This window comes from Streptomyces sp. 840.1, assembly GCF_003751445.1.
Classification (GTDB): domain Bacteria; phylum Actinomycetota; class Actinomycetes; order Streptomycetales; family Streptomycetaceae; genus Streptomyces.
In genome coordinates, this window is record NZ_RJUU01000001.1 from 119,631 (window position 1) to 175,948 (window position 56,318).

A 56,318-nucleotide genomic window follows, 5' to 3' on the forward strand; every position below is an offset into this window, starting at 1 on the left:
TCGAGAGCATCTCGCGGTCCTTCTTGTCGAAGCCCGCCGCCTCGCAACGCTCGATCAGATCCGGCCGGTTGAGCGCGGTACGGCGGAAGGCCTCGTCCCGGCGCCAGCGCGCGATCCGGCCGTGGTGGCCGCTGAGCAGCACGTCCGGGATCCCCCGGCCGCGCCACTCGGGCGGCTTGGTGTAGACGGGCCCCTCCAGCAGATCGGCCATCGCGCCGGGGGCGAAGGAGTCGTCCCGGTGCGATTCGGCGTTGCCGAGCACGCCGGGCAGCAGCCGGGCCACCGCCTCCGTGATCACCAGCACCGCGGCTTCCCCGCCGGCCAGCACGTAGTCGCCGATGGACACCTCGACGACCGGCATCCGGGTGGCGTACTCCTCGGTCACCCGCCGGTCGATGCCCTCGTAGCGGGCCGGGGCGAAGATCAGCCAGGGCCGCTCGGACAGCTCGACGGCGAGCTCCTGGGTGAACGGCCGGCCGCTCGGCGTCGGCACCACCAGCACCGGGGAGTGCGCACCGGACTCGTATCCGCCGGCCAGGGTCTCGTCCAGGGCGTCGCCCCACGGCTCGGTCTTCATGACCATGCCGGGGCCGCCGCCGTAGGGGGTGTCGTCGACCGTGTTGTGGCGGTCGTACGTCCACTCCCGCAGATCGTGCACGTGCACGTCGAGCCTGCCGCGGGCGCGGGCCTTGCCGACGAGCGAGACGTTCAGCGGTTCGAGGTACTCGGGGAAGATCGTGACGACGTCGAGGCGCATCAGTCGTCCTTCCCGCCCTCGGCGGTCTCCGCCGCCTCCTCGTCGCGCGAGGAGGCCACGACCGCCTCGCTCTCGTCGATCAGGCCGGGCGGCGGCGTGATCACCGCGCGCTGCTCCTCCAGGTCGATCTCGGAGACGATCTCCTCGACGAACGGGATCATCACCTCGGTGCCGTCGGGGCGCTCCACGATGAAGAGGTCCTGGGACGGCAGGTGCGTGATCTCGGTGATCCGGCCGATCTCGGTGCCGTCGGCGAGCACCACGTCCAGGTCCATCAGCTGATGGTCGTAGAACTCCTCGGGGTCCTCCGGGAGCTCCTCCGGGTCGACCTCGGAGATCAGCAGCGTATTGCGCAGCGCCTCGGCGGCCGTACGGTCCCGTACGCCCTCGAAACGCAGCAGCAGCCTGCCGCTGTGCACCCGGCCGGTCTCGATCGTCAGCGGTCCCGTCGAAGCCGGCTCGGTGGCCAGTACCGCACCGGGTCCGAGCCGGAGTTCCGGCTCGTCCGTGCGTACCTCGACGGTGACCTCGCCCTTGATGCCGTGGGCGCGACCGATCCGCGCGACTACCAACTGCACCTTGTGTCTCTCCTGTCATACGACGACGGGCCGGGGCGGGCGCATGGCCCTCCCCGGCCCGTGCCGGTGTTCAACTCTGTCAGCGAACCTGATCCACATCGACGAGGTCGACGCGGATACCACGGCCGCCGATGGCTCCGACGACGGTACGCAGCGCGCGTGCGGTGCGGCCGTTGCGGCCGATCACCTTGCCGAGGTCATCGGGGTGGACCCGGACCTCGAGCACACGGCCGCGACGCAGGGTGCGCGAGGCGACCTGCACGTCCTCGGGGTTGTCGACGATGCCTTTCACGAGGTGCTCGAGAGCCTCCTCGAGCATGCTCAGGCCTCGGTCGACTCGGCGGGCGCAGCTGCGTCAGCAGCCTCGTCCGCCTTCTTGTCGGCCTTCTTCGCCTTCTGCGTGATGGCCTCGCCCTTGGACTCCTCAGCGGTGTCCTTGGTCAGGGCCTCGAACAGGGCGCGCTTGTCAGCCTTGGGCTCCGGCTGCAGAAGCGGCGCGGGGGCGGGAAGGCCCTTGTGGGCCTGCCAGTCACCGGTGAGCTTCAGGATCGCGAGAACCGGCTCGGTCGGCTGGGCGCCGACGGACAGCCAGTACTGCGCGCGCTCTGCGTTGACCTCGATGCGCGAGGGGTTCTGTACCGGGTGGTACAGGCCGATCTCCTCGATGGCCCGGCCATCACGGCGGGTACGGGAGTCGGCGACGACGATGCGGTAGTGAGGCGAACGGATCTTGCCCAGACGCTTCAGCTTGATCTTGACTGCCACGGAAGTGGTGTCTCCTGGTCTATGACGTGGTTGGGCACAACGAAGATGCCACGTGGGGTTGCGGTACTCGGGTGCCCGATGGACGCGTCAGCCGGAGGAGAGAGGGGTCCTATGCGACTGTCGAGTACAGCTAGCCATTGTGCCACACCGCATCGGTTCACCCCACCGCGACCACTGCTTCCGGGATCCGGAACGGCTTTCCGCAGCCGCCGCAGACGATCGGGGCCTGCGCGAGGACCGAGGGGACGACGCGCACGTTGCGACCGCAGTCGCAGACGGCCTTGACCCGCACGCCCCCTCCGGAGGAGCCGTGCCGGGCGGCCGGGCCGCGGAAGGAGCGCTTGGTGTCGGCGGCGGTGGCCACGGTGTGCGCCTTGAGGGCGCGCTGCAGCCGTTCCATCGTGGGCCGGTACCGGCGCTTGGCCTCGGGGTTGAGCGTGACCAGCGAGAAGCCACTGCTGGGGTGGGGCTCCTCGGCGTGATCGAGGCCCAGCTCCTCGGCGATCGCGAGGAATCGACGGTTGTGGTAGCGGCCGGCGCGCGAGGTGTCTCGGACACCTCGCGCGGCGGCGATGCCGTGGACTGCCTCATGGAGCAGCCGTTCGAAGGAGAGCTCGGCGCCACAGGCGGACGAGGACTCTCCGATCAGGGACTCGGGCGCGGCAAGATCGGGCAGCTCGGGGTGGTACCGCTGAATGTCGGCCCACGCCTGTGCCAGCTCTGCGGCAAGTACAGGTGGTGTCGTGCTCACGTCGTGACAACGAGCGCGGGTGCCCCGGTGTTCCGATTCCGGGCCATCCCAAATAATTTGCACGTACCAGTCAGTTGCCGTTCATGCGTCCTGACGAGGGCGGGTGCGCTGATCTGCGGAGAACTCTCACAGCTCGCACCAAGGTGGTACGTAGCGACGTGTACGCCCGAGCGCGTAAACCGCGCGTACGCCCCCCGGGACTCGCACCACCCGGGCGCCCGGAACCTCGACGGGCGCGTACTGGGGAAACCGACAGTACCGGGGGCCCGGCCCGCCCCGCCCACCCCCTCCCCCGAGCGCTCGACGTGCCCGGCCCCGCCCGCCGGGTGAGACTGGACCGACGAGCGGCACCGGAGACAACCATTGCCCGTAGACCCCTGGACGCGGCGGCGGATGCGCAGTTCTCTGGCATACGGGGGAAGCGCGGCCGCAGGCACGGGGAAGTCGTCCACTCGGACACGACCGACCGGCACCACTCATCACCGGCATCTCGGCGGATTGGGGCGCATTCCATGACACCAACGCTCGTCCGGCACCACAGGCACGCGGAGTCGTCCGCTCCGGTGGACACCGGGTCCCGGGCCCGTGACTGGGCCGAGATCCAGGAACGGATGCTCGCGCCGCTGTACGAGGCGGTGTACCGGCGGCTGGAAGTGGGGGCCGCCACCCGAATGCTCTCGCTCGGCTGCGGCTCCGGGCTCGCGCTGCTGATCGCGGCCGGCCGCGGAGCCCACGTCACCGGCATCGACGCCGACCGGGAGCGCCTCGCGCTCGCCCGCACCCGGCTGCTGCCGGACCCCGTGGGCGATGCCGGGACCACGGCCGCCGGGCCCCTGCTGCTGGACGGCGTCCCGGCCGTCGCGGCGGGCCACCAGCCGTACGGCCTGATCACCGCCTTCACGCCGATCGGCTGCTCGGCCGACGACGCGGAGGAACTGGTGGGATCGCTCGGTGCGGCGGTGCCGCTGGCGGCCCGGGGCAGCACGGTCGTGCTGACCGGCTGGGGCCCGCCCGAGCGGTGCGCCACGGCGGCGGTGCTGCGGGTGGCGGCCCGGCTCGCGGAGGGGACGGGTTCCTCCCCCGGTGCGGGCGGCTGGCTGGGCGCGCAGCGCGACGACCTGGAGGACGTGGCGCTGCGGACCGGGCTGAAGCCGGACGGCTCCGGGCGGGTGGCGTGCCCGTTCGGCTACGCGGACCTGGACAGCGCGGTCCGGGGTCTGCTCTCGACCCGGCTGTTCGACGCCGCGGTACGGGCGACGGACCGGACCCAGGTGGAGAAGGAGGTGGCGGAGGCCCTGCACCCGCACCTGCGCCGGGACGGCACCGTCTGGATGCCCAACGTGTTCCGCTACCTCGTCTGCACGACGTAGCGCCCCGGCCGCAGCGCGCCCGGCGGACGCCGTCGGCCGGGTTCGCTACGGCTTGTCCAGCCGGGTGATGCCGGCGGCCCGGTAGGCGGCCACCTCGTCCAGCGTCTCGTGCTCCAGCAGCGCCCCGGCGAGCGAGTCCAGCCGGTCCCGGTTGTCCGCCAGGAGCCGGCACGCCTCCTCGTAGCACTCGTCGACGATGCGCCGCATCTCCCCGTCCACCGCGTCCAGCGTCGAGGGCGCCGCGCTCAGGCCGTACGCCTGCTGGGCGTCGGCCGGGATCGCCGTCAGCCGGCCCACCTTGTGGCTCATGCCCCAGCGGCCCACCATGCCGCGGGCCAGGCCGGTGACCTGCTCCAGATCGCTCTCCGCGCCCGTGGTGACGACGCCGAAGACCACCTGCTCGGCCGCCATCCCGCCGAGCGCGCCGATGATCCGGCCACGCAGGTACTCCTCGGTGTACGCGTACTTGTCGGCGTCCGGCGTGGAGAGCGTGACCCCGAGTGCCCGGCCGCGCGGCACGATGGTGACCTTGCGGACCGGGTCGGCTCCGGGCTGGAGCATGCCGAGGAGCGCGTGTCCGCTCTCGTGGAAGGCGGTCCTGCGGCGCTCCTCGTCCGACATCACGAGCGAGCGTTCCGCGCCGAGCTGGACCTTCTCCAGGGCGTCCGAGAGGTCGGCGCCGTTGACCTGCGGCTGCCCCCGCCTGACGGCGAGCAGCGCGGCCTCGTTGGCGAGGTTGGCCAGATCGGCGCCGGTCATCCCCGGGGTCGTCCGGGCCACCTGGCCCAGATCCACGTCGTCGGACATCGGGATCTGCCGGGTGTGGATCTCCAGGATCGCCTCCCGGCCGCTCTTGTCCGGCGGACTGACCTGGACGATCCGGTCGAAGCGGCCGGGCCGGGTGAGCGCCGGGTCGAGGACGTCGGCGCGGTTGGTGGCGGCGAGCACGATCACCCCCTCCGAGCCGGAGAAGCCGTCCATCTCGGTGAGGATCTGGTTCAGCGTCTGTTCGCGCTCGTCGTGGCCGCCCATGCCGGAGCCGCCGCCTCGGACCCGTCCGATGGTGTCGATCTCGTCGATGAAGACGATGGCCGGGGCGATCTTGCGCGCCTCCGCGAACAGCTCGCGGACCCGCCCCGCGCCGACGCCGACGATCATCTCGATGAACTCGGAGGCCGAGGCCGAGAAGAACGGCACCCCCGCCTCTCCGGCGACCGCCCGCGCCAGCAGCGTCTTGCCGGTGCCGGGAGGACCGGCGAGCAGGACTCCCCCGGGCATCCTGGCGCCCATCTTCCGGTAGGCGTCGGGGTTCTTCAGGAAGTCCACCACGTCGTCGAGCTCGCCCTCGACCTCGTCGATGCCGGCCACGTCGTCGAAGGTGGTGCGCCGGCCGCCCTCCAGCTCGACCGGCTTGGGCGGGGCCTTGCGGCCGAAGCCGCCCATCCCGCCGCCCATGCCGCCCCGCGACATCCGCCGGGCGATGAAGATCCAGAGGACGACGAGCAGCAGCATCGGCGCCAGCGAGATCAGCAGGTTGGCCAGGAAGCTGCGTTCCTTGACGACCGGTTCGGCCGTGACCGTGACGTCGTCCTTGACCAGCTCGGCCCAGAGGTTGTCGTCGGCGAAGGCGGGCCGCTGGGTGACGAACTTGGTGTACTTGTCGTCCTTCTTGCCCGGGACCTTCGCCTCCTTCTTGAGCTGCCCCTGGATGGCATCGCCCTTGGAGTAGATCTTGGAGACGTTGCCCGAGGTGACCTGCTTGCTGAACTCCGTGTACGCGATCGTCGGCTCCTCCTCCCCGTTGAAGAAGGAGAGCACCAGGTTGGCGATCAGGTAGACGGCCAGCGCGGTCAGCAGCAGTCCGCCCCAGCCCCCGGGCATCTTCCGGCGGGGCGGCGGGGGCGGCGGGGCGCCCTCGGAGCGCCAGGGCTGGTCGGTGCGGTCGCGGGGAGGTACCGGACTGGTCACGCGTGCTCCTCTGCCGACAGCCGTTGAGCCGACATTAAGGGAGAAACGCGGACGAAGCCCTTGGAGCGGCGGTCCACTGGGCCCATGGAGGGAACGCCACTGCCCCGCGCACGCCCGAGGGGGCGCCCGCCGTGAAGCGGGCGCCCCCTCGGGGACGTGCATCGGGAGACCGCTGGTCAGCCCATGAACTTCTTGAACTCGTCCGGCAGCTCGAAGTCCTCGGCGGGCCGGCCGCCCTGACCGGCCGGCAGACCGAGCGCGCCCTGCGCCGCCTGCTCGCGGCGGGCGGCCTCGGCCGCCTCCTCCGCCTTGCGCTTCATCGGGTTGCCGCTCTTGCGCTTGCCCTTGGCCTGCTTGACCTGCTTCTTCTGCCGGCCGGGGCCGCCGCCCATGCCCGGCATGCCCGGCATCCCCGGCATGCCGCCGCCCTGCGCCATCTTCGACATCATCTTGCGGGCCTCGAAGAACCGCTCGACCAGGTTTTTCACGGCGCTGACCTCGACACCGGAGCCCTTGGCGATACGGGCCCGGCGCGAGCCGTTGATGAGCGTCGGCTCGGCGCGCTCCTTCGGGGTCATCGACTTGATGATCGCGGCGGTGCGGTCCACGTCGCGCTCGTCGATGTTGTTGATCTGGTCCTTGATCTGCCCCATGCCGGGCAGCATCCCGAGCAGCTTGGAGATGGAGCCCATCTTGCGGACCTGCTCCATCTGGGCGAGGAAGTCGTCGAGCGTGAAGTCCTTGCCCTTGCTGGACGCCAGCTTGGAGGCCATCTTGGCGGCCTCGTCCTGGCTGAAGGTCTTCTCCGCCTGCTCGATCAGGGTGAGCAGGTCACCCATGTCGAGGATGCGCGAGGCCATCCGGTCGGGGTGGAAGGCGTCGAAGTCCTCGAGCTTCTCACCGTTCGACGCGAAGATGATCTGCTTGCCGGTGACGTGGGCGATCGACAGGGCCGCACCGCCGCGGGCGTCACCGTCGAGCTTGGAGAGCACCACGCCGTCGAAGCCGACGCCGTCGCGGAAGGCCTCGGCGGTGTTGACCGCGTCCTGGCCGATCATCGCGTCGACGACGAAGAGGATCTCGTCGGGGCTGACGGCGTCGCGGATGTCCGCGGCCTGCTGCATCAGCTCCTGGTCGATACCGAGGCGGCCGGCGGTGTCGACGACCACCACGTCGTACTGCTTGGCGCGGGCGTGCTCGATCGAGTCCTTGGCGACCTGGACCGGGTCACCGACGCCGTTGCCCGGCTCCGGCGCGTACACCGCGACACCAGCGCGGTCCGCGACGACGCTCAGCTGGTTGACGGCGTTGGGGCGCTGGAGGTCACAGGCGACGAGCAGCGGGGAGTGGCCCTGGCCCTTGAGCCAGAGGCCGAGCTTTCCGGCGAGGGTCGTCTTACCGGCGCCCTGGAGACCGGCGAGCATGATCACGGTCGGCGGGTTCTTGGCGAACCGCAGCCGGCGGGTCTCGCCACCGAGGATGGAGACGAGCTCCTCGTTGACGATCTTGATCATCTGCTGCGCGGGATTCAGCGCCTGGGAGACCTCGACGCCGCGCGCCCGCTCCTTGACGTTGGCGATGAAGGACCGGACGACGGGCAGGGCGACATCGGCCTCGAGCAGGGCGATACGGATCTCGCGAGCCGTGGCGTCGATGTCCGCCTCGGACAAGCGGCCCTTGCCCCTGAGGTTCTTGAAAGTCGCGGCAAGGCGGTCGGAGAGAGTATCGAACACGGCGCTCGTCGGTCCTCAGGGTCGGGGGCGGGATGGGTCAGTCGTTCCCCAGGGTATCCGGACGCCGTGGAACGCAAAGCCCTCGCCCGGTTCTCGTGACGGACGAGGGCTCCCGCACCTGGCGAAAGCGCTCAGCCGAGCGCCTTCTCGACCTCCTGGGCGAGTTCCCCGGCGCGGTCGGGGGGCAGCGGCCGCCCGTCCGCGTCCGTGACGTAGAACGCGTCCACGGCGTTGGCCCCCAGCGTCGACACATGCGCGCTGCGCACCCGTACCGCGCTCTGCTCCAGCGCCCGGCCGATCCGGTGCAGCAGTCCCGGGGCGTCCTGGGCGCGCACCTCGATCACCGTGGCCAGCTGCGAGCCGGCCGCCGCGACCTTCACCCTCGGCGGCGGGGCCTTCACCCCGCGGCGGCGCGGGTAGGCCGCCTCCCGCTCGGCGAGGCGGGAGCGGATGTCCAGGGAGCCGTCCAGGGCGCGTACGAGGTCGGCGCGCAGCCGGGCGGCCTGGGGCAGGGAACCGTACTCGGCGGCGACCCGCCAGCTGAGCAGCAGTACGTCGGCGCTCTCGCCGATTTCGGTGGGGAGCTCGACGGCCCGCAGGTCCGCCGCGCGGACGGTGAGCCGGTGCAGGGCGAGGACCCCGGCGGCGGCGGGCAGGACCCCGGGCCGGTCCGGGAGGGCGATGAGCAGTTCGACGCCGACGGGTTCGGGGGCGTCCTCCTCCTGCGGGGCCTCGGTCTGGGCGTGCAGGGCGAGGACCGGTTCGCCGGTGCGCAGGGCCTCGATGGCCAGCCGCTCCTGTTCGGCGCTCGGGGCCTCGGGCTCGGGCTCCTCGGGTGCCTCGCCGGCCAGGACCGCAGCGACGCGCCTGACCAGGTCGGTGACGAGGGAGGCGCGCCAGGTGGACCAGGCGGCGGGCCCGGTGGCGAGCGCGTCGGCCTCGGTGAGCGCGTGCAGCAGCTCCAGGGTGGAGGCGCTGCCGACGGCGGTGGCGACGGAACGGACGGTCGCCGGGTCGTCGAGGTCGCGGCGGGTGGCGGTCTCGATGAGCAGGAGGTGGTGGCGTACGAGGGTGGCGATGACGCCCACGTCGTGCGGGTCGAAGCCGATCCGGGCGGCCATGTCGCGGGCGATGACCTCGCCGGCGACGGAGTGGTCGCCGGGCCAGCCCTTGCCGATGTCGTGCAGCAGCGCGGCGACGAGCAGCAGGTCGGGGCGGCCGACGTGGCGGGTGAGCGAGGAGGCGCGGACGGCCGTCTCGACGAGGTGGCGGTCGACGGTCCAGGTGTGGACGGGGTTGCGCTGGGGGCGGCAGTGGACCCGTTCCCAGTCGGGCAGCAGCCGGGTGATCAGCCCCTCCGCCTCGAGGGCCTCCCAGACGGGCACGGTGGCCTCGCCCGCGCCGAGCAGGGTGACGAGCTCCTCGCGGGCCTCGGCCGGCCACGGCACCGGCAGCGGTTTGGCGGCGCCGGCGAGGTGGCGTACGACGTGGCGGGAGAGCGGGAGTTCGGACTGGGCGGCCGCGGCGGCCGCACGCAGCACGAGCACCGGGTCGCGTTCGGGCCGGGCGGTGCGGGCGAGCACCACCTCGCCGTCGGCCTCGACGACGCCGTCCGCGAGGGGGCTGCGGTCGACGGCCGGGGCCCTGCCGCCGCCGAGCATGGCGCGCAGCCTGGGGCGGACCGAGCGGGCGCGCAGCACCCGGTTGACCTCGCGCCAGGTGACGTCGGTGGCGTAGGAGACGGTGCGGGCGGCCTCGTAGACCTGGCGCAGCAGGGCATCGGCGTCCAGGAGGCCGAGGGCGCCGGCGACCTGGTCCTGTTCCTGGAGGGCGAGGCGGTCGGTGGCGCGGCCGGTCGTCAGGTGCAGGGCGTCGCGGGCGTCCAGCAGGACGCGGCGGGCCTCGGCGAGGCCTTCGCGGGGCGCGTCGGCGACCCAGGAGGCGGCGACGGCGCGCAGGGCGGTGGCGTCACGCAGTCCGCCGCGGGCCTCCTTGAGGTCGGGTTCCAGGAGGAACTGGAGCTCGCCCTGGCGCTCGGCCCGTTCGCGGCAGAGTTCGTCGAGCGCGGGCAGCCGCTTGGGGGCCTGGTTGCGCCAGTCGGCGAGGATCGCGGTGCGCAGGGTGGCGACGAGGCCGAGGTCGCCGGCGACGGGCCTGGCGTCCAGGAGGCCGAGCTGCACCTTCAGGTCCTCGCCCGCCGTCTTGCGGGCCTCCGCCGGGGTGCGTACGGAGTGGTCGAGGGCGAGGCCGAGGTCCCAGACGGGGTACCAGATGCGGTCGGCCAGGGTGGCGACGGCTCCGGCGTCGGCGCTGCCGTCGTGCAGGAGCAGCAGGTCGAGGTCGCTGCGCGGGGAGAGTTCGCCGCGTCCGTAGCCGCCGACGGCGACGAGGGCGGCGCCCCGGACGCCCGCGTGTTCGGCCGCCGAGGCGAAGAGGGCGCTCAGCCAGTCGTCGGTGAGCGAGGCGAGGGCCGCACGGCGCGGCGGCCCGGACCGGGCCTTCTCCTGGAGAAGGCTCAGCCGGGCCGCCGCATAGCCGCTGGGTCCCGAGTCCTCGGATTCGGTGGTCACTTCGGTACTCGTCACCCGGCTGCCTTTCCGTTCACGGAATCGTCGGTCAGAGTGCGTCGGGGCCGCGTTCGCCGGTGCGGACCCGGACCGCGGTCTCGACCGGCACGCTCCAGACCTTGCCGTCACCGATCTTGCCGGTCCGGGCGGCCTTGACGACGACCTCGATGAGCTGTTCGGCGTCCTCGTCCTCGACGAGGACCTCGATGCGGATCTTCGGGACGAGGTCGACGGTGTACTCGGCGCCCCGGTAGACCTCGGTGTGGCCGCGCTGGCGCCCGTAGCCGCTGGCCTCCGTGACCGTGAGGCCCTGGACGCCGAAGGCCTGGAGGGCCTCCTTGATCTCGTCAAGCCGGTGGGGCTTCACGACTGCGGTGATGAGCTTCATGCGTCCACCTTCTTGTTCGTCGGGGCTGCCGTGGTGCCGGGCGCGGGAGGCGTGGAGCGGGAGGACAGACCGCCGCCGGCACCGCTGAAGTCGTACGCGGTCTCGGCGTGCTCGACCTGGTCGATGCCGGAGACCTCGTCGTCCTCCTCGACCCGCATCCCGATCGTCCTGTCGAGCAGGAAGGCGAGGATCGCGGAGACGACCAGAGAGTACGCGAGGACGGCGAAGACACCGACGGCCTGCTTGCCGAGCTGGTCGAGACCGCCGCCGTAGAAGAGGCCCTTGGCGTCGGACTGGACCCCGCCGGTGGCGAAGAGTCCGATGAGCAGGGAGCCCGCGACACCGCCGACGAGGTGGACGCCGACGACGTCCAGGGAGTCGTCGTAGCCGAACCTGTACTTCAGCCCGACGGCCATGGCGCACAGCACACCGGCGATGGCACCGACCGCGATGGCGCCGAGCGGGCTGACCGCGCCGCCCGCCGGGGTGATGGCGACGAGTCCGGCGACGGCGCCGGAGGCGGCGCCGAGGGTGGTGAAGGAGCCGTGCCGGAGCTTCTCGTAGCCGAGCCAGGCCAGCATCGCGGCGGCGGTGGCGACCTGTGTGTTGACGAACATGACCGCGCCGACGCCGTCGTCGTTGCCGAGCCACGAGCCGGCGTTGAAGCCGAACCAGCCGAACCAGAGCAGCCCGGCGCCGAGCATCACGAGCGGCAGGCTGTGCGGCCGCATCGGGTCCTTCTTGAAGCCGACCCGCTTGCCGATGACGAGGATCACGCCGAGGGCCGCGGCACCGGCGTTGATGTGGACGGCGGTACCACCGGCGAAGTCGATGACGCCGAGCTCGAAGAGCCAGCCGCCCGCGCCCCAGACCCAGTGCGCGACCGGGAAGTAAACGACGGTGACCCAGAGGGTGATGAACAGCGCCCAAGAGGTGAATTTGACCCGGTCCGCGAGCGCACCGCTTATCAGCGCGGGGGTGAGGACGGCGAACATCAGCTGGAACACGGCGAAGACGTAGACCGGGATGGTGTAGCCGTCCCAGAGTTCCGTGACGCCGATCCCGCTGAGGCCGGCGAAGTCGGAACTCCAGCCGATGAAGGACCCGATGTCGGAGCCGAAGGCGAGGCTGAATCCGTACAGCACCCAGAGGATCGTGACGATCCCGAGGCTGATGAAGCTCATCATCAGCATGTTGAGGGTGCTCTTGACGCGGACCATGCCTCCGTAGAAGAAGGCCAGGGCCGGGGTCATGACCATCACGAGGGCGGAGCAGATGAGCATGAATCCGGTATTGGCGGCAGACAGTGTCGGGGCGTCTGCTGCGAACGTCGTGATGCCTGGGGGCATCGGCGTCTCCTCGTCGTCATTGCGGCCGCGTGCGGGCGATTGGGGGCACAACCACGTGCGGAACCACGGGGGAAAAGGTGCGTCCTTATGCGCCATGAGATTCGCTCAGCGCCGTTTCCGTGGATGCCGCGCGGTGTTTCGCCGCAGTGACGAAGGCGAGCGACGTGTTACGTCCCCATGAACCGCCCGCGCCGATGCCGCGCTCGCACCTACTCTGCGGCCGTGGCCGCATACGGTGCGGTTACGACGCTCCGGTACGGGAACGACCACACGAACCGGCCACGGCGACCACCCACTGACCTGGCAATCGGGGGAGCCGAAGTCGGTCTGTGCGGGGTGGCCGTCGTGGCCGGGGCAGAGGGTGCCGTCAGACCGCTTCGGCGGTCTCGGGCAGCTGTTCGGTGAGGAGATCGGTGAGCCGGGCGACCTCGGGGATGTCCCCGAAGTCCCTGGCGGCGGTGTCGACCGTCTTGCGCAGCCGGGTGTTGACGCGCTCGGAGCGGACCTTCTTGGCCACGCGCAGCGCCTTCTCGGCCAGCACGGTGGACTCCTCGGGCTCGCGCTTGAGGAGGTGGACGGTGGCGAGGCCGATGAGGTTGAGGGCGTAGGAGCGCTGGTGTTCGTCGTCCTCGCCGAAGAGGTGGACCGCCTTCTGCATGACGGGTTCGGCCAGCGAGGCGTACGTGGGGCTGCGGCCGGCCACGTAGGCCAGGTCGCGGTAGGAGTGGGAGTTCTCGCCGTTCAGCTCGGCGTCGGAGAAGAACCGGATCCAGTCGGGCTCGGGCTCGCCGTCCGTCCCCGCGTCGAGGAAGGTGTCCTCGGCCATCCGGACGGCGCGCTTGCACTTGCTGGGCTGGCCCATGTTGGCGTAGGCGCGGGCCTCCATCGCATACAGCATCGCCTGGGTCCGCGCGGTGGCGCAGTCGCGGCTGCCGTACTGGGCGAGGTGGATCAGTTCGAGGGCGTCGTCGGGGCGGCCGAGGTGGATCATCTGGCGGCTCATGCTGGACAGGACGTACGAGCCGAGCGGCTTGTCGCCGGCCTCCTTGGAGGCGTGCAGGGCGAGGACGAAGTACTTCTGGGCGGTGGGCTGGAGGCCCACGTCGTAACTCATCCAGCCCGCGAGCTCGGCCAGTTCGGCCGCGCAGCGGAACAGTCTTCTGGCGGTGGCGGACGGCTGAGGCTCCTGGAGCAGGTCGGTGACCTCGTGGAGCTGGCCGACGACGGCCTTGCGGCGCAGTCCGCCGCCACACTGCGCGTCCCACTGGCGGAACATCGCGGTGGTGGATTCCAGCAGGTCCAGCTCGGGACCGGAGAGCCGGGAGGGCCGGCGGGCGGCGGCCGGGTCGGGCTCGGCGGCCGCGGCGGCGGTGACGGGCACCAGCCAGCGCTGCATGGGTTCGATGAGGGCGGGACCGGCGGCCAGGGCGAGGGAGCTGCCGAGGAATCCCCGACGGGCGAGCATCAGGTCGCTGCGGGAGAACTCGCTGAGCAGGGCGACGGTCTGCGGTCCGGCCCAGGGGAGGTCGACACCGGCCACCGACGGGGCCTGGTGCGCGGCGCGTAACCCGAGGTCCTCGACGGCGACGACGCTGCCGAAGCGTTCCGAGAACAGCTCGGACAGGATGCGCGGGATCGGTTCGCGCGGCTGCTCGCCGTCCAGCCAGCGCCGCACCCGTGAGGTGTCGGTGCTGATGTGGTGGGCGCCCATCTGGCGGGCCCTGCGGTTCACCTGGCGGGCCAGCTCGCCCTTCGACCAGCCGCTGCGCACGAACCATGATCCCAATTGCCCGTTGGGGCGCTTGCCGGCATTCGAATCGCCTGCGCCGCTGCCACTCACTGGAACGCCCCCATCCCGCCGAATACCCTCCGCCGCGAACCACTCTCAGAATGCCGTGATCCGATCCCGTCCGTCCTGTCCGTACGCACGTTGCACACCATCGAACAGAGAATCGGGTTGCCTCCGGCATACCCATGGGCGCACATACTTCCATGGTTCGTGTACCGACGGTAATCCTACGATCACCCCCTCGGGGAGGGTGATTACGGAAACGCCACCATTCGCCACCCCTTCGGATGAACGCCACCACAGTCCAGCGCGATTCACTTGACAGGCGACGATCAGCGGTAGGCGCAAAGGTGCATTCAGGGGCGTGCGAATGAGCTCGGACACTCCGTTGTGCGCCCCGCGTCCGGCCGGATCGGCAGGGACGGCGGAGTGTCACGATTGCACTCCGTTCCGTAACCACCGGCGAGTTGGACCCGTTGGAGGGGGCATGGGCTTCACGATCGGCGGCATCCGCGAACTGCGATCCGGCTCACGGCGCCGCGGCCGTGCGACCGAGGGCACCGCGGTGGCCGAGTACACGGGACTGTGGGGCTGGGCCGTCGCACCGGGTGCGCGGGCGGCGGACGGCAACTGCTCGTGCGGGGCGGCCGATTGCCCGTCCCCCGGAGCGCATCCGCTGGACTTCGCGCGGGAGGTGCCCGCCGGGGCGACGCTCGACACCGCCGCGCGTGCGTGGGCCGAGGTGCCCGGCGCCTCGATGCTGCTGCCGGTGGGCCGCGGCTTCGACGTCCTGGAAGTCGCCGAACAGTCCGGGCGCAGGGCGCTGGTACGGATGGAGCGGATGGGGCTGCCGCTGGGCCCGGTGGCGGTGACCCCGGCCGGACGGGCGCAGTTCTTCGTGGCACCGGGCGCGGCCGCCGGACTCCCCCAGCTGCTGTACCGGATGGGCTGGGACGACGCGGGGCTGGACCTCAGGGCGCTCGGCCTCGGCTCCCACATCACCGCGCCCCCCTCCGACGAGGGTGGCCTCGGCCCGGTCCGCTGGCTCCGGCCGCCGGCCCTGGACACCGCGGCGGCGCCGCCGGAGGCCCGGCTGCTGCTGGGCACGCTGGCCTACGTCTGCCACCGGTGGGCCCTCTGCGGCTGAGCCGCCCGGGAGCCCGCCGCGCAGCGAAAAGCCCGGCCGCCTGGAGGTCCACGCGGCCGGGCTGATCGATGTCCGCCGGTCTCAGTCCCCGATCAGGGCGTCGACGAACGCCTCCGGTTCGAAGGGGGCGAGGTCGTCCGGCCCCTCGCCGAGCCCGATGAGCTTCACCGGCACGCCCAGCTCGCGCTGGACGGCGATGACGATGCCGCCCTTGGCGGTGCCGTCGAGCTTGGTGAGGACGATGCCGGTGATGTCGACGACCTCCGCGAAGACCCGGGCCTGCACGAGGCCGTTCTGCCCGGTGGTGGCGTCCAGGACGAGCAGGATCTCGTCGAGCGGTCCGTGCTTCTCGACCACCCGCTTGACCTTGCCGAGCTCGTCCATCAGGCCGGTCTTGGTGTGCAGCCGGCCCGCCGTGTCGATCAGTACGACGTCGGCGCCCTCGGCGATGCCCTCCTTCACCGCGTCGAAGGCGATCGACGCCGGGTCGCCGCCCTCGGGTCCGCGCACGGTGCGGGCACCGACGCGCTCGCCCCAGGTCTGGAGCTGATCGGCGGCGGCGGCCCGGAAGGTGTCGGCCGCGCCGAGTACGACGCTGCGGCCGTCGGCCACCAGGACCCGGGCGAGCTTTCCGGTGGTGGTGGTCTTGCCGGTGCCGTTGACACCGACGACCATCACGACGCCGGGCGTGTCCACACCGCTCTCCGTCTTGACCGCACGGTCGAAGTCGGTGCCGAGCAGGGTGACGAGCTCCTCGCGCAGGAGCGTGCGCAGGTCCTCCGGGGTGCGGGTGCCGAGGACCCGGACGCGCTCGCGGAGCCGTTCCACCAGTTCCTGGGTGGGGGCGACGCCCACGTCGGCGGTGAGGAGGGTGTCCTCGATCTCTTCCCAGGTGTCCTCGTCGAGGTTGTCCCGGGACAGAAGCGTGAGCAGCCCCTTGCCGAGGGAGTTCTGCGAGCGGGCGAGGCGGGCCCGCAGCCGTACCAGACGGCCGGCCGTGGGCTCGGGAACGTCGAGCGCGGGGGGCGCGACGGTCTCCGGAGCCGCCTCGTCGGCGGCGTCGGCGGGCGGGAGCCCGACCTCCTCGATGGTGCGGCGCGATTCGTCGCGCGGCGTCTCGGCCTCCTCGCCGACATGGGGCTCGGCGGGAGGAGTGATGGTCGGCGTGCTCGACGGTGCCGGGGGCAGCTGCTTCTTATTGCGGCTGCTGACCACGAGCCCGCTGATCACGCCGACCGCGACCAGGGCGATGACTACAGCAAGGATGACGAATTCCATAACCCACCCAGTATCAGTCACGAAGGGCGGGGAACCGCAGAAGGTACGAAGCCGTGACCGTGCGCGTACGGGAAATCACGGGGCCCTGGAGCCCGTCCGGGACAGTCGTCCGCGCATTGCGTGTCCCGGCCCGCCGGGAGGGATCGCGCGAGCCTATGGGGATTCCGGTTCATCACGGCCCGCGGTCGTGCACAGCCACGCCGCGACGGCCCTGACAACAGCCACGTCGATGTGCTGGGCGGCCAGGTGAGGCCGCAACGTGCGGACCGCGACGGAAGCGATCCGGTGGATGACCTCGCCGGCCACCGGCAACACGCGTTCCGGCTCAGCGGGGTCGAACTCAGCGGGCTGATCAGCGCGATGCGGGCGGCCATCACCCCGCCCCTCGCCGACGAACCCGCGCCGGAACGCGCCCGCTACCGATTCATCCGATCGATATGTGCGGTATGCCAGTAAAGGTACGATCCTGCCCGTGGAGACCCGTGGCCTGGAACCCGTGCCCGACAGCGAGCGCACCGGGCGGGCCCGGGGCCTCTTCCCCACCTGGGCCGCCGCCAACACGACCGTGCTGCTGCTCACCCTGGGTGCGGGCCTCGTCGTCTTCGACGCGCTGAACCTCTGGCAGGTGCTGATCGTCGCGACGGCCGCCCCCGTCCTCTCGTACGGCATGGTCGGGCTGGTCTCCGTCGCGGGGAAGGCCGGTGGCGCCCCCGGCATGGCGCTCTCCCGGGCCGTCTTCGGGCAGCGGGGGAATCTGGCGCCCGGCGCGCTGATCTGGGTCGCCCGCTGGGGCTGGGAGACGGTGAACGCGGTCACCGGTGCGTACGCCGTGCTGGCCGTGCTCGATCTGCTGTTCGGGGTCCGGAGCACCACGACCCTGATCATGGTGACGCTGACGGCCTTCGTGGCGGCGGGCTTCCTGCTGTCGGGGCTGGGGGCGCGGGCCCTGCGGGTGTGCTCGGCCTGGTCCGCGTGCCTCTTCGGCGGATTCAGCGTCCTCGTGCTGGTGCATCTGGCCGGTACGACGCCATGGCGAGCCGTTCTGGACCAGCCGGCCGGACCGGCGCCGGCGGTGGTCGCGGGCATCGGCACCCTGGCGGCCGGCGGCATCAGCTGGTCCCCCGCCGGCCCGGACTTCGCCCGCTACCTGCCGCGCACCGCGTCCGGCCGGGCGGTGGTCGCGGCGACCGTGGGCGGCGCGGCAGTCGTGTCTCTGCCGATGGTGATGATGGGGGCGGTGATGGCGGTCGGTACGCCGGGACTGGCCGCCACCCGGGATCCGGTCTCCTTCATCGGCGCGTCGCTGCCGGACTGGATCTCGGTGCCGTATCTGTTCGTCGCCGTGCTCGGCATGGTGCTGATCAATGCCATGTCGATGTATTCGGCGGGATTCACCGCACAGACGCTGGGGTTCCGTGTCCCGCGCGCCTGGGCGGTCGGGGCGAATGCCGCGATCAGCCTGTTTCTGGGAGCGCTGCTGATGCTGGTGGCGAGCAGTTTCATGGATTCCTTCGTCTCCTTCCTGAACCTGCTGGCGGTGACGTTCTCGGCCTGGCTCGGCGTCTTCGGCATGGACCAGCTGAGGGGGCGCGCCTACGATCCGGCGGCGCTCATGGACACCACTTCGAGCAGCGCCTACTGGTACACGGGCGGTTTCGCGTGGCCGGCCCTGGCGGCCTGGTCCACGGGCCTGGCCGTCGGGCTGCTGTTCACCGGCGTGGAGTGGTTCAGCGGACCGCTCGCCACCACCTGGGCCGGGCGCAACGGGCTCGGCTGGGCCGTCACCGTCCTCGTCTCCGGCGGCCTGTACGCGGCGCTGCCGCGCCCCGGCGCAGGGCGGCACGGCACACCCCTACACTTCTGACGCTGCGTCAGCTACTGTCCGGCCTCGCCAGCCCGCCCGGCGAAGGGGACAGTGTCATGGCCTTCACAGTCGTCCGGTTCAACCTCGTCGATCCAGCCGCCACGCCCACCTCGCTCTCGGCCCGCTACCGCGCGGCCCTGGACATGGCCGCGTACGCCGACGAGCACGGCGTCGACACCGTGCAGACCGAGGAGCACCACGGCGCCGCCAACTCCTGGCTGCCCTCGCCCTTCACCTTCGCGGGGGCCGTCTTCGGGGCCACCGGCCGGATCGCCGTCACGGTCTCCGCGGTGATCGGGCCGTTGCACGACCCGTTGCGGCTGGCGGAGGACATCGCGGTGCTCGACCTGCTGAGCGCGGGCCGGCTGGTCACGGTCGCGGGGATCGGCTACCGGCCCGAGGAGTACGAGCGGGCCGGAGTCGAGTGGGGCAGGCGCGGCCGGATCCAGGACGAGCTGCTGGAGACGCTGCTGCTGGCGTGGGCCGGGGAGCCGTTCGAATTCCGGGGACGCACGGTCACGGTGACGCCCCGCCCGTTCACCCGGCCGCACCCGCTGCTGCTGGTCGGCGGCAGCTCCCGGGCGGCGGCGCGGCGGGCGGCGCGGCTGGGGCTGCCGCTGTTCCCGAGCGCGCATCTGCCGGAGCTGGAGGCGTATTACCACGAGCAGCGCGCGGAGCACGGTACCGAGGGCTTCTGCATGATGCCCTCGGCCGAGACGCCGTTGCTGCACGTGTCCGAGGACCCGGACCGGACCTGGGCTGAGTACGGGGAGCACTTCCTGCACGAGGCCCGTACGTACGCCTCCTGGCAGTCCAAGGACATCCGCTCGGCCGTCCGTTCGGCGGCCACGACGGTGGCGGAGCTGCGCGAGGAGGGCGTCTACCGGATCGTCACCCCCCAGGCCTGCGCGGAGCTGGGCCGGGAGCTGGACAGCCTGGTGCTGCATCCGCTGTGCGGCGGGATGCCGGTCGAGGAGGGGTGGCGCAGTCTGCGGCTGTTCTGCGAGGCGACCGGCGGCTGACGGCTGAGGCCGTACGGCCCGCTCCTCGGACCGTACGGCTTGAGCCGTGCGGGTCAGCCCATCTCCTCCAGGGCCTTGCCCTTGGTCTCCTTGACGAACTTGATGACGAAGGGGATCGAGAGCGTCGCGAAGCAGGCGTAGATGATGTACGTGCCCGACAGGTTCCAGTCGGCCAGGCTCGGGAAGCTCGCGGTGATCGCCCAGTTGGCGATCCACTGCGCGGACGCGGCGACACCGAGGGCGGCGGCGCGGATCCGGTTCGGGAACATCTCGCCGAGGAAGACCCAGACCACGACACCCCACGACAGGGCGAAGAACAGCACGAAGACGTGGGCGGCGACGAGCGCGACCACGCCCTGGGTGTTGGGGAGTTTGCCGTCGACCAGGTTGGCGGAGAAGGCCCAGGCCTCGAAGGCGAGCGCGACGGCCATACCGCAGGAGCCGACCAGAGCCAGCGGGCGGCGGCCCACCCGGTCCACCAGGACCATCGCGATCACCGTACCGATGATGTTGATGATCGACGTGGTGAAGGAGTAGAAGAACGAGTCGGTCGGGTCGATGCCGACGGACTGCCACAGCGTCGCCGAGTAGTAGAACGCGACGTTGATGCCGACGAGCTGCTGGAAGACCGACAGGCCGATACCGATCCAGACGATGGGCAGGAAGCCGAAGCGGCTGCCCAGCAGATCCTTGAAGGTCGACTTGTGCTCGCGGTGCATCGCGGTCTCGATCTCGGCCACCCGGGCGTCGAGGTCGACCTCCTTGCTCTCGACCTCCGCCAGGATCTGGCGGGCCCGCTCCTTCTTGCCGACCGAGATCAGATACCGGGGCGACTCGGGGATCGCGAAGGACAGCACCCCGTACAGAACGGCGGGCACGACCATCACGCCGAGCATCCACTGCCAGGCTTCCAGGCCGCCGATCTTGCCGCGCTGGTCACCGTCGGCGATCTGCAGGATGCCGTAGTTGACCAGCTGGGAGATGGCGATGCCGATGACGATCGCCGCCTGCTGGAAGGAGCCGAGACGGCCTCGGTAGGCGGGCGGCGAGACCTCCGCGATGTAGGCCGGGCCGATCACCGAGGCCATGCCGATGGCGAAGCCGCCGATGATGCGCCACATCGCCAGGTCCCAGAGCGCGAACGGGAGCGCCGATCCGACGGCGCTGATGGTGAACAGGACCGAGGAGATCTGCATGCACCGGATACGGCCGATCCGGTCGGCGATACGGCCCGCGGTGGCCGCGCCGATCGCACAGCCGATCAGGGCGATCGCGATGACCTGGGCCAGCGTGCCGGAGCCGATGTCGTACCGGCTGCGGATCGCCTCGACGGCCCCGTTGATCACGGAACTGTCGTAACCGAAGAGGAAACCGCCCATCGCAGCGGCTGCCGTGATGAAGATGACATGGCCGAGGTGGTCCGGGTGGGCCGCTCTGGCTCCGGACTCTGGTCCCTGCGATGTGCTGGTCACGTGAACTCCTGGTGCCTGGCCGCAGACGCAGGCGTGGGGGGCGAGCTGTTCCTAGTGGCGCATACGTTCACCGCCGCCACCACTTGGAGGTGAACGCGTCGCCACCGGGAACACCTGCCCGCTTTTCGCGGTCTGAAGAGGGCTCAGCGCAGCCGCTGGCTGATCACCTTGGAGACGCCGTCGCCCTGCATCGAGACGCCGTAGAGCGCGTCGGCGACCTCCATCGTGCGCTTCTGGTGCGTGATCACGATGAGCTGGGAGCTCTCCTGGAGTTCCACCATGATCCGGATCAGCCGCTGGAGGTTGGTGTCGTCGAGCGCCGCCTCGACCTCGTCCATCACGTAGAACGGGCTCGGCCTGGCCTTGAAGATCGAGACGAGCAACGCCACTGCCGTCAGCGACCGTTCGCCGCCGGACAGCAGCGACAGCCGCTTCACCTTCTTGCCCGGCGGGCGCGCCTCGACGTCCACACCGGTCGTGAGCATGTTGTCCGGATCGGTCAGGATGAGCCGGCCCTCACCGCCCGGGAAGAGGCGCGAGAAGACGCCCTCGAACTCACGGGCGGTGTCCCGGTAGGCCTCGGTGAAGACCTGCTCGACGCGCTCGTCGACCTCCTTGATGACCTGCATCAGATCGGCCCGGGTCTTCTTCAGGTCCTCCAGCTGCTCGGAGAGGAACTTGTGCCGCTCCTCCAGTGCGGAGAACTCTTCGAGGGCGAGCGGATTCACCTTCCCGAGTTGCTGGTACGCCCGTTCGGCCGACTTCAGCCGCTTCTCCTGCTCCGCCCTGACGAACGGCTTCGGCTGGTTGCGCGGATGCTCCGGATCCTCCGGCAGCTCCTCCCCCTCCGCGGCCGGGGACGGCGGCACGAGCTGGTCGGGCCCGTACTCGGCGGCCAGCCCGGCCGGCTCCACTCCCAGCTCCTCCAGGGCCTTCGTCTCCAGCTGCTCTATCCGCAGCCGCTTCTCGGCCCCGAGCACCTCGCCCCGGTGGACCGAGTCCGTCAGCTTGTCCAGCTCGTCCTTGAGCGCCCGGCCCCGCACGCGCTCCGCCGCCAGCTCCCGTTCCCGCTCGGCCTTGGAGGCCTCCGCGGCGACCCGCTCCCGCTCCGCCCGTACGACGGACACCTCGACGTGGGCCAGCAGCTGACGGGCGCCGGACGCCACGGCGGAGGCGACCTCGGCCTCGTGGCGCAGCCGCGCCCTGCGCTGCTCGACGCGCGCCCGCGCCTCCCGCTCCGCACGGGCGCCCCGGTCCAGGGAGTCGGCGCGGCCGGCCAGCGCCTTGACGCGTTCCTCGTGGGTACGGACCTGGAGGCGGGCCTCCATCTCGGTCTGGCGGGCGTTGGCACCGTCGGCGGCGAGCCGGTCGCGGACCGCGCTGTCCGGCTCCTCGTCCCCGCCGTCCTGCGCGGCCTCCTCGGCGACGAGCAGCCGCTCGGCGAGCTCCTCCGCGTCCTGGGTCGCGCGCTCCAACGCCTCCTGGGCACGGGCGGCGGAGGCGGCCATCCGGTCGGCCTCACCGGCCGCGCCCCGTGCCTGGCCGGCCAGCCGCCCGAGCTGCTGGGCCACCCCGGACTTCTCCCGCTCGGCGGCCCGGCGCCGCTCCCCCAGTTCCTCGGCGAGCGCCGCGACATCGGAGCGCCGCCGGGCGGCGAGCTGCTGCGCCTCGGCGAGCTCCGTGCACCGCACCGCCAGGTCGGCCAGCTCGGCGGCCGCCTCGTCCACGGACGCCTGGACTTCGAGGAGGCTGGGCGCACCGGCGGAACCGCCGTGCGCGAAGTGTGCGGAGAGCACGTCCCCCTCGGCGGTCACCGCTGTCAGCTCCGGGCGGGCGGCGACCAGGTCCTCGGCGTCCTCCAGCGTTCCGACGACCACCGTGTCCCGCACCAGCCTGCGCACCGCGGCCACCAGTTCGACGGGACCGGTGACGAGGTCGGCGACAGCGGGGTTCCGCAGGCCCTCGGTAGGGGGCGCGGCCGGCCGGCTGTCCGGAGCCGTCCCGGTCGCGGCCGCGCCCCGCAGCACCGGAAGCCGCTCCGCCCCCTGGCCCGGGACGTGAGCGGTCTCACCCCGGGGTGCGGGGTCCGCCTCGCCCTGAGGAAACACCCCGGACGCGGGGTCCGCCTCGCCCCGGGGGAGAACCGCCGACGCGGGGTCCGCCTCCGTGCTCTGCCCGGGTACGTGGGCGCCTGCCCCTCCGCCGCCCCCCAGCAGCAGCGCGGCCCGGCCCGCGTCCAGTTTGCGCAGCAGCCGGATCGCCTCGGCCGCCGTGGCCGGGTCCGTCACCGCCACCGCGTCCGCCGCCGCGCCCAGTGCGGCGGCCACCGCGACCTCGTGGCCCGGGGCCACCGTGAGCAGTTCCGCAGCCGGCCCGAGCAGGCCGGTCAGCCGGTCCCGGGCGCCGAGCAGCACCCCCGTACCGTCCTTGCGGCGCAGCCCGAGGGCCAGCGCGTCATGGCGGGCCGCGACGGCGGCGCGCTTGCGTTCGGCGGTGGTGGCGGCCTCCCGGGCGGCGGAGAGCGAGGCCTCCGCCTCCTTCAGCTCGCTCCGGGCGGCCTCGTGCCGCTCACCGAGCTCGGCGTCACCGGCGTCCAGGCCGTCGACCTCGGCCTTGAGCTGCTCGTACTCCTCCTGAGCGGCGACCGCCCGCTCCCGCGCCTCGTCGCGCGAGGCGGCCAGCCGGTCGATCTCCGACTGCGCCGAACCGGCCCGGCTGCGGGCCGCGTTGACCTGGCCGCTGAGCCGGGCGAGTCCTTCGCGGCGGTCCGCCAGCGCGCGGGCGGCGTCCTTGAGGCGGCGCTCCTCGGCCGCCAACTCGCTCTCCAGCTCGGACCGGTGGGACGCGGTGTCCTCCAGCGCGTGTTCGGCGGCCTCCAGCGCGGCGGTCAGCTCGGCCTCCTGCTCGCGGATCCGGGCGGCCTCGCGCTCCATGTCCTCGGGGTCGCGGCCGCGCCGCTCCTCCTCCGGCGGGGCGGTGGCACTCTTCACCCGGGCGTCGGCCAGCGAGATCGTGCCGCGCACCCGTTCCGCCAGTTGCGACAGCTCGTACCAGGTCTGCTGGGCGCGCTGGAGCCTCGGCGTGAGCCGCCGTACCTCGTCCTCGAGTTCGGCCTCGCGCCCCAGCGCCGCCTTGAGCTCCGCCTCGGCCGTCTCCCGCCGCTGCTTCAGGGCCGCCTCGTCGGCGATCTCACCGCGCAGCGCGGTGTGCAGCCTGACCAGGTCGTCCGCGAGCAACCGCAGCCGGGCGTCGCGCAGGTCGGCCTGGATGACGGCGGCGCGGCGGGCGACCGCGGCCTGCCGGCCGAGCGGCTTCAGCTGTCGCCGCAGTTCGTCGGTGAGGTCCTGGACCCTGGCCAGGTTCGCCCCCATCGCGTCCAGCTTCCGCAGCGCCTTCTCCTTGCGCTTGCGGTGCTTCAGTACGCCGGCGGCCTCCTCGATGAACGCGCGGCGCCCCATCGGATCGGCGTGGAGCACGGAGTCCAGCTGGCCCTGGCCGACGATGACGTGCATCTCGCGGCCGATGCCGGAGTCCGAGAGGAGTTCCTGGATGTCCAGCAGCCGGCAGGTGTCGCCATTGATCTGGTACTCGCTGCCGCCATTGCGGAACATGATCCGAGTGATCGTCACTTCGGCGTACTCGATGGGCAGAGCGCCGTCGGAGTTGTCGATGGTCAGTGATACCTCCGCCCTGCCGAGCGGGGGCCGCCCGGTGGTGCCGGCGAAGATCACGTCCTCCATCTTGCCGCCACGCAGGGATTTGGCACCCTGCTCCCCCATAACCCAGGAAAGCGCGTCCACCACATTGGACTTGCCCGACCCATTGGGGCCGACCACGCAGGTGATCCCGGGTTCGAACCGCAGGGTCGTGGCGGAGGCGAACGATTTGAAACCACGCAGGGTCAGGGCCTTGAGGTGCACGCCGCCGGACTCTACCTTTCGCTCTCGGTTTCGCTGATGAAGGTGCAGGGCACATCAGACGGTAAGGGAAGGGGTGTACGTCCGGGGCGGGACGGGCGCGGTTCGGAGGGGAAAAGAAAGAAGGGACGCCGAAGCGTCCCCGGTAAATCTTGTGCATTGCTCTGTCGACGGATCCGGACGTCTCCGTGGAGACGCGCGTGCCGGATCAATGACATGCAGATGACGACGCAGATCAAACGCATGGGATGAGCCAGCGATGATCAGGCGCAATCGATCTTCAATGATCCGGTGACGATCCGGCGAGTATTCCGTGCGGCTGACGCGTGCAGCCCGACCGGCCCTGGGGCCATGGGGTCAGGTCAGCGCCGGCTCCGCCTGAGGTACGTCGATGTCGATGCTGTCGAGCAGCGACTCTTGGTGCTGAGCGGCGGCATTGAGCGCGTCGTTCTCGTCCTGAATCCGTACGATCTCGGATTCAAGATCCTGGACGCGCTGCTGGAGCCGTCGCATCTCGGCGAGGAGTCGCGGGTCGGAACCGCCGACGTAACCGAGAAGCGCCTTTGCCATGAGGATGGTCCTCCACACTGAGTGACCGACCGATGCGGTGTGGGTCGTGAGGGAATCGCACCCGCGGTGCTCGGCAGTGCTCTGTGTTCACTGCTGTTCTGCTGCCAAACAGCTCTGCCGAACAGCTAAGGTGCGCGGGGTTTTCAGCGTCTCACCAAAAAGTTTGACGGTCAACACGATCACACCCTGTATAGAAGGGCGTCCCGGGGGCGCGCGGCCTGGCGATCATGCGGCGCGACTCTCCTGCGGGGCCCTCAGGGGCACGGAGATCATCCTTCTCGCCGCAGCCTCGCACGGCAACCGATTCTTGGCAACCACCGGGTCATTCCGCAGGTCATTTCATGTGTAAGGACGACGACGGCCCTCGCCGTCACCCCGCGCGGCACCTCGAACACAGCCCGAACACGGCACTTCTTCCGCGCCCCCGCGAGCACCGGATCAACGGATCGCGAACCCCTTGTATCCACCCCTCGGGGTGTCCCAGATCTCAGTGACTCCGTCAACGCGGCCGGGTGTGTCGTCCGAACGCAGCCAGTCCAGCAGACGGTGGCAATTCTCACGACGCCCCTCGGCCACCACCTGCACCCTGCCGTCGTCGAGATTGAGGGCGAATCCGGTGAGGTCTCCGATCTCCAGAGCGTTTGCCCTGGTGAACCAGCGAAACCCTACTTGCTGTACTCGGCCGCGTACCCAGGCGGTGAGCCGTACATCTTCGTTCATGCCCAAACGCTAACTGTCCAATTGCACTCGGAGCACTTCTCGGCGAAAGCCCATGGCGTACAGTCCCCTCGCAAAAGCTTCACTCGATCGGGTGAGCCATGGTGACGTCGAAAACGGCGTCCAGGTCGTCAGAAGGGCACAGCAGATGGGACGCCATCGACGCTCCGCCGCAGCTCCCACCGCTGAAGCAACCGCGGAACGGGACGCAGGCCGGAGCCGGGGAGAGCGCCGCAGGAAGCGGGCGGGCCTGCCGGTGCGTACAGGACTGCTCGGTGTCTCGGCGGCCATGGCCGTCGGGGCCGTCGCCGTCGCCTCCGGTCTGGTGCCCGGTGGGGACAACTACCTGAGCAGCGGTTCGGCCGCCGACCAGGTCCGCTCCCAGGGCGCCCCGGACCTGCTGACCCAGGGCGGCTCCACGACCCCGCCGGCCGACCGGGGAACCGTCTCCGACACGGCCAGCCGGGGCACCGGCCGCGCCGACGGTCCGACAAAGTCGAGCCCCTCGGCGGACGGCAAGCCCTCGTCCTCCCCTTCCATGACGTCCGGACCTGCGAAGGAAGCCGGGAAGAAGGCAGCGGAGAAGACCGAGGCCTCGAAGACGGCGCCGTCCCACAAGGCCTCCGCCTCCAAGGCCCCGGCCGCCCGCGCCACCAGGAGCGCCACCGCGCCCGCGAGCCCCTCCAAGGCGGCTCCGGCCCCCTCGACCTCCGCACCGGCCGCCCCCCGGACCACGGCGCCGCCCGCCGGCACCTCGGCCCAGGCGGCCGTGCTCTCCCTGGTCAACCAGGAGCGCGCCAAGGTGGGCTGCAGCCCCGTCACGGCGAGCGGCCCGCTGACCTTGCTGGCCCAGGACTTCAGCGACGACATGGCGGCCCGTGGCTTCTTCGACCACACCGACCCCGACGGCAAGACCCCCTGGGACCGTGCCGCCAAGGCGGGCGTGGACGGGCTCGGCGGCGAGAACATCGCCCGCGGCCAGGCCGACGCGCAAGCCGTGATGGCTGCCTGGATGGACAGCGACGGCCACCGCGCGAACATTCTCAACTGCGACTACAAGACGCTCGGCGTGGGTGTCCACTTCGGCGCCGGCGGCCCCTGGTGGACCCAGGACTTCGGCTTCTGAGGCCTGCCCGCCCGGACAGCCGCCCGCATCACCACCCGCACCGACCTCGTACGCCCCACTCGCTCACCCATGGATTGCGCGATCCGATGGAGAGCGCTGTGCGGGCGTACGCTGGTTTCCATGGACGAGAACGGCGGCAGCGGGACGGACGACTGTCCGGGCGGCGACTGGCTTTTCGACGTGTTCTCCAAGCGGTGCCCCTCGCGCGCCACGCTGGAGCACGCCACCGGCCGCTGGGGAAGCCTGACGCTCGGCGCGCTGTACGAGGGCAGCCTCCGCTTCAACGCGCTGCGCCGCCGGGTCGACGGGGTGAGCGAGAAGATGCTCTCCCAGACGCTGCAGGCGCTGGAACGGGACGGGCTGGTGCACCGCGAGGCGCAGCCGACCAATCCGCCCCGCGTCGACTACGAGCTCACACCTCTTGGGCGCCAGGTCGCCGAGCGGCTGCTCGCGCTGATCGACCTCGTCGAGAACCGGATGTCCGAGGTCATGGCGGCCCGCGAACGCTACGACGGGATCCACGCGACCCAGGCGTCCCGGTAGGGCCGCGGACGGTTTCCGCCGGGCCGGGTTCTCAGCCGGCGGCGCGCGGCGGGCGCTGGCAGCGGGGGCAGAAGTAACTGGACCGGTTCATCCAGGCGCGGCGCCTCATCGGTGTACCGCAGCGGTGGCACGGCTCGTCCTCGCGCCCGTAGGCGTCGAGCGAGCGGTCGAAGTAGCCCGACTCACCGTTCACGTTGACGTAGAGGCTGTCGAAGCTGGTGCCGCCCTGTTGCAGTGCCGCGTTCATCACATCGCGGACGTGGCCGAGCAGCTCGGCCGACTTGGGGCGGGTCAGGGTCGCGGTCGGCCGGTCGTAGTGCAGCTTCGCGCGCCACAGCGCCTCGTCCGCGTAGATGTTGCCGACACCGCTGATCAGTGACTGGTCGAGCAGGGCGCGCTTGACCGTGGTGCGGCGCAGTCGCAGCGCGGTGTGGAACGCGGCGTCGTCGAACTCCGGGTCCAGCGGATCGCGGGCGATGTGCGCGATGGTGTCGGGCACACCCTCGGGGTTGTTGTCGTGGAGCGAGAGGCCGCCGAAGGTCCGCTGGTCGACGAAGCGGAGTTCGGTGCCGATCGAGTCGTCGAACCGGATCCTGATCCGCAGGTGCTTCTCGTCGGCGGCGTCCTGCGGCTGCACGAGCAGCTGACCGCTCATGCCCAGGTGGCCGAGGAGCGAGCCGGCCGTGTCGTCCAGCGGCACCCAGAGGTACTTGCCCCGGCGCATCGCCGGCCCGAACCGGGTACCGCCGAGCCGCGCGGCGAAGTCCACGCCCCCCGCGAGGTGGCGGCGGACCGCACGCGGGTGCAGTACCTCGACCTCACCGACCGTGCGCCCGGTCACCCAGCGCTGGAGACCGCGCCGTACGACTTCCACCTCGGGCAGCTCGGGCACGGTGTCGCTCCTGTATCTGGAAAGGATCCGGATCTGGCGTCCGGACAGAGAGAACCCCCCGGTGCACAGGGCACCGAGGGGTCTCGGGTCAGGCCGGAGCGACGTCCGTGGACGGCGGCGGGTCGGCAGGGGTGTCGGCGGCCCCTCCGTCGGCAGCGGCCTTGTCGGCCACAGCTTCCCGCGCCTCCGCGGCGGCGCTGATCTCGCGCCAGGCGGATTCCGCCGCCTGTTGCTCCGCTTCCTTCTTGCTACGGCCGGTGCCGGTGCCGTACGAGACACCACCGACGCGAGCGGCAGCAGTAAAGGTCTTCTCGTGGTCCGGGCCGGTCTCCGTGACGAGGTACTCGGGCACGCCGAGGCTCTCGCTCGCGGTGAGCTCCTGGAGGCTGGTCTTCCAGTCCAGGCCGGCGCCGAGATTGGAGGACCTGTCGATCAGCGGGTCGAAGAGCCGGTGAACCAGCTCCGAGGCCGCGCCGAGGCCCTGATCGAGATAGACCGCGCCGAGCACCGCTTCAAGGGTGTCGGCGAGGATGGACGCCTTGTCCCGGCCACCCGTGCCCTCTTCACCGCGGCCGAGCCGGATGAAGGAGCCGAGTTCGAGGCCGCGGCCCACTTCCGCAAGCGCACGCGAGTTGACCACCGCGGCCCGCAATTTGGCCAGCTGGCCTTCAGGCAGGTCGGGGTGAGTGCGGTACAGCGTGTCCGTGACCACCAGGCCGAGCACCGAGTCCCCGAGGAACTCCAGCCGCTCGTTGGTGGGCAGACCGCCGTTCTCGTACGCGTACGAACGGTGGGTCAGCGCACGCACCAGAAGGGCGGACTCGAGGTGGTACCCGAGCCGCCCTTCCAGAAGCGTGTGGGACGAGGCTGTGTTGACGTTGTCTGCCTGCTTCTTGGCGTGGGACAACTCAGACATCGGGCCTCTCACCAGCCGCTCAGACCTCGAGGACCTGGCGCTTGTTGTACGTGCCGCAGCTGGGGCACGCGATGTGCTGCAGCTTCGGCTCCTGGCAACGCTCGCACGAAACCAGGGTGGGGACCGCAGCCTTCCACTGCGACCGGCGGTGGCGCGTGTTGCTGCGCGACATCTTCCGCTTCGGAACAGCCACGGCTACTTCTCCTGCTTCTCGTCGACGCCAGGTTCGGCGCCGCCCATGTTGTCCTTCTCGCCGTCCTGAACGGTCTCGGCGAGTCCTTGCAATGCCGCCCAACGGATGTCGAGGGCTTCGTGGTGGTGACCGGGGTTCTCGTCCAGCCTGACTCCGCATTCGGAGCACAGACCGGCGCAGGTCTCCCGGCACACCGGCTGCATCGGCAGTGCGAGCACCACCGCATCACGCAGCACTGACTCGAGGTCGAACAAGCCGTCCTCGAGGAAGAACCTGTCCTCGTCGTCCTCGGCGTCGTCGACCGGGTCCGCCGTCTTGCTGCGGTTCCGGTCATCGGCGTCAGGGTACGAGAACATCTCCTGGAAGTCCGCCTCGACCTCAAGGCTCAGCGGCTCCAGACACCTTACGCACTCCCCCTCGGCCGATGCACGGGCGGTGCCTGTGACAAGCACACCTTCCATGACCGATTCGAGGCGGACCTCCAGCTCCACGGGTGCGCCTTCCGGCACACCGACGACTCCGTCGATACCGAAGTCCTTGGGGGCGTCCACCGAGCGGGTCAGCCGCTTCATGGCACCCGGACGCCGACCCAGCTCGTGCGTATCGAACACGAGAGGGTTTCGGTGGTCGAGGTGGCCGTTCAGGGCTTTTCCTGCTTTCGAATCATGCGCATCACGCGTGGTGGGGAAGGGCCGACCGGCTCCGGAGTCGAAGCGGGCAGCCTGGATCGCGGACATACGCGCGACCGAAGAACCAGGATACTTGACGCGCCGCCCAGCTCCCAATCCGGCCTTGAACCGACACCTTCCGGCCTTCACCCCGCACCACCCGGCGGCCGGTCCGGCGCCGGACCAAGGGCCGCCGCCGGTCAGCGCTCCTGTTCGTACCGTCGGAGCTGGTCCAGATCGATCATGCTGGTGTCGAACAGGCTGGTCTCGTCCAGAGCGCCCTCACCGTGCTGCTGGAGGGGCTGCTGCTGCGCCTGGGCGGGCTGCTGCTGCCAGGAGGCGTCGTAGCCCTGCGCTGGCAACGGCACCTGGTTCTGGTCGTAGCCCTGCTGCTGGTACCCGGCGTAGGGGTCCGGCTGCTGCTGGTAGCCGTACACGTCCTGCTGGGGCTGGTCCTGGTACGCGTAGGTCTGCGCGTACTGCGGCTCCTGCTGCACGGGGTACTGGGGCTCCGGCTGCACCGGGTACTGCGGATCGGCCTGCTGGGGCACCTGCTGCGGCTGCGGGGTGGCGATCTCGGCCAGTCCCGCCCAGTGGTCCTCGTCACTGGTGTGGACCTGGCCGCCCGCGGCGTCCTGGGCGGCCATGTGCGCGCCGAGGTCGTCGGTGGCGACCCGGCCGTGCAGCTTCTGCCGGCCCCGGCCCACCGCCTCCAGGGTCTTGGCGAGCACCGCCTCGAAGGCGCCGAGCTTGGTGTCCACGTACTCGTCGGCCCGGCGCTGGAGCGTGGCCGGGTCGGTGCTGCGCTCGGGGGCCTCGGCGAAGTCCGGGTCCTCGTAGCCCTGCTCGTCGAAGCCCTGGCCCCGGCCGAGGAGCTTCTCTCGGCCCCGGTCCACGGAGCCGATGGTCTTGGTGAGGACGACCTCGAAGTTGGCGAGCTTGCTGTCGACGTACTCGTCGGCCTCGGCTCGGATCTCGTCGGCGTCCTTGCGGGCCTCACCGAGGATCCGGTCGGCCTCCGCCTGGGAGCGCCGGGCGATCTCGGTGTCCGAGACCAGCGAGCCGCGCTCGGCGTGGGCGGTCTCGATGATCCGGCCCGCCTCCTGGCGGGCCTGCTGGACCAGCTGCTCGTGTCCGCCGATCAGCTCGGCGGCCTGTGCGAGCGAGCCGGGCAGGGCCTCGCGCACCTCTTCGAGCATCGCGAGCAGGTCGGCGCGGTTGACCACGCAGGACGCCGACATGGGCATCGACCGGGCGCTCCCGACCGCTTCGACGATCTCGTCGAGCTTCTTCTGCACGTCCACCGTGTGCTCGCCACTCTCTACTGCCGATTGGAGACGGACGCAACGACTGTAAGGCCAGTCGGCGCCCGCCCGACACCTGGTGACGGACTGTCAGTGCCTCACTGCTGAGCGAGGCGTTCGGCCAGGGCCTCCCGGACCAGCGGGGGCAGCAGGTGCGAGACGTCTCCGCCCCAGGTCGCCACCTCCTTGACCAGGGAGGACGACAGGAAACTGTAGGTCGGGTTGGTCGGCACGAAGAGCGTTTCGACGCCCGAGAGCCCGTTGTTCATCTGGGCCATCTGGAGCTCGTAGTCGAAGTCGCTGACCGCCCGCAGGCCCTTCACGATCGCCGGGATGTCGCGCTGCTTGCAGAAATCGACCAGCAGCCCGTGGAAGGACTCGACCTGCACGTTGCCGAAGTCCGCGGTGACCCGGCGGATCATGTCGATCCGCTCGTCGACCGTGAACAGACCCTTCTTGGACTGGTTGATCATCACCGCGACATGTACGACGTCGTACAGCTTCGAGGCGCGGCCGATGATGTCGAGATGTCCATTGGTGATGGGGTCGAACGACCCCGGGCAGACGGCGCGGCGCAACTTGATTCCCTCGCTCTCCGGTCCGGTCATCGTGCGTCTTCGCACGTAGCGGCGGCGCGACCGTACCAAAGCGTTCCCTCGCCGTAGCGACGGGCCCGCAGTGGCTCGAATCCCTTGGGCCAGCTGAATTCTCCGCCTCTGGTGCTGCGCTCCACGGTGACGAGCGCATCGCCGGAGAGCCACCCCTGGGAACGGAGTGTGACCAGTATCTCGCCAAGATCGTCGTCGGTGACGGCGTACGGAGGATCCAGGAAGACCACGTCGTACGGCTCAGCCGGCGCCGGTCCTGTCACGATCTGCTCGGCTTTGCCTGCCCGGACCTCGGCGCCGGGCAGGCCCAGGGTGCGGACGTTGTCCCGGACGGTGCGGACCGCCTTGGCGTCGGCCTCGACGAGCAGGGCGTGGGCCGCTCCCCGGGAGAGCGCTTCGAGGCCGACGGCGCCGGAGCCCGCGTAGAGATCGGCGATCCGGATGCCGTCGAGGGTGCCGAGGAGCGCCTGCCAGGTGGAGAACAGGCCCTCGCGCGCGCGGTCGGAGGTGGGGCGGGTGCCGGTACCGGGCGGGACGGCCAGGCGGCGTCCGCCGGCCGAGCCGGCGATCACGCGGGTCATGGGTGTCTGATCCTCGGGTCGGGGCGGCGCGCAGGGTGCTGCGGGCGCCGTGCCACCCACGATATGGCGTCGGCGCGGCCGGGGCTCCCCGGGGCGGACGCCCCCGTACTCACCCCTTGTACTCACCCCTTGTCGAGGTACTCCTCGCGGTCCTTGTCGAGCAGCGCGTCGAGTACGAGGCGCAGCTCGGGCAGGTGTTCCAGCTCCGGGTCGGCGGCGACGACCTCGACGGCCTCCGCGCGGGCGGCGGCGATGACCTCCTCGTCGTCGATGACGCTGAGGACCCGCAGCGAGGAGCGGACACCGGACTGGGCCTGACCGAGGACGTCGCCCTCGCGGCGCTCCTCCAGGTCGATCCGGGACAGCTCGAAGCCGTCGAGGGTGGCGGCGACGGCGGCGAGCCGGGCGCGGGCGGGGGCGGCCTCGTGGGCCTCGCTGACCAGCAGGCAGAGTCCGGGGGCGGAGCCCCGGCCGACCCGGCCGCGGAGCTGGTGGAGCTGGGAGACGCCGAACCGGTCGGCGTCCATGATCACCATCGCGGTGGCGTTGGGGACGTTGACCCCGACCTCGATGACCGTGGTGGCCACCAGCACGTCGGCCCGGCCGGCGGCGAAGCGGCGCATGACGTCGTCCTTCTCGTCGGGGTGCATCCTGCCGTGCAGCACCTCGATGCGCAGACCGGTCAGCGGGCCCTTGGCGAGCTGCTCCGCGATCTCCAGGACGGCCAGCGGCGGGCGCTTCTCCCCGTCCTCCTCGGCCGCCTTCTTCCCCTTCTTCGCGGCCGCCTCGTCCTCGTCGTCGCCGATGCGGGGGCAGACCACGTACGCCTGGTGCCCGTTCTCCACCTCCTCGCGGACCCGTTCCCAGGCGCGGCTGAGGAAGTGCGGCTTGTCCTTGGCGGGGACGACATGGCTGGCGATCGGGGAACGGCCGGCCGGCAGCTGGTCCAGGACGGAGGTCTCCAGATCGCCGAAGACGGTCATGGCGACCGTACGGGGAATGGGGGTGGCGGTCATGACGAGCAGGTGCGGCGACTGCTTTCCCTTGGAGCGAAGGGCGTCGCGCTGTTCGACCCCGAAGCGGTGCTGCTCGTCGACGACGACCAGTCCCAGCTCGTGGAACTTGACCTTGTCCTCGATCAGCGCGTGGGTGCCGATGACGATCCCGGCCTCGCCCGTGACCAGGTCCAGGAGGGCCTGGCGCCGGGCGGGCACGCCCATGGAGCCGGTGAGCAGGACCACCTTGGTGCCCAGCTCGGCCCCGCCCAGCATTCCGCCCTCGGCGAGCTCGCCCATCATCTCGGTGATGGAGCGGTGGTGCTGCTGGGCGAGGACCTCGGTGGGCGCGAGCATGGCGGCCTGTCCGCCGGCGTCCACGGTGGTGAGCATGGCGCGCAGCGCGACCATCGTCTTTCCCGAGCCGACCTCGCCCTGGAGCAGCCGGTGCATCGGGTGCTCGGCCGCCAGGTCGTCGAAGATCTCCTTGGAGACCTTGAGCTGGCCGTCGGTGAGGGTGAAGGGCAGCTTGGCGTCGAAGGCGTCGAGGAGTCCGCCGGGCACCGGGCGGCGGGCTACGGCCGGCAGCTGGGTGTCCGCGTACCTGCGGCGGGCCAGGGCGACCTGGAGGACGAAGGCCTCGTCCCATTTGAGCCGGTCCCTGGCCGCCTCGACGTCGGCCTTGGTCTGCGGGCGGTGGATCTTCAGCAGCGCCTCGGGCAGCGCGGTGAAGCCCCGGCCCTCGCGCAGTGCGGGCGGCAGCGGGTCGACGGCCTCCTGGGCGCTGGGCAGCACCGCGTCGACCGCCTTGGCGATCCGCCAGGAGTCGAGCTGCTTGCAGGCCGGGTAGATCGGGAGCAGCTTGCCGGCGAAGGCGTCCACGGCCTCGCTCGCCCCGGCCTCGTCGGTAAGCTCGGCGTCCAGGAGCTGGTAGGTGGGGTGGGCCAGCTGCATCTTGCGGTTGAAGAGGGAGACCTTGCCGGCGAACATGGCGCGCCGGCCCGGCAGCAGCTCCTTGTGCGGCTTGTGGACGCCGTGGCCGAAGAAGACCAGCTGGAGCCGCCCGTGGCCGTCGGTGAGGGTGACTTCGAGGCGCTTGCCCCGGCCGCCGTTGAACGCCATCACGCGCGCGTCCGAGACCTGGGCGACGACCGTCACGTGCTCGTCCAGCGGGAGGTCGGTCAGCGCCGTGAGGCGGCCGCGCTCCTCGTACCGTCGCGGGTAGTGGTGCAGCAGATCACCGACCGTGTGCAGGTCGAGGTGTTCGGCCATCACCTTCGCGGTGGCGCCGCCGAGCAGCTTCTTGAGGGGTTCGTCGAACGCAGACACGCGATCCATTGCACACCACGCCACTGACAGTTGTCCGGGGGGCACCACCGGAGCCCGGGAAACTCGTGGTCAGATCGGCGCCCGCAACTCCAGGATCGGCTCCCACACCTCTCGTTCGCGATCACCTCACCAGGGATCGCCCGGCCCGCGCTCTCGCAGGCCCCTCGACCAGGGGCGGCGGTCGGAGGTGGCGTCGCTGCGGGAGTACGCGGGGGCGTGGCGCCGGGGTGGTCCGGCGCGGCGCCGGGGTGGTCCGGAGCGGCGCCGCTGCTCCACTACTCCACGCCGATCAGCAGCGGGGCGCACTGGTGGCCGCCGCGGTAGACCACCGTGTCCACCGCCAGGTAGCCCTCGCGGACGTGTTCCTCCAGGGTGCCGGCCAGTGCGTCGGGGATGTCCTCGCCCAGGACCAGGGTGACCAGTTCGCCGCCGGCCGCCAGCATCCGGTCCAGCACGCGGCGGGCGGTCTCCGGGACGTCCTGGCCGATGACGGCGACGTCGCCGTCGATGAGGCCCAGGATGTCGCCGGCCTGGCAGATCCCGGCCATGGTCCAGGACTGCCGCTCGGCGACGGCCAGTTCGGCGTAGCGGGTGGCGCCGGCCGCCGCGGTCATGGCGACCACGTCCTCGTCGAAGCTGCGGTCCGCCTCGTGGACGGCCAGCGCCGCGATGCCCTGGACCGCGGCCCTGGTCGGGATGAGGGCGACCCGGATGCCCTCGGCGCGGGCCTGCTCGGCGGCGGCCGCCGCGGTGTGGCGCAGGTCCGCGTCGTTGGGCAGGAGCACCACCTCGCGGGCGTGGGCGCGGCGGATCGCGTCGACCAGTTCGCCGCTGGCGGGCGGCTCCCCGGGGCGGGCGAGGACCGTCGTGGCCCCGGCCTCCGCGCACAGGCCGCCGAGTCCGTCACCCGGGACGACCACGACGACGGCGCGCTGGGCGGGTTCGGGGCGGGCGCGCATCCGGTCCGCGGCGAAGTGGGTGATCCGGATGCGGTACGGCCGTCCGGCCTCGACCCCGGCCTCGACCGCCGCACCGGCGTCGTCGACGTGCACATGGACGTTCCAGAGCCCGTCGCCGCCCACCACGACCAGGGAGTCGCCGAGCGCGTCGAGCCGGGCGCGCAGCCGCTCCACGGCGTCGTTCCCGGCCTCCAGCAGGTAGATGACCTCGAAGGCGGGCCCGTCCTGCGGGTCCTCGGGCGCGGGGCAGTCCCCGATCGCGGCGGCGAGCGGGGCGGGTGCGGCCGGTGCCTGGTGGATCCGCTCGGGGGCCCGGCCCGAGACGGCCTCGACCAGCGCACCCAGGACCGCGACCAGTCCCCGTCCGCCGGCGTCCACGACCCCTGCCCGGCCGAGCACGGCGAGCTGTCCGGGGGTCGCTTCCAGGGCGGTGCGCGCCCCTTCGTACGCCGCTCGCGCCACCGCGCCCGTTCCGGCATCGGCTGCCGTGCGCCCTGCGGCTTCGGCGGCGACGGTGGCCACGGTCAGGACCGTGCCCTCGACGGGGTGTGCGACGGCTTCGCGCGCCGAGGCCGCGGCCCGCGTCAGCGCGAGGCGCAGCCGGTCCGCGCCGGCCCGCTCGCCGGGTTCCCCGGCCAGCACCCCGGCCATGCCGCGCAGCAACTGCGCCAGGATCGTGCCGGAGTTGCCCCGGGCGCCGATCAGCGCCCCGTGCGCCATGGCCCGTACCGCGTCGGCGGTGGAGGGGACCGAGGTGCCGGTCTCATGGGCGGCGAACACCGCCTCGACGGCCGCCGCCGCGGATTCCGCGGTCAGGTAGAGGTTGGTGCCGGTGTCCCCGTCGGCGACGGGATAAACGTTGATCGCGTCGATCGCCTCGCGCTCCCGGCCGAGTGCGTCCAGCGCCAGTGAGCACCAGGTACGCACCGCGACGGCGTCCAGGTCGTCGGCGGTCTGCGGCACCTGATGGTCCTCCTCGGAACGGGGCCTGGGGCGGCGGGCTGCACCGCAGGGTAGCCCCGGCCGGTGGCCCCCGGCGGGGTCAGGGGCGGGGCGGGCAGCTGTGGATCCCATGGTAGTTTCGTATCTCCGACGCAGCCGTTGTATGCTGCTTCGGTTGCCCGACGAGAGTCGGGACATTCCCCCGGTACCGCCACTTCAGTCAATGAATCCGGCGTGCCGGAATTCACTGTAAGTGCATCTGAAGTTTTGGAGTGACCCGTGGCTGCCAACTGCGACGTTTGCGGCAAGGGGCCGAGCTTCGGCAACAGCATTTCGCACTCGCACCGCCGTACGTCCCGTCGCTGGAATCCCAACATCCAGCGCGTGCGTGCCGTGGTCGGGCGGACGCCGAAGCGGCTCAACGTCTGCACCTCGTGCATCAAGGCCGGCAAGGTCGCGCGCTGACGTTCCCGTCGTAGCGCAGCCTTACCGGTTGCCCAAAAAGCCGGTCCACCTCGGTGGACCGGCTTTTTGCTGTGCCCGTACGGGCGGGGGCGGTCAGCCGGCGTTCCGCAGCTGCCAGCCGTGGCCGACCGGGCCGATGCCCGCGCCCAGCGCGAAGCCCGCCGCGATGGCCCCGGTCACGTAGGTCTTCGCCGCGCGTACCGCCGTGGGCACGTCCTGGCCCCGGGCCAGTCCGCAGGCGATCGCGGAGGCGAGGGTGCAGCCCGTGCCGTGCGTGTGGCGGTTGTCGTGGCGTGGGGCGCGCAGCCAGTGCTCCTCGGAGCCGTCCGTCAGCAGGTCCACCGGGTCGCCCGGCAGATGCCCGCCCTTGATCACCACCCAGCGGGGCCCGAGGCCGAGCATCTCGGCCGCGGCCCTTCGCATCCCGGCCTCGTCAGTGACCCGCACGCCCGTGATCTGCGCCACCTCGTCGAGGTTAGGGGTCGCCACGGTCGCGACGGGCAGCAGCTTCGTACGGACCGAGTCGAGCGCCTCGGCGGCGAGCAGCGGGTCGCCGTGCTTGGAGACTCCGACCGGGTCCACGACGGCCGGGGCGTCCGTTTCGGCGATCAGTGCGGCGACGGTCTCGACGAGGACGGCGCTGGACAGCATCCCGGTCTTGACCGCGTTCACGCCGATGTCGTCCACGACGCTGCGGTACTGGGCGCGCACGGCCTCGGCCGGCAGCTCCCAGGCGCCCTGCACACCGAGCGAGTTCTGTGCCGTGACGGCGGTCAGCACGCTCATGCCGTGCACGCCGAGCGCCAGCATCGTCTTCAGGTCGGCCTGGATGCCCGCACCGCCGCCGGAATCGGATCCGGCGACGGTGAGCACGCGGGGCGGTACGGCGGAAGGTATCGGCATACGCCGCAATCTACTGGGCGTCCTCGATGTCGCCGAAGTGGTCCCAGCCGTTCTTGGCCGTCCAGGGCGCCCCGTCGACCGTCACCTGGGGCAGCGCCGACGGGTTGAGGACCTCGCCGATCACCTTCCAGCGGGCCGGCAGCTTCACGTCGGGCGGGAACGTCGCGACGATCGCGTGGTCCTCTCCCCCGGTGAGCACCCACTGGAGGGGGTCCACGCCGACGGCCTGCCCGATGTCGGACATCTGGGACGGGATGTCGATGCGTCCGGAGTGCAGGTCGATGCGGACCTTGCTCGCCTCCGCGATGTGCCCGAGGTCGGCCACCAGTCCGTCGCTGACGTCGGTCATCGCGGTGGCGCCGAGCCCGGCGGCCGCGGGGCCCGCGTGGTACGGCGGTTCGGGCCGCCGGTGGGCCTCGACGAAGGCGCGGGGCGAGCGGAAGCCGCGGGAGAGCACGGCGTACCCGGCGGCGGACCAGCCGAGCCAGCCGGTGACGGCGACGACGTCGCCGGGCTGGGCGCCCGCCCTGGTGACGGGTTCGTGGTTGCGCAGATCGCCGAGCGCGGTGATCGCGACGGTGATGGTGTCGCCGCGCACCACGTCGCCGCCGACCACGGCCGCACCCGCCACCTGGCACTCGTCGCGGATGCCGTCCATGAGTTCCCCGGCCCAGGTCACCGGGAGTTCGGCCGGGACGACGAGGCCGAGGAGCAGCGCCGTGGGCACGGCCCCCATCGCCGCGATGTCGGCGAGGTTCTGCGCGGCGGCCTTGCGGCCGACGTCGTACGCCGTCGACCAGTCACGCCGGAAGTGCCGTCCCTCCAGCAGGATGTCGGTACTCGCCACGACCCTGCGGTCGGGGGCGGTCACGACCGCGGCGTCGTCGCCGGGGCCCAGCCGTACCGCCGGAGTGGTGGTGAGCCGGGACGTCAGCTCTCTGATGAGCCCGAACTCCCCCAACTCGCCCACGGTTCCCTTCACCGAGTGTCACCCCTCATCTGTCGCGCCGGACGGACGTCCGGCCTGTTTCGGCGGCCCGCGGGTGCCCGGACGACGGACCGGCCCCGGGGGCGGTCCGTCCTGGTGGTCACGGGCACGCGGGTCCCCCGTCCGCACCGCTGGACTTGCGGTCGCGGGCCGTCACTGCTGTCGGTACTGTTCTGAGATACGTCAACTTGTGTGTTCTGCACGCCACGCTGTGGGCGTCATCCGGCCCGCAGGTCTCCCCGCGGCCCTCGGCAACGCGATACCGTGGCGTCCCTTTCCCCCACATGATCCTCGTGGCCGCCCTGGAGGTTCCGTGGTACAGGCGTACATCCTTATTCAGACCGAGGTGGGCAAGGCGTCGACAGTCGCCCAGACCATCGCCAAGATCCCGGGAGTGATCCAGGCAGAGGACGTCACCGGACCCTACGATGTGATCGTGCGCGCCCAGGCCGACACGGTCGATGAGCTCGGACGCATGGTGGTCGCCAAGGTCCAGCAGGTGGACGGCATCACCAGAACCCTGACCTGCCCGGTCGTGCACCTGTAACCCCCGTCTAGGCTGGGCCGGTGACGTCTTCCCGCCGCCGGCTTTCCCGTCCCGTGTTCCTCGGTCCGTCCGCTGCCCTGGTGCTCATGGCCGCGGCGGGCTGCTCCTCCGGCGATGCCACGGCATCGGTCACGGTTCCCACCCCGTCGCCGGAAGCCGCAGCCTACTGCCGTGCGTTGCACAAGCAGCTGCCGATCGCCGTCGCCGGTCAGGAGCGCGACGACCCCGGGTCCGGCTCGGACCTGACCGCCGGGTGGGGGGACGGGGAGATCGTACTGCGCTGCGGTGTCCCGCGCCCGGCGAAGATGGACGACGCCCAGTCGAAGGCGATCGACGCGAACGGCGTCAACTGGATGCTGGAACAGCAGGACGACGGCCGGCCCCGGTTCACGACCACCTTCCGCAAGGCGTACGTCGAGGTGACGATGTCGACGGCGTACGCGCATGACGCGAGTCCGCTGGCGGCCTTCGCCCCGGCGGTCAGGAAGACCGTCCCCAACAGCCTGTAGGGCGTGTGCTCCGGTGCGGAGCACACGCCCCCGGCCGCGTTGTCCGGGTCAGCGCAGTCCGGTCGGCCGGTTCAGCGCCGCCTGGATGAGCCGGTCCACCAGCTGCGGGTAATCGACCCCGCTCTCCTGCCACATGCGCGGGTACATGGAGATCGGGGTGAAGCCCGGCAGGGTGTTGATCTCGTTGATGACGAAGCCGCCGTCCTCGGTGAGGAAGAAGTCGGCGCGCACCAGGCCCTCGCAGGACGCCGCGTCGAAGGCCTCGACGGCGAGCCGCTGGACCTCGGCGGTCTGGTCCTCGGTGAGCGGGGCCGGCACGAGGCCGGACGCCGCGTCGATGTACTTGGCCTCGAAGTCGTAGAAGTCGTGCGAGGTGACCGGCGGGATCTCGGCCGGCACGCTGGCCCTCGGCCCGTCCTCGAACTCCAGCACGCCGCACTCGATCTCACGGCCCCGCAGCAGTGACTCGACGAGGAACTTGGGGTCGTGGCGGCGGGCTTCCTCGATCGCCTCGTCGAGGCCGGAGGCGTCCTCGACCTTGGTGATGCCGATCGAGGAGCCGGCCCGCGCGGGCTTCACGAAGAGCGGCCAGCCGTGGTCACCGGCGAACTCCACGATGCGCTTGCGGGCGGCCTGCGGGTCCTGGTCCCACTCGCGGGGGCGTACGACGGCGTACGGGCCGACGGGCAGTCCGAAGGAGGTGAAGACGCGCTTCATGTACTCCTTGTCCTGGCCGACCGCCGAGGCGAGGACTCCGGCGCCGACGTACGGCACCCCGGAGAGCTCCAGGAGACCCTGGAGCGTGCCGTCCTCACCGTAGGGGCCGTGCAGAACGGGGAAGACGACGTCGACCTCGCCGAGCGCCTTGGGGACCGCGCCGGGCTCGCTGTAGACCACTTCGCGGCTGCCGGGATCGACGGAGAGCACCACGCCGCCCTCGTCGGACTCGGCCAGCTGGGCCACGTCCGGCATCTTCCGGTCCGTGATGGCCATGCGTTCGGGTTCGTCGGCGGTGAGCGCCCAGCGGCCGTCCGTCGTGATGCCGATCGGCAGGACGTCGTACTTCGTCCGGTCGATGGCGTTCAGGACGGCACCGGCCGTGACCACCGAAATGCCGTGTTCGGAGCTGCGGCCGCCGAACACGACGGCCACACGCGGCTTGCGGAGCTGCTGCTCCGTGCTCTGGGGGAGGTTCTCGCTGCTCATATCGCGATGAGCGTACCTGCTGGTACGGGTCGCGTCAGCGTCGCCGGTGCCGCCCGGCGGGTGAACCCGGCCCCGGGGCGGGCCGCAGGCCTCAGTGCTGCCGCTCGGCCTTGGCGCTGCGCGACATCAGCTCCTTGACCGCGACCACCGGCGACTTGCCCTCGTGGACGATGGCGACGACCGTCTCGGTCAGCGGCATCTCCACCCCGTGGCGGCGGCCCAGATCGAGCACCGACTCGCAGGACTTGACGCCCTCCGCGGTCTGCTTGGTGACGGCGATGGTCTCCTGGAGCGTCATGCCCCGGCCGAGGTTGGTGCCGAAGGTGTGGTTGCGCGAGAGCGGCGAGGAGCAGGTCGCCACCAGGTCGCCGAGGCCGGCCAGTCCGGAGAAGGTCAGCGGGTCGGCGCCCATCGCGTGTCCGAGCCGGGTGGTCTCGGCCAGGCCGCGGGTGATGAGCGAGCCCTTGGCGTTGTCCCCGAGCCCCATCCCGTCCGCGATGCCGACGGCCAGGCCGATGACGTTCTTGATGGCACCGCCGAGCTCGCAGCCGACCACGTCGGTGTTGGTGTACGGGCGGAAGTAGGGGGTGTGGCAGGCGGCCTGGAGGCGGCGCGCCACCGACTCGTCCCGGCAGGCGACGACGGCCGCCGCGGGGCGTCGTTCCGCGATCTCCTTGGCGAGGTTGGGCCCGGTGACGACGGCGATGCGGTCGGCGCCGACCGCGGTCACGTCCTCGATGACCTCGCTCATCAGCTTCGCGGTGCCGAGTTCGACGCCCTTCATCATGGAGACCAGCACCGTCTTGGACTCCAGGTGCGGGGCCCAGGACGCGAGGTTCTCGCGCAGCGTCTGGGAGGGCACGACGAGCACCGCGAAGTCGGCCCCGCGCAGCGCTTCGGCGGCGTCCGCGGTGGCCCGGACCGACGCGGGGAGTTCGATGCCCGGCAGGTAGTCGGGGTTGGTACGGGTCGTGTTGATGGTCTCGGCGACCTCGGCGCGGCGTCCCCAGAGGGTGACCTCGCAGCCCGCGTCGGCCAGGACCATGCCGAAGGCCGTACCCCATGAGCCGGTTCCGAAGACGGCTGCTTTTACGGGGTGCGTCACTTGGGTCCCTCTCGTTCGGACTTGCGCCGCTGCTGCGCGCGGGCTTTGCGGTGGTCGTAGAGCGCTGTGGGGGCCTGCTGTCCGCGTACGTCCGCGAGCTGCTCGGTGATCGCGAGCATGATGACCTCGGTGGCCTCGCGCAGGACGTCCGGCGTCGGCTCCCGGTCGTAGAACCGGGAGAGGTCGACCGGCGGACCCGCCTGGACCTGGAGGGTCTTGCGGGGGAAGAGCCGTAGCTTCTTCTCCGTGGCATAGGGCGGCATCGCCAGGTTGGCGCCCCACTGGGCGACGGGGATGACCGGGGCCCTGGTCATCAACGCGACGCGGGCGGCGCCGGTCTTGCCGCCCATCGGCCACATCTCGGGGTCGCGGGTGAGGGTGCCCTCCGGGTAGAAGGCGACGCATTCACCGCGCTCGATGGCGGCGACGGCGGCCCGGAAGGCGTCCAGGGCGTTGGTGGTCTCGCGGTACACGGGGATCTGGCCGGTGCCTCGCAGCATCATCCCGACGAAGGGGGTCTTGAAGAGGCCCGCCTTCGCGAGGAGCCGCGGCACCCGGCCGGTGTTGTACTGGAAGTGCCCGTACGAGAGCGGGTCCAGATACGAGTTGTGATTGACCGCAGTTATAAAGCCGCCATCGGCCGGAATGTGTTCCATCCCTCGCCAGTCGCGCTTGAACAGAACCACCAGCGGCGGTTTTGCGATGGCCGCTGCCAAGCGGTACCAGAAGCCGATTCTACGGCGGGACACCCGGACACCTTTCTCTACGGACCTGACGGTGGAGCTCTACTGACTGACTACCGACGGTCAAGTCTCGCCCCAGGCCCCTGCTCTGTCGAGAACACCGTACGCCTCACCTTCGGGACCGACCCTCCAGGTTGTCGCGCCGGCAGGCGAGAATAGGCGCTGATGCGCATCGAGGGGGAGACCGCCACGAACACCGACCCGACCGGCCGCTGGTCCCTGGTCGTCCCGTTGAAGCCCCTGGCGCGGGCCAAGAGCAGGCTGGTGCCCTCGTCCGGTGCCCTGTTGCGGCCCCGGCTGGCCCTGGCCTTCGCCCAGGACACCGTGTACGCCGCGCTGGCCTGCCGGGCCGTCGCGGATGTGGTGGTAGTCACGGACGACGCGACGGCCGGTGCCGCGCTGGCGGCGCTCGGCGCCCGGGTCGTGGCCGACTCCCCCGCCGCCGGGCTCAACGCGGCCCTCGCGCACGGTGAGCGCGCGGTGCGCACGGCCCGGCCCGGAGCGGCCGTCGCCGTGCTCAACGCGGATCTTCCGGCACTGCGCCCTACGGAATTGGCCCGGGTGCTCGATTCCTCAGCCGCTTTTCCCCGGGCATTTGTGACCGATGCGGCGGGAATCGGAACCACATTTCTGTCCGCTGGGCCAGGAGTGGAATTGCGCCCCGCTTTCGGCGGTCCGTCCCGGGCCCGGCACCTCGCTTCGGGCGCCGCGGAAATAGCACTCTCCGGTATCGATTCGGTCCGCCAGGACGTGGACACCGGCGACGATCTGCGGGCGGCGCTCGCCCTGGGGGTCGGCCCCTACACGGCGGGGCGCTGGGCCGCCGGGGTCCCCGCGATGGACCGATAGGCTGCCGCTCATGCAGGCGACCTCGTACACGTACGACCCCGAGACCCGGACCGGCAGTGTGCTGCTCGACGACGGCACCCCGGTGGATTTCGACGCCCGGGCCTTCGACGCCGGCGGTCTGCGGCTGCTGCGGCCGGGCCAGCGGGTGCGGATCGAGGGCCGGGGCGAGGGCGCCGGGCTACGGATCACACTGGTGACGCTGCAGACCTTCTGAGCCCTTCGGCGGCGCCGGACGGCCGTTCCGGCCCCGTGCCCCGAACAGCCCGCGGGCCGGGCTCCCCGAGGGGAGCCCGGCCCGGCGCGTGTGATGAGCCCTGTGCTGCTGGGTCTCACTTCTTCCGTGCGGTGGCCTTCTTGGCCGTGGTCTTGCGCGCGGTGGTCTTCTTCGCGGGCGCCTTCTTCGCCGTGGTCTTCTTGGCGGGCGCGGTCTTGCTGGCGACGGCCTTCTTGGCGGTCGTCGTCTTCTTCGCCGCCGCGGGGGTCGCCTTCTTCGCGGCCGCCGTGGTCTTCTTCGTCGCCGCGGACGTCTTCTTCGCGGTCGCCTTCTTGGCGGTGGCCGTGGTCTTCTTCGCCGCTGCCACGGTCTTCTTGGCGGTGGCCTTCTTCGCCACGGCCTTCTTGGCGGTGGCCTTCTTGGCGGCAGCCTTGGCCGTCGTACGGGTGGAAGAACCGCCCGAGAGACTGCCCTTGGGCGCCTTCTTCACGGCCACATCGTTCTTGGGGAGCTTCTTCGAGCCGCTCACCAGGTCCTTGAAGCCCTGTCCCGCACGGAAACGGGGCACGGACGTCTTCTTGACCCGTACGCGCTCACCCGTCTGCGGGTTGCGGGCGTAACGGGCCGGGCGGTCGACCTTCTCGAACGAGCCGAAGCCGGTGACCGAAACGCGGTCACCTGCGACAACCGCACGAACGATCGCGTCGAGCACCGCATCGACGGCGTCCGCGGCCTGCTGTCGGCCGCCGACCTTGTCGGCAATCGCTTCTACGAGCTGCGCCTTGTTCACGTCTTCCCCTTCGGAGACATAGCCAGAACGAAAGTGTTCAAGCCTTTTTCGCACGTTAGGCAGATATATACCGCAAATCAAACACGAAACGGGCTAATCACCCTAGTGCCGCAACGAAGTCGACCGCTGCGCAGTTCCGCAGAGTCAGTCACCTTCGGGGAATCGGCCCTCATCGAGGTCCTTCATCAACCGGTCCAGACGCCTTGCCGCATCCGGTAGATCGTGCTTCGCCGCGGCCGTGACGACCAGCAGCTTCCGGGACAGCGCCATCCGTACGCCCTCCGGGACTTGCAGTGCACGCACTCGTGAGTGCGCTTCCTTCAATTGGTCGGCGACTTGGCCGTAAAGCTTGAGTTGGCTGTCGCGTTCCATGCACCGATTGTGCCATCTGGGGCGAGTTGTCGCCCGACGGGGTCTCAACAAGCGACTGCGCCCCCTACCAGAAGGCAGGGGGCGCAGTACTGGAAACGGGTTACTCAGGCTTGAATTGTACGTGGCTTGTGGGCCGGCCTGGTCGCCTCGTAGGCCGCGATGTCCGGTTCGTTCTGCAGGGTGAGGCTGATGTCGTCCAGCCCGTTCAGCAGCCGCCAGCGGGCGTTCTCGTCGAGCTCGAAGTCGGCGGTGACGCCCTTCGCGAGGACCTGCCGGGTCTCCAGGTCGACCGTGATCCGGGCCTCCGGGTCGGCCTCCGTCAGCTCCCACAGGGCGTCGACGACCTGCTGGTCCAGGACCACGGTCAACAGCCCGTTCTTCAGCGAGTTACCGCGGAAGATGTCGGCGAACCGGGAGGAGATGACGGCCTTGAAGCCGAAGTTCTGCAGGGCCCAGACGGCGTGCTCGCGGGACGAGCCGGTACCGAAGTCCGGGCCGGCCACCAGCACCGAGGCGCCCTTGCGCTCCGGGCGGTTGAGGACGAAGTTCTCGTCCTTGCGCCAGGCCTCGAAGAGGCCGTCCTCGAACCCGTCCCGGGTGACCTTCTTCAGCCAGTGGGCGGGGATGATCTGGTCGGTGTCGACGTTGCTGCGGCGCAACGGGACGGCCCGGCCGGTGTGTGCGGTGAAAGCTTCCATGATTCTCAGACTCCGGCGGGCGTACGGACGTCGGACAGGTCGGCCGGCGAGGCCAGATGGCCCAGCACGGCGGTGGCGGCGGCGACCTGCGGGGAGACCAGGTGGGTGCGGCCGCCCTTGCCCTGCCGGCCCTCGAAGTTACGGTTCGAGGTGGAGGCGGAGCGCTCGCCGGGGGCCAGCTGGTCGGGGTTCATACCGAGGCACATCGAGCAACCCGCGTGCCGCCATTCGGCGCCGGCGGCCTTGAAGACCTTGTCCAGGCCCTCCTCGATGGCCTGCAGGGCGACCCGCACGGAGCCCGGGACGACCAGCATCCGTACCCCGTCGGCGACCTGACGGCCGTCCATGATCGCGGCCGCGTTGCGCAGGTCCTCGATCCGGCCGTTGGTGCACGAACCTACGAAGACGGTGTCCACGCTGATCTCGCGCAGCGGCTGCCCGGCGGTCAAGCCCATGTACTCCAGGGCCTTTTCCGCGGCGTTGCGCTCCGAGGCGTCCTCGTACGAAGCGGGATCGGGGACGCTGGCCGACAGCGGCGCGCCCTGGCCGGGGTTGGTGCCCCAGGTGACGAACGGTGCCAGTTCGGCGGCCTCGATGACCACCTCGGCGTCGAAGACCGCGTCGTCGTCGGTGCGCAGCGTCTGCCAGTACGCCACGGCGGCGTCCCAGTCCTCGCCCTGCGGGGCGTGGTCGCGGCCCTGCAGATAGTCGAAGGTGGTCCGGTCGGGGGCGATCATGCCCGCCCGCGCCCCGGCCTCGATCGACATGTTGCAGATGGTCATCCGGGCTTCCATCGAGAGCTTCTCGATGGCGGACCCCCGGTATTCGAGGATGTAGCCCTGGCCGCCGCCGGTGCCGATCCGCGCGATGATCGCGAGGATCAGGTCCTTGGCGGTGACGCTGTCGGGCAGTTCGCCCTCGACGGTGATCGCCATCGTCTTCGGACGGGCCAGCGGCAGCGTCTGGGTGGCCAGCACGTGCTCGACCTGGCTGGTGCCGATGCCGAACGCCAGCGCGCCGAACGCGCCGTGCGTGGAGGTGTGGGAGTCGCCACAGACGACCGTGGTGCCGGGCTGGGTCAGCCCCAGCTGCGGGCCGACCACGTGCACGACACCCTGCTCGACGTCGCCCAGCGGGTGCAGCCGGACGCCGAAGTCCGCGCAGTTCTTGCGCAGGGTCTCCAGCTGCGCCCGGGAGACCGGGTCCGCGATCGGCTTGTCGATGTCGAGGGTCGGGGTGTTGTGGTCCTCGGTGGCGATGGTGAGGTCGAGGCGCCGCACCGGGCGTCCGGCCTGCCGCAGACCGTCGAAGGCCTGCGGGCTGGTCACCTCGTGCAGCAGGTGCAGATCGATGAAGAGGAGGTCGGGCTCGCCTTCGGCGCGCCGGACGACGTGGTCGTCCCAAACCTTCTCCGCGAGTGTCCTACCCATCGCTTTCCCTCCGACCGGCGTCGTCGCCGGCCCAACTAGAGATTCGGTGCGCCCCCGTCCGGACCCCCGTGCGGGGCGGTGGCTACGGGCCGTTGTGGGGCCGCCCGTACAGGTTCGCAACTTCCCTGGAAAATTGAACTTGCGTTTCACAGAGTGAGACGCGAGTATCGTCGTATGGACAACTCTAGCGGCGTCGGCGTTCTCGACAAGGCAGCTCTGGTATTGAGCGCCCTGGAGTCCGGTCCGGCCACCCTCGCCGGGCTGGTCGCGGCGACCGGGCTCGCACGACCCACGGCCCACCGGCTGGCCGTGGCACTGGAACACCACCGCATGGTGGCGAGGGACATGCAGGGCCGCTTCATTCTCGGCCCCCGGCTGTCGGAACTCGCGGCGGCGGCGGGCGAGGACCGGCTGCTCGCCACGGCGGGACCGGTGCTCACCCACCTTCGCGACATCACCGGGGAGAGCGCCCAGCTCTACCGCCGGCAGGGCGACATGCGGATCTGCGTGGCGGCGGCGGAGCGGCTCTCCGGCCTGCGGGACACCGTGCCGGTCGGCTCCACGCTCACCATGAAGGCGGGATCGTCCGCGCAGATCCTGATGGCCTGGGAGGAGCCGGAGCGCCTGCACCGGGGTCTCCAGGGCGCCCGCTTCACCGCGACGGCGCTCTCCGGTGTACGGCGCCGGGGCTGGGCCCAGTCGATCGGTGAGCGGGAACCGGGCGTCGCCTCGGTCTCGGCACCGGTGCGCGGCCCCTCGAACCGGGTGGTCGCGGCGGTATCGGTCTCCGGGCCGATCGAGCGGCTGACCCGGCACCCGGGCCGGATGCACGCCCAGGCGATCATCGACTCGGCCGCCCGGCTGAGCGAGGCACTGCGCCGCACCGGCTGACCCACCACGCCCCGCCTTCCAGCACCGGCCGCCCCAGCGTCGTGGCGGCCCCCTTCAGAACCACCACGGCTCTCGCGCCACGCACAACTCCCTTACCGGGAGCGGTGGACCACCACCCCGGAGCCCGGCCCGCTCCCCCGCCGCCCGCAGAGCGATGCGTCAACTGGCGCCCCACGGCCCGCACATGCACGAGCCGCCTCCGATCCCGCACGAGCCACCGCCGCGCCCCTCGGGCCCGGCCGGTCCGAACTGTCCGCGTACACAGGCGGATACACGACTGAGGCCCCTCACCGAAGTGAAGGGCCTCTGCCTCTTGCTCTGTTGTACCCCCGACCGGATTCGAACCGGCGCTACTGCCGTGAGAGGGCAGCGTGCTAGGCCGCTACACAACGGGGGCCTGTGTCCTGCGATTTACTTGTCTTGCGCTGGGCTACCAGGACTCGAACCTAGAATGACGGTACCAGAAACCGTAGTGTTGCCAATTACACCATAGCCCATGGTGTTGCAAGTACCCCCGACCGGATTCGAACCGGCGCTACTGCCGTGAGAGGGCAGCGTGCTAGGCCGCTACACAACGGGGGCCCTAGCGATCCTGCATCGAGAGCGTGGGTGCGACCCAGATGTTCTCGCGGGAAGGATCTGTACCCCCGACCGGATTCGAACCGGCGCTACTGCCGTGAGAGGGCAGCGTGCTAGGCCGCTACACAACGGGGGCGTGTTTTACAGATGAAGCTCTGCGCTGGGCTACCAGGACTCGAACCTAGAATGACGGTACCAGAAACCGTAGTGTTGCCAATTACACCATAGCCCACTGAAATGCAACCCCAGGAGGGGCTTTATTTCCGTGTGCGCTTCCCGATCGAATCTTTCGGCCCGCTCGGTCGGCGCAGGAAGAACATTACCTGAAGGTGTCCGGCGCTCCAAAACGGGTATTGACCGCCAACAGGCCGGGCAGCTGATCGAGACCGGTGATCCGGGTCAGTTCGGGCCGCCCGCCACGCCCGCTCCGGTCCAGCCACACAGCGCTCAGCCCCGCCGCCACCGCGCCCGCCGCGTCGATATCGGGGTGATCGCCCACGTACACGACGTCCTGCGGCTCCAGCCCGATGGCCTCGACGGCGGCGTGGAAGGCCCCGGCCTCGGGCTTGGAGATGCCCAGTTCCACGGCGCACACCAGGGCCTCGAAGCGGTCGCGCACGCCGAGGACGCGCAGCTTGCGGTCCTGGTTGATGATGCTGGAGTTGCTCAGCACGGCATGGCGGTAGCGGCCGGCCAGCAGGTCCAGGGCCGGCACCGCGTCGGGGAAGAGCGACCAGGCGGCCTCGTAGTGGCTCGCGTGCCGGGCGAACCAGGCATCGGCCTCGGCGTCCGTGAGCGGCCGCGCGACGAAGGTACGGACCCGCTCGCGCCGCTGCCCCTGGAAATCGGTCTCCCCCACGGCGAAACGCGCCCACTGCGCATCGGTGATCGCCCGCCACGCGTCGACGGCCTGCCCGACGGAGTCGTATCCGTCGGGCAGGCCCTCGCTCTCCAGATGCCTGCGCATGCCGACACTGTCGGCGCCGGTGTAGTCGAAGATCGTGTCGTCGATGTCCCAGAGCACTGCTCGGATCGGCATACGACCACGCTACCGCCGGTCCGGCCGGTCCTGCGGCCCCTGCGCGGGCAGGGCCTCACCGCCGGGGCGTACGGCCGGAACTCACGATCCGCGCTCAGGTGGTGAGCAGGACACCCGCGTAGCTCGCCGCCGCGATGACCACCCAGGAGGCGAGTCCGAGAACGGCCGTCCTGGCGCCGGAGCGGGCGAGTGTCGGGAGGTGGACGGCGGTGCCGAGGCCGAAGAGGGCGGCGGCCAGCAGCAGTTCCTGGGCGATGGCCGCGGCGTCGAGCACTCCGGCGGGCAGCAGGCCCGTGCTGCGCAGGGCCGTCATCGCCAGGAAGCCGAGCAGGAACAGCGGCACCACCGCCGGGCGGCGTCCGCCCGCCACAGCGCTCGACGCCTCGCCCGTCGCCTGCCGGTCGGCGCTCGCCTCGTGCGCCCGCCTGCGACCGGCCACGGCGACCCCGGCGACCAGCGGCGCGAGCATCGCCACCCTGATGAGCTTGACCAGCACGGCCTCGCCGAGCGCGTCGGGACCGGCCGTCTGGGCGGTGGCCACGACCTGGCCGACGTCGTGGACGCCCGCGCCCACCCAGCGGCCGAACTGCATGGTGTCCAGGCCGAGCGGATGCTGCAGCAGCGGCAGTACGGCGATGGCGAGGGTCCCGCACAGGGTGACCAGGGCGACCGAGGTCGCCACGTCGGCCGCGAGCCGCTCGTCGTCCTCCTCCTTGCCGAGCGCGCCGCTGACCGCGCTGATCGCCGAGGCGCCGCAGATCGAGTAGCCGGTGGCGATGAGCAGCGGCTGGTCGCCGGGCAGGCCCAGCTTGCGGCCGAGCCACCAGATCCCGAAGAAGGCCACCAGGACGACGCCGAGCACCATGGCCACCGTCTCCCAGCCGAGCCCGATGACGTCTCCGACGCTGAGTTTCAGCCCGAGCAGCACGATGCCGGCGCGCATCAGCCGCTTCCCCGCCGTCGAGAGCCCGGCCCGGCCCCGGCCGCGTACGAACGGACGGACCCCGGGAAGGTGCGCCGCCACGACTCCGAGCACCACGGCCACCGTCAGCATCGGCACGCCGGGCAGCAGGGCGTGCACGCCCTCGGCCAGCCCGAGTCCGAGGGCGGCCAGCGCCAGGCCGGGTGCGTTGCGGCGTACCGGGCCCGGCGTGGACGCGCCGCTTCCGGGGGCCGGCTTCGGCGGCTGTCGCACGGTCCGCGGGCGGGGGCGTTCGGTGTCCAGGGTCATGATCACCAGCGTGGTCGGGTTCCCCGCCGCCCGGTAGACACGAACCGGAGCCCAGGTCATAGGGTTGCCCTATGGAGGTTTCCCTATGACCGAGCGCGCCGAGAACCGGGATCTCGGGCAGCTCCCGCTGCCCGATCTGCAGTCGCTGCAGCTGCTGGTCAGCGTGGCGGAGACCGGCAGCCTGGGCAGGGCGGCGGCCCGGCTGCTCATCAGCCAGCCGTCGGCCAGCGCCCGGATGCGCACACTGGAGCGCCGTCTCGGGCTGCAGCTCCTGGACCGTTCCACCGCCGGGTCCCGGCTGACCCCGGCCGGAGCAGTGGTGACCGACTGGGCGCGGACGGTGCTCGAAGGGGCCACGGCGCTGGTCGAGGGGGCCGCCGCGCTGCGTTCGCGGCAGGACAGCCGGCTGCGGGTCGCCGCCAGTCTGACCATCGCGGAGGAGCTGATGCCCGGCTGGCTCGTCACCCTGCGCGAGAGCGCACCGGACGCCCATGTCGGGCTGACGGTGACCAACAGCTGGGGCGTGGTCGAGGCACTGCGCCGGGGCGGCTGCGACCTGGGATTCATCGAGGGGCCGAGGGTCCCCGACGACCTGCACCGCTCGGCGGTGGGGCGGGACCGGCTGGCGGTCGTGGTGGCCCCCGGTCACCCCTGGACCCGCCGTCGCAGCGCCCTGACCGGACGCGAGCTGGCCGACACCCCGCTGCTGCTGCGCGAGGCGGGCTCCGGCACCAGGGAGACGCTGGAGCGGGCGCTGCGCGCGTACGACGGAGTCGCCGTCCCGGTCCTCGAACTCGGTTCCACCGCCCCGCTGCGCAGCGCGGCGGCCCGGGGTCTGGCTCCCGCCGTCCTCTCCGCGCTCGCCGTGCGCGAGGACGTGGCGTCGGGCCGTCTGGTCGAGGTCGAGGTCAGCCCGGCCGTACGGCTGCAGCGCGTCCTGCACGCGGTGTGGCCCAAGGGCCGCGAACTGCCGGAGCCGGCCCTTCACCTGCTCCGGGTGGCTAAGCACCCGTAGCGGGGAAGAGCCGGCTCACAGGGCCGGGGACCGCTCTCAGGCGGTCAGCTTCGCCAGTGCCGCGTCCACCCGGGCCAGGGTCTTCTCGCGGCCCAGGATCTCCAGGGACTCGAAGAGCGGCAGGCCGATCGTGCGGCCGGTGACGGCCACCCGGACCGGGGCCTGGGCCTTGCCGAGCTTCAGGCCGTGCTCCTCGCCGGCGGCCAGGACGGCGGCCTTGAGGGCGTCCGCGTTCCACTCCGCCTCGGTCAGCTTGGCGCGTGCCGTCACGAGCAGGGCGTACGAGCCCTCCTTCATCGCCTTGGCCCAGGACGCCTCGTCGGTCGCCGGCTCGTCGAGGAAGAGGAAGTCGACGTTGGCCGTGATCTCGGAGAGGACCGTGACACGGGTCTGGGCGTGCGGGGCGATCGTCGCGAACAGGTCCGCGTCGAAGGCCTCCGGGGCCCAGGGGGCGAACGGGGCCTTCAGCCACGGGCCGCAGGCCTCGGTGAAGGTCTTCACGTCGAGCCGGCGGATGTGCTCGGCGTTTACGTGCTCGCACTTCTTGAGGTCGAAGCGGGCCGGGTTGGCGTTGACGTCCTCGATGTCGAACGCGGCGACCATCTCGTCCATGTCGAAGATGTCGCGGTCCTCGGCGATCGACCAGCCGAGCAGCGAGAGGTAGTTGAGCAGCCCCTCGGGCAGGAAGCCGCGCTCGCGGTAGAGGTTGAGCGAGGCCTGCGGGTCGCGCTTGGAGAGCTTCTTGTTGCCCTCGCCCATGACGTACGGCAGATGGCCGAACGCGGGGGTGTACTTGGCGATGCCCAGCTCGGTGAGCGCCGCGTAGAGCGCGATCTGGCGGGGGGTGGAGGAGAGCAGGTCCTCGCCGCGCAGGACGTGGGTGATCTCCATCAGCGCGTCGTCGACCGGGTTGACCAGCGTGTAGAGCGGGGCGCCGTTGGCGCGGACGATGCCGTAGTCCGGCACGTTCTCCGGCTGGACGGTGATGTCGCCTCGGACCAGGTCGGTGAAGGTGATCGCCTCGTCGGGCATCCGGAAGCGGACGATCGAGGTGCGGCCCTCGGCCTCGTAGGCGGCCTTCTGCGCGTCGCTCAGGTCGCGGCAGTGGCCGTCGTAGCCGGACGGCCTGCCGGCGGCGCGGGCGGCGTCGCGGCGGGTGTCGAGCTCCTCGGTCGTGCAGTAGCAGTGGTACGCGTGACCGGCGGCGAGGAGCTTCTCGGCGACGTCCTTGTAGATGTCCATGCGCTGCGACTGGCGGTAGGGCGCGTGCGGGCCGCCGACCTCGGGGCCCTCGTCCCAGTCGAGACCGAGCCAGCGCATCGAGTCCAGGAGCTGCTGGTAGGACTCCTCGGAGTCGCGCGCCGCGTCGGTGTCCTCGATGCGGAAGACCAGGGTGCCCTGGTGGTGCCGGGCGAAGGCCCAGTTGAAGAGGGCTGTCCTGACCAGGCCCACGTGGGGGTTGCCGGTCGGGGAGGGACAGAAACGTACACGGACCGGTCCGTTAACCACGCTTGATCACCTTGTTGGTGAGAGTGCCGATGCCTTCGATGGTGACGGCGACCTCGTCGCCGACGTGCAGGGGTCCGACCCCTGCGGGGGTGCCGGTGAGGATCACGTCGCCCGGGAGCAGCGTCATGGCTTCCGTGATGTGGACGACCAGGTCCTCGATGGAGCGGATCATCTCGCTCGTCCGGCCCAGCTGGCGTTGCTCGCCGTTGACCGTGGCCTGGATGGCGAGGTCGCTGGGGTCGAGGTCGGTCTCCACCCAGGGGCCGAGCGGGCAGGAGGTGTCGAAGCCCTTGGCCCTGGCCCACTGCTTCTCGCGCTTCTGGGCGTCACGCGCGGTGACGTCGTTGGCGCAGGTGTAGCCGAAGATGACGTCCTTGACCCGCTCGCGGGGCACCTCGCGGCACATCCGGCCGATGACCACGGCCAGTTCGGCCTCGTGGTGCACCTCTTCGGAGAAGGAGGGGTACTCGATGGCGTCGCCGGAGCCGATCACCGAGGTGGTGGGCTTGAAGAAGGCGACGGGGACGTCGGGGACCTCGTTGCCGAGTTCCGCGGCGTGCTCCGCGTAGTTGCGGCCGATGGCCACGACCTTGTTGGGGAGCACGGGCGGCAGCAGCCGGACCTTGTTCAGCGGGACCTTCGTCCCGGAGAGCTCGAACTCGGCGTACGGGATGCCCTTGATGATGTCGAGGACGAGACCATCGGGCCCGTCGCCCTCGACGGCGCCGAAGGCGACATTGCCGTCGATGGAGAACCTGGCGATGCGCACGGGAAGCTGTGGCCCCTCACTTGCTGGGTTGCTTGAAGACTGACGCTCCAGGCTAACGCGGGTGAGGGGGGAGGCCGCGCGTATTACTCGGCGGCGGCCGTGGCGGTCGCGGGGGCCACCATGAGGATCGTGCGGCGCGGGTTGGCCGTCTGTGCCGGCAGTTCGAGCGCGTGTTCCGGCCGCTCCGGCGTCTGCAGCGCTTCGGCGTCCTTGAGGTGCGCCAGCGTCGTGCGCCGGGGGTTGGCAATGTTGCGGAACATCATCGTCGTCTTCATCTGCCGTTCGGACCCTGTCGGTAGGGGCGCCGCCCGGAGGGGCGCCAGTTGTCGGTTTTGCCATCCCTGTAAAGCGTCAGGCTAAACATCCAATTCCCACCGGGAGGCCGGAAGAGACGACGATCATCATGTGAGTTTGCTCACCCATGACCCGACAATCAACCCAATCCGGGCGGCCGACTCGATCGGCCAAACCGGACATTGCACCACTGAATGAGTCATTCCGCTCCTGATCATGTCGTCTGGGACACCCGCCACCTCCAACTGATTCACCCGCAATAGTCCGGTATGGCAGTGAACCGGCTCCACGGCTTGTTACCCCGTCATCACAACGTGTCACCCAGGTCACAGCCCGGTACCTGGCCCTTGTTGGAGATCCTGCACTGTGCTGGAATTCCACGCACCGCCGCAGGTTTCAGGCCGGCGCGCAGGGGGCGCAATGCAGCGCCGATCCGAGTGGCGGCGGAAGGGGAAGGACGCCGGTCACTCACGACCACCATGGGGCGGTACAACGCCCACGACGCCGACACCGTTCCATCCGTCCACGACGGGGGGAACGCCTGGTCCAGAGGTTGCGACGCTAGTGCAGGGACGTTTCAAGAGGGATGGCAGCGCAGCGGCCGAACAGGAGCCCCGCGGCGGGACCGACCGCGGCTCCTCGGCCCAGCACGCCCAGAACCCCGGACCGGCCGCGGCCGGCGACACCACCGACCGCGCCAAGCGCTCCGGCACGACGGCGGGCGACAGCTCCGATCACGTCGCGTCACCGAAGCCCCAGGGCCCGGTCAACACGGGATCGCGGGTAGCTCTGCGCAACTGGCGCATCAGCACGCGCCTGGTCTCCCTGCTCGCCCTCCCCGTGGTCGCGGCGACCACCCTGGGCGGCCTGCGCATCAACGACTCCATGAACGACATCCAGCAGCTGGAGCACATGCAGCTGCTGACCCAGATGACCAAGCAGGCGACCTCGCTGGCCCAGGCACTCCAGGAGGAGCGCGACCAGTCGGCCGGCCCGCTGTCCAACGGAGTCCCGGCCACCGACTTCAAGGTCACCACGCCTCGGAAGAAGACCGACCGGGCCAAGAAGGCCTTCTTCGACGCGACGAACGAAATCGGCGACACCGAGGGCGACG

The 56,318-nt window shown here is 71.0% G+C and carries 53 protein-coding genes and 5 tRNA genes (2 of these 58 cut by a window edge); 14 read left to right on the top strand and 44 right to left on the bottom strand.

Annotation, left to right across the window (positions count from 1 at the left end):
- From trmD to EDD93_RS00525, 5 genes are all read right to left on the bottom strand, one after another.
- Positions 1-757: the 5' portion of a tRNA (guanosine(37)-N1)-methyltransferase TrmD gene (trmD, locus tag EDD93_RS00505; RefSeq protein WP_123523282.1), read on the bottom strand. The gene continues 65 nt to the left of window position 1, outside the view; the window shows 757 of its 822 coding nt (coding positions 1-757); its start codon is at positions 755-757; its stop codon lies off the left edge, out of view.
- Positions 757-1,335: a ribosome maturation factor RimM gene (gene rimM / locus EDD93_RS00510; RefSeq protein WP_123523283.1), complete on the bottom strand. Its 579-nt coding sequence runs from the start codon at positions 1,333-1,335 to the stop codon at positions 757-759. The genes trmD and rimM overlap by 1 nt, the downstream gene beginning before the upstream one ends.
- Positions 1,336-1,414: 79 nt before the next feature.
- Positions 1,415-1,654: an RNA-binding protein gene (locus EDD93_RS00515; RefSeq protein WP_024492228.1), complete on the bottom strand. Its 240-nt coding sequence runs from the start codon at positions 1,652-1,654 to the stop codon at positions 1,415-1,417.
- Positions 1,655-1,656: 2 nt separating this feature from the next.
- Positions 1,657-2,100, bottom strand: a complete 444-nt coding sequence (gene rpsP / locus EDD93_RS00520; RefSeq protein ID WP_073739096.1) for a 30S ribosomal protein S16 — start codon at positions 2,098-2,100, stop codon at positions 1,657-1,659.
- Between the two features lie 157 nt (positions 2,101-2,257).
- Complete coding sequence (locus EDD93_RS00525; RefSeq protein ID WP_073739095.1) at positions 2,258-2,851, bottom strand: hypothetical protein; 594 nt, start codon at positions 2,849-2,851, stop codon at positions 2,258-2,260.
- Between the two features lie 512 nt (positions 2,852-3,363).
- Between EDD93_RS00525 and EDD93_RS00530 the strand changes: the two genes are divergently transcribed.
- The gene (locus EDD93_RS00530; protein ID WP_123523284.1) at positions 3,364-4,221 is read left to right on the top strand and encodes a methyltransferase domain-containing protein; all 858 of its coding nucleotides are present in this window, start codon (positions 3,364-3,366) and stop codon (positions 4,219-4,221) included.
- A gap of 45 nt (positions 4,222-4,266) precedes the next feature.
- On the opposite strand, the gene ftsH is transcribed toward EDD93_RS00530, so the two are convergent.
- From ftsH to EDD93_RS00560, 6 genes are all read right to left on the bottom strand, one after another.
- On the bottom strand, positions 4,267-6,189 hold the full coding sequence (ftsH, locus tag EDD93_RS00535; RefSeq protein WP_260255576.1) for an ATP-dependent zinc metalloprotease FtsH: 1,923 nt from the start codon (positions 6,187-6,189) through the stop codon (positions 4,267-4,269).
- A 176-nt stretch (positions 6,190-6,365) separates the two neighbouring features.
- Positions 6,366-7,922, bottom strand: coding sequence for a signal recognition particle protein (gene ffh, locus EDD93_RS00540; protein WP_123523286.1), 1,557 nt, complete (start codon positions 7,920-7,922; stop codon positions 6,366-6,368).
- A gap of 131 nt (positions 7,923-8,053) precedes the next feature.
- Positions 8,054-10,507, bottom strand: a complete 2,454-nt coding sequence (locus tag EDD93_RS00545) for a [protein-PII] uridylyltransferase (RefSeq protein ID WP_123523287.1) — start codon at positions 10,505-10,507, stop codon at positions 8,054-8,056.
- 31 nt (positions 10,508-10,538) lie between these two features.
- Complete coding sequence (locus EDD93_RS00550; RefSeq protein ID WP_003965965.1) at positions 10,539-10,877, bottom strand: P-II family nitrogen regulator; 339 nt, start codon at positions 10,875-10,877, stop codon at positions 10,539-10,541.
- Complete coding sequence (locus EDD93_RS00555; protein ID WP_123523288.1) at positions 10,874-12,226, bottom strand: ammonium transporter; 1,353 nt, start codon at positions 12,224-12,226, stop codon at positions 10,874-10,876. The genes EDD93_RS00550 and EDD93_RS00555 overlap by 4 nt, the downstream gene beginning before the upstream one ends.
- Positions 12,227-12,593: 367 nt before the next feature.
- Positions 12,594-14,066 carry a hypothetical protein gene (locus EDD93_RS00560; protein WP_123523289.1) on the bottom strand — a complete coding sequence of 491 codons (1,473 nt, stop codon included), beginning with the start codon at positions 14,064-14,066 and terminating at the stop codon, positions 12,594-12,596.
- Between the two features lie 436 nt (positions 14,067-14,502).
- On the opposite strand from EDD93_RS00560, the gene EDD93_RS00565 reads away from it, so the two are divergent.
- On the top strand, positions 14,503-15,162 hold the full coding sequence (locus EDD93_RS00565) for a bifunctional DNA primase/polymerase (RefSeq protein ID WP_123523290.1): 660 nt from the start codon (positions 14,503-14,505) through the stop codon (positions 15,160-15,162).
- Positions 15,163-15,243: 81 nt separating this feature from the next.
- Here the strand turns inward: EDD93_RS00565 and ftsY are convergent, their stop codons facing one another.
- Positions 15,244-16,440: a signal recognition particle-docking protein FtsY gene (ftsY, locus tag EDD93_RS00570; RefSeq protein ID WP_123523291.1), complete on the bottom strand. Its 1,197-nt coding sequence runs from the start codon at positions 16,438-16,440 to the stop codon at positions 15,244-15,246.
- A gap of 472 nt (positions 16,441-16,912) precedes the next feature.
- Here ftsY and EDD93_RS00575 point away from each other — a divergent pair, with 472 nt between their 5' ends.
- Positions 16,913-18,304 (top strand): cytosine permease, encoded by a 1,392-nt coding sequence (locus tag EDD93_RS00575; protein WP_123523292.1) that lies wholly within the window; start codon positions 16,913-16,915, stop codon positions 18,302-18,304.
- A gap of 56 nt (positions 18,305-18,360) precedes the next feature.
- Positions 18,361-19,326: an LLM class flavin-dependent oxidoreductase gene (locus EDD93_RS00580; protein ID WP_123523293.1), complete on the top strand. Its 966-nt coding sequence runs from the start codon at positions 18,361-18,363 to the stop codon at positions 19,324-19,326.
- A gap of 53 nt (positions 19,327-19,379) precedes the next feature.
- Here EDD93_RS00580 and EDD93_RS00585 read toward each other — a convergent pair whose 3' ends face one another.
- The 4 genes from EDD93_RS00585 to EDD93_RS00605 all read right to left on the bottom strand — a co-directional run bounded on the left by EDD93_RS00585 (position 19,380) and on the right by EDD93_RS00605 (position 26,005).
- Positions 19,380-20,798, bottom strand: a complete 1,419-nt coding sequence (locus tag EDD93_RS00585; protein ID WP_123523294.1) for a sugar porter family MFS transporter — start codon at positions 20,796-20,798, stop codon at positions 19,380-19,382.
- A 143-nt stretch (positions 20,799-20,941) separates the two neighbouring features.
- Positions 20,942-24,718, bottom strand: coding sequence for an AAA family ATPase (locus EDD93_RS00590; RefSeq protein WP_123523295.1), 3,777 nt, complete (start codon positions 24,716-24,718; stop codon positions 20,942-20,944).
- Positions 24,719-25,072: 354 nt separating this feature from the next.
- Positions 25,073-25,285: a hypothetical protein gene (locus tag EDD93_RS00595; protein ID WP_024494492.1), complete on the bottom strand. Its 213-nt coding sequence runs from the start codon at positions 25,283-25,285 to the stop codon at positions 25,073-25,075.
- A 438-nt stretch (positions 25,286-25,723) separates the two neighbouring features.
- The gene (locus EDD93_RS00605) at positions 25,724-26,005 is read right to left on the bottom strand and encodes an acylphosphatase (RefSeq protein ID WP_123523296.1); all 282 of its coding nucleotides are present in this window, start codon (positions 26,003-26,005) and stop codon (positions 25,724-25,726) included.
- Positions 26,006-26,150: 145 nt separating this feature from the next.
- On the opposite strand from EDD93_RS00605, the gene EDD93_RS00610 reads away from it, so the two are divergent.
- Together EDD93_RS00610 and EDD93_RS00615 are read left to right on the top strand one after the other, a co-directional pair.
- The gene (locus EDD93_RS00610; RefSeq protein WP_123523297.1) at positions 26,151-27,128 is read left to right on the top strand and encodes a CAP domain-containing protein; all 978 of its coding nucleotides are present in this window, start codon (positions 26,151-26,153) and stop codon (positions 27,126-27,128) included.
- Positions 27,129-27,248: 120 nt separating this feature from the next.
- Positions 27,249-27,671 carry a helix-turn-helix domain-containing protein gene (locus EDD93_RS00615; protein ID WP_123523298.1) on the top strand — a complete coding sequence of 141 codons (423 nt, stop codon included), beginning with the start codon at positions 27,249-27,251 and terminating at the stop codon, positions 27,669-27,671.
- Between the two features lie 31 nt (positions 27,672-27,702).
- Here the strand turns inward: EDD93_RS00615 and mutM are convergent, their stop codons facing one another.
- From mutM to EDD93_RS00660, 9 genes are all read right to left on the bottom strand, one after another.
- Complete coding sequence (mutM, locus tag EDD93_RS00620; protein WP_123523299.1) at positions 27,703-28,563, bottom strand: bifunctional DNA-formamidopyrimidine glycosylase/DNA-(apurinic or apyrimidinic site) lyase; 861 nt, start codon at positions 28,561-28,563, stop codon at positions 27,703-27,705.
- A gap of 88 nt (positions 28,564-28,651) precedes the next feature.
- Positions 28,652-29,479, bottom strand: coding sequence for a ribonuclease III (rnc, locus tag EDD93_RS00625; RefSeq protein WP_123523300.1), 828 nt, complete (start codon positions 29,477-29,479; stop codon positions 28,652-28,654).
- Positions 29,480-29,498: 19 nt separating this feature from the next.
- Positions 29,499-29,672 carry a 50S ribosomal protein L32 gene (gene rpmF / locus EDD93_RS00630; RefSeq protein ID WP_003965982.1) on the bottom strand — a complete coding sequence of 58 codons (174 nt, stop codon included), beginning with the start codon at positions 29,670-29,672 and terminating at the stop codon, positions 29,499-29,501.
- 2 nt (positions 29,673-29,674) lie between these two features.
- Positions 29,675-30,283: a DUF177 domain-containing protein gene (locus EDD93_RS00635; protein ID WP_260255871.1), complete on the bottom strand. Its 609-nt coding sequence runs from the start codon at positions 30,281-30,283 to the stop codon at positions 29,675-29,677.
- A gap of 257 nt (positions 30,284-30,540) precedes the next feature.
- On the bottom strand, positions 30,541-31,644 hold the full coding sequence (locus tag EDD93_RS00640; protein WP_123523302.1) for a cell division initiation protein: 1,104 nt from the start codon (positions 31,642-31,644) through the stop codon (positions 30,541-30,543).
- A 98-nt stretch (positions 31,645-31,742) separates the two neighbouring features.
- On the bottom strand, positions 31,743-32,222 hold the full coding sequence (gene coaD / locus EDD93_RS00645; protein WP_185092443.1) for a pantetheine-phosphate adenylyltransferase: 480 nt from the start codon (positions 32,220-32,222) through the stop codon (positions 31,743-31,745).
- Between the two features lie 26 nt (positions 32,223-32,248).
- The gene (gene rsmD, locus EDD93_RS00650; RefSeq protein WP_123523304.1) at positions 32,249-32,833 is read right to left on the bottom strand and encodes a 16S rRNA (guanine(966)-N(2))-methyltransferase RsmD; all 585 of its coding nucleotides are present in this window, start codon (positions 32,831-32,833) and stop codon (positions 32,249-32,251) included.
- Positions 32,834-32,955: 122 nt separating this feature from the next.
- On the bottom strand, positions 32,956-35,166 hold the full coding sequence (gene recG, locus EDD93_RS00655; RefSeq protein WP_260255577.1) for an ATP-dependent DNA helicase RecG: 2,211 nt from the start codon (positions 35,164-35,166) through the stop codon (positions 32,956-32,958).
- A gap of 266 nt (positions 35,167-35,432) precedes the next feature.
- A complete protein-coding gene (locus tag EDD93_RS00660; protein WP_123523306.1) occupies positions 35,433-37,079 on the bottom strand; it encodes a DAK2 domain-containing protein in 1,647 nt (548 codons plus the stop codon).
- Between the two features lie 258 nt (positions 37,080-37,337).
- On the opposite strand from EDD93_RS00660, the gene rpmB reads away from it, so the two are divergent.
- Complete coding sequence (rpmB, locus tag EDD93_RS00665; RefSeq protein ID WP_003965989.1) at positions 37,338-37,523, top strand: 50S ribosomal protein L28; 186 nt, start codon at positions 37,338-37,340, stop codon at positions 37,521-37,523.
- A 93-nt stretch (positions 37,524-37,616) separates the two neighbouring features.
- Here the strand turns inward: rpmB and thiD are convergent, their stop codons facing one another.
- Positions 37,617-38,426: a bifunctional hydroxymethylpyrimidine kinase/phosphomethylpyrimidine kinase gene (gene thiD / locus EDD93_RS00670; RefSeq protein WP_123523307.1), complete on the bottom strand. Its 810-nt coding sequence runs from the start codon at positions 38,424-38,426 to the stop codon at positions 37,617-37,619.
- Positions 38,427-38,436: 10 nt separating this feature from the next.
- Entirely contained in the window at positions 38,437-39,408 is a 972-nt protein-coding gene (locus EDD93_RS00675; protein WP_123523308.1) for a thiamine-phosphate kinase, read from the bottom strand.
- A gap of 319 nt (positions 39,409-39,727) precedes the next feature.
- Between EDD93_RS00675 and EDD93_RS00680 the strand changes: the two genes are divergently transcribed.
- Positions 39,728-39,961: an Lrp/AsnC family transcriptional regulator gene (locus tag EDD93_RS00680; protein WP_123523309.1), complete on the top strand. Its 234-nt coding sequence runs from the start codon at positions 39,728-39,730 to the stop codon at positions 39,959-39,961.
- 20 nt (positions 39,962-39,981) lie between these two features.
- A complete protein-coding gene (locus EDD93_RS00685; protein WP_260255578.1) occupies positions 39,982-40,470 on the top strand; it encodes a DUF3515 domain-containing protein in 489 nt (162 codons plus the stop codon).
- Positions 40,471-40,518: 48 nt separating this feature from the next.
- Here EDD93_RS00685 and EDD93_RS00690 read toward each other — a convergent pair whose 3' ends face one another.
- The 3 genes from EDD93_RS00690 to EDD93_RS00700 all read right to left on the bottom strand — a co-directional run bounded on the left by EDD93_RS00690 (position 40,519) and on the right by EDD93_RS00700 (position 43,530).
- Positions 40,519-41,676, bottom strand: a complete 1,158-nt coding sequence (locus EDD93_RS00690) for a D-alanine--D-alanine ligase family protein (protein ID WP_123523310.1) — start codon at positions 41,674-41,676, stop codon at positions 40,519-40,521.
- A 91-nt stretch (positions 41,677-41,767) separates the two neighbouring features.
- Positions 41,768-42,781 (bottom strand): NAD(P)H-dependent glycerol-3-phosphate dehydrogenase, encoded by a 1,014-nt coding sequence (locus EDD93_RS00695; protein WP_123523311.1) that lies wholly within the window; start codon positions 42,779-42,781, stop codon positions 41,768-41,770.
- Positions 42,778-43,530 carry a 1-acyl-sn-glycerol-3-phosphate acyltransferase gene (locus tag EDD93_RS00700; RefSeq protein WP_123523312.1) on the bottom strand — a complete coding sequence of 251 codons (753 nt, stop codon included), beginning with the start codon at positions 43,528-43,530 and terminating at the stop codon, positions 42,778-42,780. Before EDD93_RS00700 ends, EDD93_RS00695 begins: the two co-directional genes overlap by 4 nt.
- A gap of 159 nt (positions 43,531-43,689) precedes the next feature.
- On the opposite strand from EDD93_RS00700, the gene cofC reads away from it, so the two are divergent.
- Positions 43,690-44,373 (top strand): 2-phospho-L-lactate guanylyltransferase, encoded by a 684-nt coding sequence (cofC, locus tag EDD93_RS00705; protein ID WP_123523313.1) that lies wholly within the window; start codon positions 43,690-43,692, stop codon positions 44,371-44,373.
- A 10-nt stretch (positions 44,374-44,383) separates the two neighbouring features.
- A complete protein-coding gene (locus EDD93_RS00710; protein WP_073738736.1) occupies positions 44,384-44,587 on the top strand; it encodes a hypothetical protein in 204 nt (67 codons plus the stop codon).
- A gap of 115 nt (positions 44,588-44,702) precedes the next feature.
- On the opposite strand, the gene EDD93_RS00715 is transcribed toward EDD93_RS00710, so the two are convergent.
- The 4 genes from EDD93_RS00715 to leuC form a co-directional block, all read right to left on the bottom strand.
- Complete coding sequence (locus tag EDD93_RS00715) at positions 44,703-45,377, bottom strand: HU family DNA-binding protein (protein WP_123523314.1); 675 nt, start codon at positions 45,375-45,377, stop codon at positions 44,703-44,705.
- Between the two features lie 144 nt (positions 45,378-45,521).
- Positions 45,522-45,749, bottom strand: a complete 228-nt coding sequence (locus EDD93_RS00720) for a hypothetical protein (protein ID WP_123461880.1) — start codon at positions 45,747-45,749, stop codon at positions 45,522-45,524.
- Between the two features lie 104 nt (positions 45,750-45,853).
- Positions 45,854-46,447 (bottom strand): 3-isopropylmalate dehydratase small subunit, encoded by a 594-nt coding sequence (leuD, locus tag EDD93_RS00725; RefSeq protein ID WP_123523315.1) that lies wholly within the window; start codon positions 46,445-46,447, stop codon positions 45,854-45,856.
- Positions 46,448-46,452: 5 nt separating this feature from the next.
- Positions 46,453-47,877, bottom strand: a complete 1,425-nt coding sequence (gene leuC / locus EDD93_RS00730) for a 3-isopropylmalate dehydratase large subunit (RefSeq protein ID WP_123523316.1) — start codon at positions 47,875-47,877, stop codon at positions 46,453-46,455.
- A gap of 174 nt (positions 47,878-48,051) precedes the next feature.
- On the opposite strand from leuC, the gene ndgR reads away from it, so the two are divergent.
- A complete protein-coding gene (gene ndgR / locus EDD93_RS00735; RefSeq protein WP_024490257.1) occupies positions 48,052-48,768 on the top strand; it encodes an IclR family transcriptional regulator NdgR in 717 nt (238 codons plus the stop codon).
- 324 nt (positions 48,769-49,092) lie between these two features.
- On the opposite strand, the gene EDD93_RS00740 is transcribed toward ndgR, so the two are convergent.
- The 7 genes from EDD93_RS00740 to EDD93_RS00770 all read right to left on the bottom strand — a co-directional run bounded on the left by EDD93_RS00740 (position 49,093) and on the right by EDD93_RS00770 (position 51,617).
- Positions 49,093-49,165: transfer RNA gene (locus EDD93_RS00740), tRNA-Glu, on the bottom strand.
- A 28-nt stretch (positions 49,166-49,193) separates the two neighbouring features.
- A tRNA-Gln gene (locus tag EDD93_RS00745) sits at positions 49,194-49,265 on the bottom strand.
- Positions 49,266-49,277: 12 nt separating this feature from the next.
- Positions 49,278-49,350 (bottom strand) — tRNA-Glu (locus tag EDD93_RS00750).
- A 60-nt stretch (positions 49,351-49,410) separates the two neighbouring features.
- A tRNA-Glu gene (locus EDD93_RS00755) sits at positions 49,411-49,483 on the bottom strand.
- Positions 49,484-49,507: 24 nt separating this feature from the next.
- Positions 49,508-49,579 (bottom strand) — tRNA-Gln (locus tag EDD93_RS00760).
- Between the two features lie 87 nt (positions 49,580-49,666).
- On the bottom strand, positions 49,667-50,386 hold the full coding sequence (locus EDD93_RS00765) for an HAD family hydrolase (protein ID WP_123523317.1): 720 nt from the start codon (positions 50,384-50,386) through the stop codon (positions 49,667-49,669).
- 94 nt (positions 50,387-50,480) lie between these two features.
- Complete coding sequence (locus EDD93_RS00770; RefSeq protein WP_123527519.1) at positions 50,481-51,617, bottom strand: putative sulfate exporter family transporter; 1,137 nt, start codon at positions 51,615-51,617, stop codon at positions 50,481-50,483.
- Positions 51,618-51,702: 85 nt separating this feature from the next.
- On the opposite strand from EDD93_RS00770, the gene EDD93_RS00775 reads away from it, so the two are divergent.
- A complete protein-coding gene (locus tag EDD93_RS00775) occupies positions 51,703-52,632 on the top strand; it encodes a LysR substrate-binding domain-containing protein (protein WP_123523318.1) in 930 nt (309 codons plus the stop codon).
- Positions 52,633-52,668: 36 nt separating this feature from the next.
- On the opposite strand, the gene gltX is transcribed toward EDD93_RS00775, so the two are convergent.
- The 3 genes from gltX to EDD93_RS00790 all read right to left on the bottom strand — a co-directional run bounded on the left by gltX (position 52,669) and on the right by EDD93_RS00790 (position 55,185).
- The gene (gene gltX / locus EDD93_RS00780; RefSeq protein WP_123523319.1) at positions 52,669-54,141 is read right to left on the bottom strand and encodes a glutamate--tRNA ligase; all 1,473 of its coding nucleotides are present in this window, start codon (positions 54,139-54,141) and stop codon (positions 52,669-52,671) included.
- On the bottom strand, positions 54,134-54,910 hold the full coding sequence (locus EDD93_RS00785; protein WP_123523320.1) for a fumarylacetoacetate hydrolase family protein: 777 nt from the start codon (positions 54,908-54,910) through the stop codon (positions 54,134-54,136). Before EDD93_RS00785 ends, gltX begins: the two co-directional genes overlap by 8 nt.
- An 83-nt stretch (positions 54,911-54,993) precedes the next feature.
- Complete coding sequence (locus EDD93_RS00790) at positions 54,994-55,185, bottom strand: hypothetical protein (RefSeq protein WP_123523321.1); 192 nt, start codon at positions 55,183-55,185, stop codon at positions 54,994-54,996.
- A 583-nt stretch (positions 55,186-55,768) separates the two neighbouring features.
- Here EDD93_RS00790 and EDD93_RS00795 point away from each other — a divergent pair.
- Positions 55,769-56,318: the start of a nitrate- and nitrite sensing domain-containing protein gene (locus EDD93_RS00795; RefSeq protein WP_123523322.1), read on the top strand. 3,242 nt of this gene lie beyond the right edge of the window; only the first 550 of its 3,792 coding nucleotides appear in the window; its start codon is at positions 55,769-55,771; the stop codon falls past the right edge of the window.

What these genes read in the sequence shown, in the direction of transcription:
- EDD93_RS00515 (WP_024492228.1), bottom strand. Translation starts at nt 1,654, where the DNA reads ATGCTCGAGGAGGCTCTCGAGCACCTCGTGAAAGGCATCGTCGACAAC.
- EDD93_RS00530 (WP_123523284.1), top strand. Translation starts at nt 3,364, where the DNA reads ATGACACCAACGCTCGTCCGGCACCACAGGCACGCGGAGTCGTCCGCT.
- EDD93_RS00550 (WP_003965965.1), bottom strand. Translation starts at nt 10,877, where the DNA reads ATGAAGCTCATCACCGCAGTCGTGAAGCCCCACCGGCTTGACGAGATC.
- EDD93_RS00555 (WP_123523288.1), bottom strand. Translation starts at nt 12,226, where the DNA reads ATGCCCCCAGGCATCACGACGTTCGCAGCAGACGCCCCGACACTGTCT.
- EDD93_RS00565 (WP_123523290.1), top strand. Translation starts at nt 14,503, where the DNA reads ATGGGCTTCACGATCGGCGGCATCCGCGAACTGCGATCCGGCTCACGG.
- ftsY (WP_123523291.1), bottom strand. Translation starts at nt 16,440, where the DNA reads ATGGAATTCGTCATCCTTGCTGTAGTCATCGCCCTGGTCGCGGTCGGC.
- EDD93_RS00580 (WP_123523293.1), top strand. Translation starts at nt 18,361, where the DNA reads ATGGCCTTCACAGTCGTCCGGTTCAACCTCGTCGATCCAGCCGCCACG.
- EDD93_RS00595 (WP_024494492.1), bottom strand. Translation starts at nt 25,285, where the DNA reads ATGGCAAAGGCGCTTCTCGGTTACGTCGGCGGTTCCGACCCGCGACTC.
- EDD93_RS00605 (WP_123523296.1), bottom strand. Translation starts at nt 26,005, where the DNA reads ATGAACGAAGATGTACGGCTCACCGCCTGGGTACGCGGCCGAGTACAG.
- EDD93_RS00610 (WP_123523297.1), top strand. Translation starts at nt 26,151, where the DNA reads ATGGGACGCCATCGACGCTCCGCCGCAGCTCCCACCGCTGAAGCAACC.
- EDD93_RS00615 (WP_123523298.1), top strand. Translation starts at nt 27,249, where the DNA reads ATGGACGAGAACGGCGGCAGCGGGACGGACGACTGTCCGGGCGGCGAC.
- rnc (WP_123523300.1), bottom strand. Translation starts at nt 29,479, where the DNA reads ATGTCTGAGTTGTCCCACGCCAAGAAGCAGGCAGACAACGTCAACACA.
- rsmD (WP_123523304.1), bottom strand. Translation starts at nt 32,833, where the DNA reads ATGACCCGCGTGATCGCCGGCTCGGCCGGCGGACGCCGCCTGGCCGTC.
- recG (WP_260255577.1), bottom strand. Translation starts at nt 35,166, where the DNA reads ATGGATCGCGTGTCTGCGTTCGACGAACCCCTCAAGAAGCTGCTCGGC.
- thiD (WP_123523307.1), bottom strand. Translation starts at nt 38,426, where the DNA reads ATGCCGATACCTTCCGCCGTACCGCCCCGCGTGCTCACCGTCGCCGGA.
- EDD93_RS00690 (WP_123523310.1), bottom strand. Translation starts at nt 41,676, where the DNA reads ATGAGCAGCGAGAACCTCCCCCAGAGCACGGAGCAGCAGCTCCGCAAG.
- cofC (WP_123523313.1), top strand. Translation starts at nt 43,690, where the DNA reads ATGCGCATCGAGGGGGAGACCGCCACGAACACCGACCCGACCGGCCGC.
- EDD93_RS00710 (WP_073738736.1), top strand. Translation starts at nt 44,384, where the DNA reads ATGCAGGCGACCTCGTACACGTACGACCCCGAGACCCGGACCGGCAGT.
- EDD93_RS00720 (WP_123461880.1), bottom strand. Translation starts at nt 45,749, where the DNA reads ATGGAACGCGACAGCCAACTCAAGCTTTACGGCCAAGTCGCCGACCAA.
- leuD (WP_123523315.1), bottom strand. Translation starts at nt 46,447, where the DNA reads ATGGAAGCTTTCACCGCACACACCGGCCGGGCCGTCCCGTTGCGCCGC.
- leuC (WP_123523316.1), bottom strand. Translation starts at nt 47,877, where the DNA reads ATGGGTAGGACACTCGCGGAGAAGGTTTGGGACGACCACGTCGTCCGG.
- ndgR (WP_024490257.1), top strand. Translation starts at nt 48,052, where the DNA reads ATGGACAACTCTAGCGGCGTCGGCGTTCTCGACAAGGCAGCTCTGGTA.
- EDD93_RS00765 (WP_123523317.1), bottom strand. Translation starts at nt 50,386, where the DNA reads ATGCCGATCCGAGCAGTGCTCTGGGACATCGACGACACGATCTTCGAC.
- EDD93_RS00770 (WP_123527519.1), bottom strand. Translation starts at nt 51,617, where the DNA reads ATGACCCTGGACACCGAACGCCCCCGCCCGCGGACCGTGCGACAGCCG.
- EDD93_RS00775 (WP_123523318.1), top strand. Translation starts at nt 51,703, where the DNA reads ATGACCGAGCGCGCCGAGAACCGGGATCTCGGGCAGCTCCCGCTGCCC.
- EDD93_RS00790 (WP_123523321.1), bottom strand. Translation starts at nt 55,185, where the DNA reads ATGAAGACGACGATGATGTTCCGCAACATTGCCAACCCCCGGCGCACG.